This window comes from Paraburkholderia sp. BR10936 (assembly GCF_040965735.1).
Taxonomy (GTDB): Bacteria; Pseudomonadota; Gammaproteobacteria; order Burkholderiales; family Burkholderiaceae; genus Paraburkholderia; species Paraburkholderia nodosa_A.
Map to the genome: position 1 here is coordinate 1 of NZ_JBFRCM010000010.1, position 55969 is coordinate 55969.

49 protein-coding genes and 1 riboswitch (1 of these 50 cut by a window edge) are annotated in these 55969 nt (G+C 67.2%); of the genes, 34 read left to right on the plus strand and 15 right to left on the minus strand.

Annotated elements, in window-relative coordinates; translation table 11 throughout:
- Positions 1 to 118: 118 nt before the first annotated feature.
- The 4 genes from hpnK (at position 119) to AB4Y36_RS20895 (ending at position 3844) form a co-directional block, all read left to right on the plus strand.
- On the plus strand, positions 119 to 1018 hold the full coding sequence (hpnK, locus tag AB4Y36_RS20880; protein WP_368683985.1) for a hopanoid biosynthesis-associated protein HpnK: 900 nt from the start codon (positions 119 to 121) through the stop codon (positions 1016 to 1018).
- Positions 1015 to 2103, plus strand: a complete 1089-nt coding sequence (locus AB4Y36_RS20885; protein WP_342945570.1) for a lysylphosphatidylglycerol synthase domain-containing protein — start codon at positions 1015 to 1017, stop codon at positions 2101 to 2103. The genes hpnK and AB4Y36_RS20885 overlap by 4 nt, the downstream gene beginning before the upstream one ends.
- A gap of 78 nt (positions 2104 to 2181) precedes the next feature.
- Positions 2182 to 2763, plus strand: a complete 582-nt coding sequence (locus tag AB4Y36_RS20890) for a hypothetical protein (protein ID WP_028204757.1) — start codon at positions 2182 to 2184, stop codon at positions 2761 to 2763.
- 43 nt (positions 2764 to 2806) lie between these two features.
- The gene (locus AB4Y36_RS20895) at positions 2807 to 3844 is read left to right on the plus strand and encodes a patatin-like phospholipase family protein (protein ID WP_069267920.1); all 1038 of its coding nucleotides are present in this window, start codon (positions 2807 to 2809) and stop codon (positions 3842 to 3844) included.
- Positions 3845 to 3912: 68 nt separating this feature from the next.
- Here the strand turns inward: AB4Y36_RS20895 and AB4Y36_RS20900 are convergent, their stop codons facing one another.
- Complete coding sequence (locus AB4Y36_RS20900) at positions 3913 to 4542, minus strand: histidine phosphatase family protein (RefSeq protein ID WP_368683986.1); 630 nt, start codon at positions 4540 to 4542, stop codon at positions 3913 to 3915.
- 44 nt (positions 4543 to 4586) lie between these two features.
- Positions 4587 to 4732: riboswitch (cobalamin riboswitch) on the plus strand.
- Between the two features lie 39 nt (positions 4733 to 4771).
- Between AB4Y36_RS20900 and AB4Y36_RS20905 the strand changes: the two genes are divergently transcribed.
- The 14 genes from AB4Y36_RS20905 to AB4Y36_RS20970 all read left to right on the plus strand — a co-directional run bounded on the left by AB4Y36_RS20905 (position 4772) and on the right by AB4Y36_RS20970 (position 19724).
- Complete coding sequence (locus AB4Y36_RS20905) at positions 4772 to 4990, plus strand: CbtB domain-containing protein (RefSeq protein WP_069267918.1); 219 nt, start codon at positions 4772 to 4774, stop codon at positions 4988 to 4990.
- 13 nt (positions 4991 to 5003) lie between these two features.
- On the plus strand, positions 5004 to 5756 hold the full coding sequence (locus AB4Y36_RS20910; protein WP_069267917.1) for a CbtA family protein: 753 nt from the start codon (positions 5004 to 5006) through the stop codon (positions 5754 to 5756).
- 317 nt (positions 5757 to 6073) lie between these two features.
- Positions 6074 to 6763 carry an ABC transporter permease gene (locus AB4Y36_RS20915; protein ID WP_028204762.1) on the plus strand — a complete coding sequence of 230 codons (690 nt, stop codon included), beginning with the start codon at positions 6074 to 6076 and terminating at the stop codon, positions 6761 to 6763.
- A gap of 13 nt (positions 6764 to 6776) precedes the next feature.
- The gene (locus AB4Y36_RS20920) at positions 6777 to 7490 is read left to right on the plus strand and encodes an ABC transporter permease (RefSeq protein WP_368683987.1); all 714 of its coding nucleotides are present in this window, start codon (positions 6777 to 6779) and stop codon (positions 7488 to 7490) included.
- A gap of 23 nt (positions 7491 to 7513) precedes the next feature.
- Positions 7514 to 8302, plus strand: a complete 789-nt coding sequence (locus tag AB4Y36_RS20925) for an ABC transporter ATP-binding protein (protein ID WP_342945572.1) — start codon at positions 7514 to 7516, stop codon at positions 8300 to 8302.
- A 156-nt stretch (positions 8303 to 8458) separates the two neighbouring features.
- Complete coding sequence (locus AB4Y36_RS20930) at positions 8459 to 9430, plus strand: GlxA family transcriptional regulator (RefSeq protein ID WP_368606966.1); 972 nt, start codon at positions 8459 to 8461, stop codon at positions 9428 to 9430.
- Between the two features lie 229 nt (positions 9431 to 9659).
- Positions 9660 to 10877, plus strand: coding sequence for an aspartate aminotransferase family protein (locus AB4Y36_RS20935; RefSeq protein WP_342945573.1), 1218 nt, complete (start codon positions 9660 to 9662; stop codon positions 10875 to 10877).
- Between the two features lie 42 nt (positions 10878 to 10919).
- Positions 10920 to 11999: an arginine/ornithine succinyltransferase subunit alpha gene (aruF, locus tag AB4Y36_RS20940; RefSeq protein ID WP_368683988.1), complete on the plus strand. Its 1080-nt coding sequence runs from the start codon at positions 10920 to 10922 to the stop codon at positions 11997 to 11999.
- Positions 11996 to 13030, plus strand: coding sequence for an arginine N-succinyltransferase (gene astA, locus AB4Y36_RS20945; RefSeq protein ID WP_368606961.1), 1035 nt, complete (start codon positions 11996 to 11998; stop codon positions 13028 to 13030). The genes aruF and astA overlap by 4 nt, the downstream gene beginning before the upstream one ends.
- A gap of 2 nt (positions 13031 to 13032) precedes the next feature.
- On the plus strand, positions 13033 to 14496 hold the full coding sequence (astD, locus tag AB4Y36_RS20950; RefSeq protein WP_368683989.1) for a succinylglutamate-semialdehyde dehydrogenase: 1464 nt from the start codon (positions 13033 to 13035) through the stop codon (positions 14494 to 14496).
- Between the two features lie 9 nt (positions 14497 to 14505).
- On the plus strand, positions 14506 to 15846 hold the full coding sequence (astB, locus tag AB4Y36_RS20955) for an N-succinylarginine dihydrolase (RefSeq protein ID WP_368683990.1): 1341 nt from the start codon (positions 14506 to 14508) through the stop codon (positions 15844 to 15846).
- Positions 15830 to 16882 carry a succinylglutamate desuccinylase gene (astE, locus tag AB4Y36_RS20960; RefSeq protein ID WP_368683991.1) on the plus strand — a complete coding sequence of 351 codons (1053 nt, stop codon included), beginning with the start codon at positions 15830 to 15832 and terminating at the stop codon, positions 16880 to 16882. The genes astB and astE overlap by 17 nt, the downstream gene beginning before the upstream one ends.
- Positions 16883 to 17212: 330 nt before the next feature.
- Positions 17213 to 18013, plus strand: a complete 801-nt coding sequence (locus tag AB4Y36_RS20965; RefSeq protein ID WP_368683992.1) for an ABC transporter substrate-binding protein — start codon at positions 17213 to 17215, stop codon at positions 18011 to 18013.
- Positions 18014 to 18338: 325 nt separating this feature from the next.
- Positions 18339 to 19724: an EAL and HDOD domain-containing protein gene (locus tag AB4Y36_RS20970; RefSeq protein ID WP_368683993.1), complete on the plus strand. Its 1386-nt coding sequence runs from the start codon at positions 18339 to 18341 to the stop codon at positions 19722 to 19724.
- Positions 19725 to 19784: 60 nt separating this feature from the next.
- Here the strand turns inward: AB4Y36_RS20970 and AB4Y36_RS20975 are convergent, their stop codons facing one another.
- Positions 19785 to 21227 carry an HDOD domain-containing protein gene (locus AB4Y36_RS20975; protein WP_342945998.1) on the minus strand — a complete coding sequence of 481 codons (1443 nt, stop codon included), beginning with the start codon at positions 21225 to 21227 and terminating at the stop codon, positions 19785 to 19787.
- A gap of 48 nt (positions 21228 to 21275) precedes the next feature.
- Positions 21276 to 23255: a putative bifunctional diguanylate cyclase/phosphodiesterase gene (locus AB4Y36_RS20980; protein WP_368683994.1), complete on the minus strand. Its 1980-nt coding sequence runs from the start codon at positions 23253 to 23255 to the stop codon at positions 21276 to 21278.
- Between the two features lie 408 nt (positions 23256 to 23663).
- Here AB4Y36_RS20980 and AB4Y36_RS20985 point away from each other — a divergent pair, with 408 nt between their 5' ends.
- From AB4Y36_RS20985 to AB4Y36_RS21005, 5 genes are all read left to right on the plus strand, one after another.
- Positions 23664 to 24956: an EAL and HDOD domain-containing protein gene (locus AB4Y36_RS20985; protein ID WP_368610317.1), complete on the plus strand. Its 1293-nt coding sequence runs from the start codon at positions 23664 to 23666 to the stop codon at positions 24954 to 24956.
- 164 nt (positions 24957 to 25120) lie between these two features.
- On the plus strand, positions 25121 to 25684 hold the full coding sequence (locus AB4Y36_RS20990; RefSeq protein WP_342945580.1) for a peroxiredoxin: 564 nt from the start codon (positions 25121 to 25123) through the stop codon (positions 25682 to 25684).
- Between the two features lie 130 nt (positions 25685 to 25814).
- Positions 25815 to 26282, plus strand: coding sequence for a hypothetical protein (locus tag AB4Y36_RS20995; protein WP_342945581.1), 468 nt, complete (start codon positions 25815 to 25817; stop codon positions 26280 to 26282).
- 70 nt (positions 26283 to 26352) lie between these two features.
- Positions 26353 to 26895, plus strand: a complete 543-nt coding sequence (gene bamE / locus AB4Y36_RS21000) for an outer membrane protein assembly factor BamE (protein WP_342945582.1) — start codon at positions 26353 to 26355, stop codon at positions 26893 to 26895.
- A gap of 43 nt (positions 26896 to 26938) precedes the next feature.
- Positions 26939 to 27202, plus strand: a complete 264-nt coding sequence (locus AB4Y36_RS21005; RefSeq protein ID WP_368604084.1) for a hypothetical protein — start codon at positions 26939 to 26941, stop codon at positions 27200 to 27202.
- A gap of 51 nt (positions 27203 to 27253) precedes the next feature.
- Here AB4Y36_RS21005 and AB4Y36_RS21010 read toward each other — a convergent pair whose 3' ends face one another.
- From AB4Y36_RS21010 to AB4Y36_RS21030, 5 genes are all read right to left on the minus strand, one after another.
- Complete coding sequence (locus tag AB4Y36_RS21010; RefSeq protein ID WP_368683995.1) at positions 27254 to 30553, minus strand: efflux RND transporter permease subunit; 3300 nt, start codon at positions 30551 to 30553, stop codon at positions 27254 to 27256.
- Positions 30554 to 30557: 4 nt separating this feature from the next.
- Positions 30558 to 33680 carry an MdtB/MuxB family multidrug efflux RND transporter permease subunit gene (locus AB4Y36_RS21015; RefSeq protein WP_342945584.1) on the minus strand — a complete coding sequence of 1041 codons (3123 nt, stop codon included), beginning with the start codon at positions 33678 to 33680 and terminating at the stop codon, positions 30558 to 30560.
- A 6-nt stretch (positions 33681 to 33686) separates the two neighbouring features.
- Positions 33687 to 35060 (minus strand): MdtA/MuxA family multidrug efflux RND transporter periplasmic adaptor subunit, encoded by a 1374-nt coding sequence (locus tag AB4Y36_RS21020; protein WP_368683996.1) that lies wholly within the window; start codon positions 35058 to 35060, stop codon positions 33687 to 33689.
- A 397-nt stretch (positions 35061 to 35457) separates the two neighbouring features.
- Positions 35458 to 36294: an IclR family transcriptional regulator gene (locus tag AB4Y36_RS21025; RefSeq protein ID WP_342945586.1), complete on the minus strand. Its 837-nt coding sequence runs from the start codon at positions 36292 to 36294 to the stop codon at positions 35458 to 35460.
- Positions 36295 to 36758: 464 nt separating this feature from the next.
- Complete coding sequence (locus AB4Y36_RS21030; protein ID WP_368683997.1) at positions 36759 to 38300, minus strand: class I adenylate-forming enzyme family protein; 1542 nt, start codon at positions 38298 to 38300, stop codon at positions 36759 to 36761.
- 275 nt (positions 38301 to 38575) lie between these two features.
- Here AB4Y36_RS21030 and AB4Y36_RS21035 point away from each other — a divergent pair, with 275 nt between their 5' ends.
- Positions 38576 to 39493, plus strand: coding sequence for a LysR family transcriptional regulator (locus AB4Y36_RS21035; RefSeq protein WP_368683998.1), 918 nt, complete (start codon positions 38576 to 38578; stop codon positions 39491 to 39493).
- A gap of 133 nt (positions 39494 to 39626) precedes the next feature.
- Complete coding sequence (locus AB4Y36_RS21040) at positions 39627 to 40376, plus strand: SDR family oxidoreductase (RefSeq protein ID WP_368683999.1); 750 nt, start codon at positions 39627 to 39629, stop codon at positions 40374 to 40376.
- 69 nt (positions 40377 to 40445) lie between these two features.
- On the opposite strand, the gene AB4Y36_RS21045 is transcribed toward AB4Y36_RS21040, so the two are convergent.
- Complete coding sequence (locus AB4Y36_RS21045; RefSeq protein ID WP_368684000.1) at positions 40446 to 41648, minus strand: ammonium transporter; 1203 nt, start codon at positions 41646 to 41648, stop codon at positions 40446 to 40448.
- A gap of 405 nt (positions 41649 to 42053) precedes the next feature.
- Here AB4Y36_RS21045 and AB4Y36_RS21050 point away from each other — a divergent pair, with 405 nt between their 5' ends.
- Positions 42054 to 43733, plus strand: a complete 1680-nt coding sequence (locus AB4Y36_RS21050; RefSeq protein WP_368604089.1) for an ATP-binding protein — start codon at positions 42054 to 42056, stop codon at positions 43731 to 43733.
- A gap of 173 nt (positions 43734 to 43906) precedes the next feature.
- On the opposite strand, the gene AB4Y36_RS21055 is transcribed toward AB4Y36_RS21050, so the two are convergent.
- The gene (locus AB4Y36_RS21055) at positions 43907 to 44488 is read right to left on the minus strand and encodes a DJ-1/PfpI family protein (protein WP_069267890.1); all 582 of its coding nucleotides are present in this window, start codon (positions 44486 to 44488) and stop codon (positions 43907 to 43909) included.
- Between the two features lie 59 nt (positions 44489 to 44547).
- On the opposite strand from AB4Y36_RS21055, the gene AB4Y36_RS21060 reads away from it, so the two are divergent.
- The 5 genes from AB4Y36_RS21060 to AB4Y36_RS21080 all read left to right on the plus strand — a co-directional run bounded on the left by AB4Y36_RS21060 (position 44548) and on the right by AB4Y36_RS21080 (position 49493).
- On the plus strand, positions 44548 to 45084 hold the full coding sequence (locus tag AB4Y36_RS21060; RefSeq protein WP_083245542.1) for a GNAT family N-acetyltransferase: 537 nt from the start codon (positions 44548 to 44550) through the stop codon (positions 45082 to 45084).
- Positions 45085 to 45086: 2 nt separating this feature from the next.
- Entirely contained in the window at positions 45087 to 45542 is a 456-nt protein-coding gene (locus tag AB4Y36_RS21065; RefSeq protein ID WP_069267889.1) for a hypothetical protein, read from the plus strand.
- Between the two features lie 125 nt (positions 45543 to 45667).
- On the plus strand, positions 45668 to 46123 hold the full coding sequence (locus AB4Y36_RS21070) for an Rrf2 family transcriptional regulator (protein WP_069267928.1): 456 nt from the start codon (positions 45668 to 45670) through the stop codon (positions 46121 to 46123).
- Between the two features lie 105 nt (positions 46124 to 46228).
- The gene (locus AB4Y36_RS21075) at positions 46229 to 46873 is read left to right on the plus strand and encodes an NAD(P)-dependent oxidoreductase (RefSeq protein WP_368604090.1); all 645 of its coding nucleotides are present in this window, start codon (positions 46229 to 46231) and stop codon (positions 46871 to 46873) included.
- A gap of 238 nt (positions 46874 to 47111) precedes the next feature.
- Positions 47112 to 49493: a mechanosensitive ion channel domain-containing protein gene (locus AB4Y36_RS21080; RefSeq protein ID WP_342946000.1), complete on the plus strand. Its 2382-nt coding sequence runs from the start codon at positions 47112 to 47114 to the stop codon at positions 49491 to 49493.
- A 67-nt stretch (positions 49494 to 49560) separates the two neighbouring features.
- Here the strand turns inward: AB4Y36_RS21080 and AB4Y36_RS21085 are convergent, their stop codons facing one another.
- Positions 49561 to 50169 (minus strand): cysteine dioxygenase, encoded by a 609-nt coding sequence (locus tag AB4Y36_RS21085; protein WP_368684001.1) that lies wholly within the window; start codon positions 50167 to 50169, stop codon positions 49561 to 49563.
- 125 nt (positions 50170 to 50294) lie between these two features.
- On the opposite strand from AB4Y36_RS21085, the gene AB4Y36_RS21090 reads away from it, so the two are divergent.
- Together AB4Y36_RS21090 and AB4Y36_RS21095 are read left to right on the plus strand one after the other, a co-directional pair.
- Positions 50295 to 50756, plus strand: a complete 462-nt coding sequence (locus tag AB4Y36_RS21090; RefSeq protein WP_368604092.1) for an Lrp/AsnC family transcriptional regulator — start codon at positions 50295 to 50297, stop codon at positions 50754 to 50756.
- A gap of 103 nt (positions 50757 to 50859) precedes the next feature.
- Positions 50860 to 51054 (plus strand): hypothetical protein, encoded by a 195-nt coding sequence (locus tag AB4Y36_RS21095; protein ID WP_069267885.1) that lies wholly within the window; start codon positions 50860 to 50862, stop codon positions 51052 to 51054.
- 20 nt (positions 51055 to 51074) lie between these two features.
- Here the strand turns inward: AB4Y36_RS21095 and AB4Y36_RS21100 are convergent, their stop codons facing one another.
- Both AB4Y36_RS21100 and AB4Y36_RS21105 read right to left on the minus strand, forming a co-directional pair.
- Entirely contained in the window at positions 51075 to 53603 is a 2529-nt protein-coding gene (locus tag AB4Y36_RS21100; protein ID WP_368684002.1) for an FUSC family membrane protein, read from the minus strand.
- A gap of 123 nt (positions 53604 to 53726) precedes the next feature.
- A complete protein-coding gene (locus tag AB4Y36_RS21105; RefSeq protein ID WP_069267883.1) occupies positions 53727 to 54398 on the minus strand; it encodes a VC0807 family protein in 672 nt (223 codons plus the stop codon).
- A gap of 217 nt (positions 54399 to 54615) precedes the next feature.
- Between AB4Y36_RS21105 and arfB the strand changes: the two genes are divergently transcribed.
- Positions 54616 to 55020: an alternative ribosome rescue aminoacyl-tRNA hydrolase ArfB gene (gene arfB, locus AB4Y36_RS21110; RefSeq protein ID WP_069267882.1), complete on the plus strand. Its 405-nt coding sequence runs from the start codon at positions 54616 to 54618 to the stop codon at positions 55018 to 55020.
- A gap of 278 nt (positions 55021 to 55298) precedes the next feature.
- Here the strand turns inward: arfB and AB4Y36_RS21115 are convergent, their stop codons facing one another.
- Complete coding sequence (locus AB4Y36_RS21115) at positions 55299 to 55559, minus strand: DNA-binding protein (RefSeq protein ID WP_133184189.1); 261 nt, start codon at positions 55557 to 55559, stop codon at positions 55299 to 55301.
- A gap of 299 nt (positions 55560 to 55858) precedes the next feature.
- Positions 55859 to 55969, minus strand: partial view of a hypothetical protein gene (locus AB4Y36_RS21120; protein WP_368684003.1) — the final stretch only. The gene runs 117 nt beyond the window's last position; the window shows 111 of its 228 coding nt (coding positions 118-228); the start codon falls outside the window, past its right edge; its stop codon occupies positions 55859 to 55861.

Genomic DNA, 55969 nt, shown 5'->3' on the forward strand with positions numbered 1-55969 from the left:
TCCGGCCGTCGAAGATCTGGGAGATCGTGCGCGAGATGCTCACGAGCTGGGACATGATGAAGCGGCGTCTGCGCGAAGGCGTGGAGTTCTTCCGCTTCCTGCGCGCACACGAGGCATGATGGACCGCTCGTCTCACGATGCGCGCGCGCTCATCTTCACCGCCGACGACTTCGGCCTGCACGAGCGGGTCAATGCGGCGGTGGAGCGCGCGCATCGCGAGGGCGTGCTCGACTGCGCGAGCCTGATGGTCGCCGCGCCCGCCGCGGCGGACGCCGTGGCACGGGCGCGCCGCACGCCGGGTTTGCGCGTCGGGCTGCATCTGGTGCTGGCGGACGGTGCGGCCATGCTGCCGCGCGCGCAGATTCCCGCACTCGTCGACGCGCAAGGGCGTTTCGGCGACAACATGGTCCGCGACGGCGTGCGCTTCTTCTTCCTGCCGCACGTGCGCAGGCAGCTCGCGAAGGAGATCCGCGCGCAGTTCGAAGCGTTCGCGGCGACCGGGCTCGCGCTCGATCACGTGAACACGCACAAGCATTTTCATCTGCATCCCACGGTGCTCGCGTTGATTCTCGAGATCGGCCGCGACTATGGTTTGCGCGCGATGCGTTTGCCGCTCGAGGCGGGCGCGCCGTTCGCGCTCAAGCCCTGGCTCGCGCTCGTGCGCGCGCGGCTCGCGCGTGCGGGCGTCGCGCACAACGACTACGTGGTCGGCATCGCGAAGACGGGCGCAATGGACGAGGCCGCCGTGCTCGACGCGCTCGCGCATCTGCCGGCGCGGGGCGTGGGCGAGATCTACTGCCACCCGGCGCTCGCCGATGATGCGCACGAAGGGCCCATCACGCCGTCGATGCAGACGTATCGCCACGCCGACGAATTCGGCGCGCTCATTTCGCCTCGCGTGGCTGCAGCGCTCGCGCAAGCGGGCGTGCGCCGGGGCGGCTTCACCGACGTGTTTTTCGGCGCGGCTTCGGGCTCCGATCCCGCTGCGTCGCGCGGCCCCGAGGTGCAGGTGTCATGAAGTGGCTGCAATGGCTGGGCTTGCCCGCCGGGATCGCCATCCTGATCGGTCTCGTCGTCCATAACGGCGCGCACGATGTGCTGCGCGTGATCGGCACCGCAGGCCCCATGCTGCTCTGGCTCGTGCCGTTCCACGCGCTGCCGCTCCTGCTCGACGCGCATGCGTGGCGCCTCCTGCTCGACAAGCGCGCACCGCTGAGCTTCCTCTGGTGGACCGCGACCGTACGCGAGGCAGTGAACCGGCTGCTGCCCGTGGTCGGCGTGGGCGGCGAACTCGTCGGCATTCGTCTCGCGCGCTGGAAGGTGCGCAATGCGAGCGAGGTCACGGCTTCGGTGATCGTCGAGGTGTTCGTGACGATTGCCGTGCAATACGCGTTCTCGGCGCTCGGCGTCGTGCTGATCGTTGCGGCGACCGGCGCCGGCGGCTCGCTGCGCACCATCGCCACGATCGCACTGGCGCTCGTGCTCACGGCGCCGCTGCCCGTGCTCGCCGTGTTGCTGGTGCGTCGCGGCGGCGTTTTCCATGCGATCGAACGCTGGGCCGCGAAGCTGCTCGGCGCCGACAATCCGCTCATGCTCGGCATCGACGGCAAGCAGCTCGACGCCGATCTCGACGCGCTGATGTCGCGCACGGGCCTCATGTTTCGCGCTTTCTTCTGGCAGCTCGCCGGCTACATGCTCGGCGCGTTCGAGACGTGGTGGGCGCTCGCGCTGCTCGGCCATCCGGTGACGGTGGGCGATGCACTCGCCATCGAAGCCATCACCCAGGCCGTGCGTCATGCCGCCTTCATGGTGCCCGCCGGGCTCGGCGTGCAGGAAGTCGCCGTGGTGCTGCTCGCGCAGCTGTTTGGCGTGAGCCAGGACGTGGCGTTCTCGCTCGCGCTCGTCAAGCGCATGCGCGAAGTGGTGTTCGGCGTGCTCGCGCTGCTCTCGTGGCAGGCTGCGGAAATCGTTCGCACGCGTCGCACCATGCGCCACGGCGCGCAGGCCGCCGCGCAGACTGCTGACGCGCTGCCCGCCGCGGCGAGCGCGTCCGCACGCGCGCCGACCCCGAAGCGGGACTCGCAGCACGATCAGGTCCATTGACGGTACATTGTGGGCATGTCGATGCGCGCCGGATCGGCGCGCGTAGACGCAAGTCCATGTTGATGCGTTAGCAAGGACATGAAGCCCACGTTTTCACTCACGCGTTCGCTCGCGCTCGCGTGCGCCGCCACGGCGGCGTTCACGCTTTCCGGCTGCGACGATCGCCAGTTCGATGCCATGCTCGATACCATCCGGCAGGGATTCAAGGCGTTCTTCGATTCCGTGAAGCCCGACGCGCTGCTGCTCAAGGGCCTCACTCCCGGCGTTTCCACGCTCGAGCAGGTGCGCGAGCAAATGGGCAAGCCCGAGACCGAGCGCGTGTTCGACGACGGCTCGCGCCGCCTCGAATATCCGCGCGGCCCGCAGGGCCTCAAGACCTGGATGGTCGACATCGGTCCGAACGGGCGGCTCGTGGCCATTACTCAGGCGCTTACTGCGGAAAACTTCGCGAAGATCCGCGTCGGCATGAGTGAGGACGAGGTCCGGCGATTGCTCGGTAAACCCGGGCAAGTGGCCGGCTACCGCTTGAAGAAGGAGACGGTGTGGAGCTGGAAGTGGCTGGAAGGGGGCGTGACGCCCGAAGCGTATTTCAATGTGCATTTCGGACCGGACGGGCGGGTCACGACGACCTCGCGCTCGGACGTGATCCGCGGTCGCTGACTGCGTTGACTCAGTCGACCCAGGGCCACGCAAGGAGGCGCGCATGATGAACCGGCGACGGCCCAAGCGTGTCGGACTCGTGCTCGGCGGTGGCGCTGCGCGCGGCTGGGCGCATATCGGCGCGATTCGCGCGCTCGAGGAAGCGGGCATCAAGCCCGACGTGGTATGCGGTACGTCGATTGGCGCGCTCGTCGGCGCGGTGTATGCGAACGGCGATCTCGACTGGCTTGAAGACTGGGTAGGCAAGCTGACCTGGCAGACAGTGGTGCGCCTGCTCGACTTGCGTTTTTCGGGCGGGCTGCTCGGCGGGCGCAAAGTGATCGACCTGTTTGCGCACCAGTTCAACGGCCGCTCGATCGATGACCTGAGGCTGCCGTTCACGGCGGTTGCTACCGAACTCGACACGGGACGCGAAGTCTGGCTGCGCGAAGGCGGCGTGGTGGACGCCGTGCGCGCTTCGATCGCGATTCCCGGCATCTTCACGCCGATCTGGCATGACGGCGTGTGGCTCGTGGACGGCGGACTGAGCAACCCCGTGCCGGTATCCGCCGCGCGTGCGATGCGCGCCGACACCGTGATCGCGATCGACCTCAATCACGACATTCTCAACGGCCGCGACTTGGGCGGTGCGATCGACACGATGCCGCGCGAGCTGCCCGTGGAGGCGAGCGACGCGGCGACGGCGGCATCGGCCGCCGTGGCGGCCAGCGGCGGCGCCAATGGTGCCGAAAACAGCGAAGCGGGGCCCGAACCGCTCCTGCGCCGCAATGGCAAGCGCTTTCCGCGCTGGCTGCAGCCTGCAGGCCCCGGCGCGGCTGGCGGTCCGGACGTGCGCGTGGCGCCGCCGCCTAGCACGCGTGCGCCTTCCGTGTTGAGCTCGGTGGCCCAGAGCATCGACATCATGCAGGTGCGCATTACGCGCAGCCGCCTGGCAGGCGAGCCCGCCGACGTGCTGATCCAGCCGCGCCTGGGCGGCATGGGGATTTTCGACTTTCATCGCGCCGCGCCCGCCATCGAGGAAGGGCGCGCAGCCGTGCAGTACATGATGCCGGCCATCAAGGCACAGCTGGGGCTGGACTAGAGCGCTTCTGGCTACCGATCCAGAATGCCGGCGACGGCGAGGGCAGGGCGGTAGCGCCGTTCCGGTCCTCACTTCATCGCCGCGAGCCAAACCCAGCCGTGCTCTGTGCGGCGTAGGGCCGTCACGGAAAGCGGCGCGATTTCGATCGAGCGAAACCCCGCCGACGGCGCGCCCAGCGCGTGAAGAATCGCCGCCCGGATCACGCTCGCGTGCGTGAAGGCGACCACGTTGTGCCCCGAGTCGGGCACCGCATCGAGCCAGGCGCTGACGCGCGCGCGGACATCGTCGAACGATTCGCCGCCGCCTGGCGGCCGAAAGCCCGGATCGCGCGTCCAGGCCGCAAGGGCCTCGGGCGCTTCGCGCGCGAGATCCGTCAGGCGCTGGCCTTGCCATGCACCGAAGGCGGCTTCGGCGAGCGCTTCAGCTGGCGTTGCCCCGGCGAAGCCTGCCGCGCGTGCGCTCGCGCGGGCGATCGCGGCGGGACTCGTGAGCGCACGCGTCGCCTCGCCATTGCGATTACTACCGGCCAGCCCCGCGTGCCAGCGCTCGCGCCAGGCGGCAAGCGCCTCGAGTGCGCGCGCGTCGAGCGCTGCTTCGGCGTCTTCACCCGCAACAGGCACTTCAGGCACGTGCGGGAACGTGCCCGAGCGCAGCGCAGCGTTCGCCGCATGGCTCACCAGCCAGAGTGTCGTCGACATGCTTTTCCTTATGCTTCACTACTCTTTGGCTGACATCCGGGCCGCGGCCGGCCGCCGCAGCGCGTAGAATACGGGCTCCACGACACGCGGAAGCCGGTGCAAGTCCGGCGCGGTCGCGCCACTGTAACTGGTTGCCGTCGAAAACATCGAAGCAACGGAAGTCAGACCTGCGCGTCGTGAACCACTCTTTCAACGACTAGCGGGGCGCGTAACCCCAGGAGAAGTCAGCATGTCCGAAACCTCATTCCCCTTGCAGCACGCCCCGGCCGCGCCGGCGCCCATTGCGCTGCGAGACATCCTGCCCTGGGCGATCTTCGGCGGCCTGATGCTGCTGCTGGCCCTGTACTTCGTGGGCGCCGAGCAGGGCGCCACGTCGATCTTCCCGGGCATGTACGTCCACGAGTTCGTTCACGACGGCCGCCATCTGCTCGGCTTCCCCTGCCACTGACCGGGAGCTGACCATGGTTGGCAAGTTGCTGGTGCGCGGCATGCTCGCAGGCATCGCCGCGGGACTTCTCACGTTCGGCTTCGCGAAGATCGCAGGCGAGCCCCAGGTCGATCAGGCGATCTCCTTCGAGGAGAAAGCCGACGCCGCGAAGGGCGAAGCGCCTGAGCCCGAAATCGTCAGCCGCAAGACCCAGGCGAGCGTCGGTCTCTTCACTGGCGTGATGGTCTATGGCGCGTCGATCGGCGGACTCTTTGCGCTCGTCTTCGCGTATGCCAATGGCCGCGTGGGGCGTCTTTCGCCGCGCGCGCTCTCGGCCTGGCTCGCGCTCGCGGCGTTCGTCGCGATCTACCTGGTGCCGAACATCAAGTATCCGGCGAATCCGCCCTCGGTCGGCGACCCGGAGACGATCGGCTATCGCACCGGGCTCTTTTTCCTGATGATCGCGATCTCGATCGCCGTGTCGGTGTTCTCGCTCAAGGTGCGCGCCGCTTTCGTGCCGCGCCTTGGCCTCTGGAACGCTTCGATCGTGGCGCTCGTGCTGTTCGTCGTCGTGATCGGCGCGATCCAGCTCGCGTTGCCGACGATCAACGAGGTGCCCGCCGCGTTCCCGGCCGTGCTGCTGTGGAAGTTCCGCACGGTGTCGATCGGCATGCAGTTCATTCTCTGGACCACAATCGGCCTGCTGTTCGGCGCGCTCGCCGAAAAGCTGCTCGGCGCGAACGCCCGTACCGGCAGCGCACGCGGCACGCAAACGCGCGCCGCATAAGCTCCGCCGGGGCCGGCGCGCGCACATCGCGCGCCTATCGAAAAAGCGACCCCAAACTTGCGTAAATGCCCCGCGCGCCTCGCGTGCCGGGGCATTTTTTTTCGCCTTTCAAAAGCATCGCGCCCGCGGCTGTGCGGGCCTGATCCGCACGCGCCGACGCGTCGCGCGGCAATGCTGCACTGCAATATCCGCGCCGCACGAGTTTGAGCAATCCATTTTGCACTGAGACGATCCGCGCCAGTTATCGGTTTCAGCGGCGCCCACGTGCCGCGCGAGGCCGCCCGAAACGACAAAACAACTTTGTTCCGGAGACGCGCGTGATCCTTTACGGCTTTGGCCCGGTGCTGCTCGCCGGCACGATCCAGACCATCGAACTTTCGCTCCTCTCGCTCGGCGTGGCCGTGCTGCTCGGTCTGGCTGGCGCGGCGGCCAAGCTCTCGTTCAACCGGCCGCTCGCCGCCGTGGCGACCGCGTACACGACGCTGATCCGCTCGGTGCCCGACCTCGTGCTGATGCTGCTGCTCTTCTACAGCATCCAGATCGGCGTGAACGAGGCCACCGACGCGCTCGGCATGGCGCAGATCGATATCGATCCGTTCGTGGCCGGCGTCGTCACGCTCGGCTTCATTTACGGCGCGTACTTCACCGAAACGTTCCGCGGCGCGTTTCTCGCAGTGCCGCGCGGCCAGCTCGAAGCGGGGCACGCCTACGGCATGAGCGGCGCGCGCGTGTTCGCCCGCATCCTCTTCCCGCAGATGATGCGTTTCGCGCTGCCCGGCATCGGCAACAACTGGCAGGTGCTCGTGAAGGCAACGGCGCTCGTCTCGATCATCGGTCTCGCCGATGTCGTGAAGGCCGCCCAGGACGCGGGCCGCAGCACCTTCAACCTGTTCTTCTTCCTCGTGATCGCGGCGCTCATCTACCTTGCGATCACCACGCTCTCGAACTTCGCGCTCGTCTGGCTCGAACGCCGCTATTCGGTGGGCGTGCGTCACGCGCAACTCTGAGGACAAGGCCGTCATGAACGAAATCATCCAGCAATTCGGCCGCGCGTTCCTCTACTGGGACGGCGAGCATGTCTCGGGCCTCGCGATGACGCTGTGGCTGCTCGTGATCTCCGTCGCCTTCGGGTTCGTGTGCGCGGTGCCGCTCGCCGTGGCGCGCGTCTCGAGCCGCCGCTGGCTCTCGCTGCCGGTGCGCTTCTACACCTACGTGTTTCGCGGCACGCCGCTCTACGTGCAGTTGCTGCTCATCTACACGGGCGTGTACAGTCTCGCATTCATCCGTTCGGAGCCGCTGCTCGACGCGTTCTTTCGCAGCGGCTTGAACTGCGCCGTGCCCGCGTTCGCGCTCAACACCTGTGCGTACACGACGGAGATCTTCGCGGGTGCGATTCGCGCGACCACCCACGGCGAAGTGGAAGCGGCGCGCGCCTACGGCATGAGCCCGTTCACGATGTACTGGCGCGTGATCCTGCCTTCGGCGCTGCGCCGCGCACTGCCGCTGTACAGTAACGAAGTGATCCTGATGCTGCACGCGACCACGGTGGCCTTCACCGCGACGGTGCCCGACATCCTCAAGGTCGCGCGCGACGCCAACTCGGCCACCTACCGCTCGTTCGAGTCGTTCGGCCTCGCGGCGCTGATCTACTGTGCGGTATCGTTCGTGCTGGTGGCCGCGTTCCGCCGCGCCGAAAAACGCTGGCTCGGCCATCTCGCCGTGCGCACCCGCTGATTCACCGGAAACTGGAGACCATCTTGGCTCAGACGCAATCCTCAGATAGCAAGCTCGTCGCGCGCGACATCCACAAGCGCTACGGCGACAACGAGGTGCTCAAGGGCGTCTCGCTCGACGCGAAGAAGGGCGACGTGATCAGCATCATCGGCGCGAGCGGCTCGGGCAAGAGCACCTTCCTGCGCTGCATCAATTTCCTCGAGAAGCCGAACGCGGGCGAGATCGTCGTGGACGGCGAGGCCGTGCGCACGAAGGCGGGCCGCAACGGCGACCTCGACGTGGCCGATCACAAGCAGTTGCAGCGCATCCGCACCAAGCTCGCGATGGTGTTCCAGCACTTCAACCTCTGGTCGCACATGAACGTGCTCGAGAACGTGATGGAAGCGCCTATCCACGTGCTGGGCGTGCCGCGCAAGGAAGCCGAGGACCGCGCGCGGCAGTATCTGGAGAAAGTGGGCCTCGCGCCCCGCGTGGAGAAGCAATATCCGTCGCATCTTTCGGGCGGCCAGCAGCAGCGCGTGGCGATTGCGCGCGCGCTCGCGATGCATCCCGACGTGATGCTGTTCGACGAACCGACTTCGGCGCTCGACCCCGAACTCGTGGGCGAAGTGCTCAAGGTGATGCAAAAGCTCGCCGACGAGGGCCGCACGATGATCGTCGTCACCCACGAAATGGGCTTTGCGCGCAACGTCTCGAATCATGTGATGTTCCTGCACCAGGGGCGCACGGAGGAGGAGGGCGCGCCCGCCGATGTGCTCGGCGCGCCGAAGAGCGATCGTCTGCGCCAGTTCCTCTCCGGCAGTCTCAAGTAAGCGGCGCGTTCAGTCTCGCGCCGCGTCTTGCCGATGGTCCGTTCCGCCGCTCTTCCTCCCGCTTCAGTTCCGGCCGCCGCGCCCGGGGGCCAGGCGCCGCTCGCGCGCGCCGGCCGCACGACCCAGGTGGCGATCGTCGCGCTCCCGCCGGTTTCGATGTCGGGCGTGGGCCCGATCGTCGACGCGCTCAATCTCGCGAACGAGATCGACGGCCGCGCGCTGTACCGCTGGCAGATGTGCTCGTGGAACGGCCGCCCTGTGCCGCTCGCGGGCGGCGCGCAGTGGCCCGCCGACTGCGCGTTCGGCGACGCCGTTTCGGCCGACTGGCTCATCGTCGTGACCGAGCGCTACCAGCAGTTCGCCGACTACCGGCTCTTTCTCGCGAGTCTCGCGCGCGTGGGGCAGCGCACGCCGCTCGTCACGGGCATTCACCATGGCATCTGGTGGCTCGCGATGGCGGGGCAGTTGCAGGGCTACCGCGTGGCCGCGAACTGGGAGACCTTCCAGCAGTTCGCCGAGCAGTTCGAGCGCACCATCGTCACGCAGCACATCTACGAAATCGACCGCGACCGCGCGACCTGCTCGGGCGGCCAGGCCACGCTCGACTTCATGCTCGCGATGATCGGCCGCGACCACGGCCCGGAACTCGCCGAGCGCATCGCCGACGCGCTCGGCGCGAGCACGCTGCGCAGCGGCGACGAGCGCCAGCGCATTCCGTTCGTGACCGCGCCCGGCGAGCGGCACCCGCGCCTGAACGACGCGCTCAAGCTGATGGAGGCGAATATCGAGGACCCGCTCACGACCGACGAGATCGCGAATCTCGTGGGTGTGTCGCGTCGTCAGCTCGAACGGCTCTTTCGCCAGTACCTCGGCGCGATGCCGTCGAAGTACTACCTGGGCCTGCGTCTTGCCAAGGCGCGCTCGCAGTTGCAGCGCACCAGCAAGTCGGTGGTGCAGATCAGTCTCGCGTGCGGGTTTTCGTCGGCTGCGCATTTTTCGAATGCGTATCGCGAGCGTTTCGGCGTGACGCCGCGCGAGGATCGCCGCAACTGGATCGAGCGCCAGCACGGCGGAGCCGCCGCCGAGCCGCGCGCGGGCGCGCTCGTGGAGCCCCCGGAAGTCCAGTGAAACTGGCCGCGGCGCAGCAAACGCGCGGACTTGCAGGTTCCGTACGAAAAAACGCGTCGCGCCTGCGCAAGACGTTTGCCGCGAGCTTGCCTACACTGCACAGGTGTCGACGGGACCTGGCGCTTGAGCGCTTGGTCCCGTCTCATGCAAAGCCAACTAAGCGAAAGGGCGCGGCCCGAACGCACACCGACCCCGAATTCGACACGCACTGAGTAATAGAGGAATCGCCATGAACGACCAGACTGTGAGCCGCAAGACCTTCGACGAAGTGATGGTGCCGTGTTTCTCGCCCGCGCCGTTCGTGCCGGATCGCGGGGTCGGCTCGCGCGTGTGGGACACCGAGGGCCGCGATTACATCGACTTCGCCTGCGGCATCGCCGTGACCTCGCTCGGCCACGCGCATCCGGAGCTGCTGCGCGTGCTGCAGGAGCAGGGCAGCAAGCTCTGGCACATCGGCAACGGCTACACCAACGAGCCGGTGCTGCGTCTCGCGCGCCAGCTCGAAGCGCTCACGTTCGCCGACCGCGCGTTTTTCGCGAACTCGGGCGCGGAGGCCAATGAGGCGGCGCTCAAGCTCGCACGCCGCGTGGCCTTCGATCGGCACGGCGCCGACAAGTTCGAGATCGTCTCGTTCACGCAGTCGTTCCACGGCCGCACGTTCTTCACCGTGAGCGTGGGCGGCCAGCCCAAGTATTCGGAAGGCTTTGGCCCCGTGCCGGGCGGCATCACGCATCTGCCGTACAACGACATCGAAGCGGCCACGCGCGCCATCGGCGCGCAGACCTGCGCCGTGATCGTCGAGCCGGTGCAGGGCGAGGGCGGTGTGATTCCCGCCGATCCCGCGTTCCTGCGCGCGCTGCGCGAGGCGTGCGATGCGCACGGCGCGCTGTTGATTTTCGACGAAGTGCAAACGGGCGTGGGCCGCACGGGCCACTTCTATGCCTACGAAGAGACGGGCGTCACGCCCGACATCCTCACGACGGCCAAGGCGCTCGGCAACGGCTTCCCGATTGGCGCGATGCTCACGACCGAAGCGATTGCCGCCCACTTCAAGGTGGGGGTGCACGGCACGACCTATGGCGGCAATCCGCTGGGCGCCGCGCTCGCGGGCAAGGTGGTCGAGCTCGTGAGCGATCCGGCGCTGCTGGCGGGCGTGCGTGCACGCGGCGAAGCGATTCGCGGCAAGCTCGCGAAACTCAACGAGCGTTTCGACATGTTCAAGGAAGTGCGCGGCAAGGGGCTCTTGATCGGCGCCGAACTGAATGCGCGCTTTGCGGGCCGCGCCAAGGACTTCAACGGGGCGGCCGCGAATCGCGGCGTGATGATGCTGATTGCCGGGCCGGACGTGCTGCGCTTCGCGCCCTCGCTCATCATTCCCGAAGCGGACCTCGACGAAGGCTTTGCGCGCTTCGAGCAGGCCTGCGCAGATGTGATCGGCGCACGCTAAATCGCAACCCAGCCGCAACCCAGCGCACACACAGGACCGACGATGCTATTCGTTCGCCCCGCCAGGCTTTCCGATCTCGACGCGATCGCCCACATGGCGCGTACCGCGCAGCCGGTGCTGCATTCGCTGCCGCACGACCGCGCGGCGCTCGAAGCGCGCATCGCGCTTTCCGAGGATTCATTTCGCGCGGACGTGGACTTCCCCGGTGAGGAGTTCTATCTGTTCGTGCTCGAAGACACCGCCACCGGGCGGCTCGTCGGCACCTCGAGCATCGTGGCGGCGGCCGGCTACGCCGAGCCGTTCTACGCGTTTCGCAACGACGCGCTCATTCATGCGTCGCGCGAGCTGCACGTGAACCGCAAGATTCACGCGCTCACGATGTCGCACGAACTCACGGGCAAGAGCCGCCTCGCGGGCTTCTACATCGAGCCGACGCTGCGCGGCGACGCGGCCGCGCATCTCATGTCGCGCGGACGCATGATGTACGTCGCGATGAACCGCCGGCGCTTCACGCCCGAAGTGTTCTCGCTGCTGCTCGGCGTGACCGACGAGACGGGCGCCTCGCCCTTTTGGGAAGCCGTGGGGCGCAAGTTCTTCGGGCGCGACTTCAAGGACATCGAACTGGCCTCGGGCGGACGCAGCCGCACCTTCATCGCCGAGGTCATGCCGGCTTATCCGCTCTATGTGCCGCTGCTGCCAGAGCCGGCGCAGCGTGTGCTCGGCGAGCCCGATCCGAGCGCCTTGCTCGCTTACGAGATCCATCTGGAAGAGGGCTTCGAGCCGGATCGTTACGTCGATATTTTCGATGCGGGCCCGGTGCTGACCGCGCAGGTGGACCGCACGGCCTCGGTCGCCGGCAACGAGATGCGCACGGTGCGTGAAGCGGCGGGCGCTACGAACCTGGAAGGCGCGGCGTATCTGGTCGCGAGCCAGCGCGCGGGCGAGTTCCGCTGCGTGCTCGCGACGCTGCCCGAAAGCGAGAAGGGCGCGGGCATCATCGCGCCGCTCGACGCGAGCGCGCGCGCCGTGCTCGGCGTGCAGGACGGCGAGCCGGTGCGCTGCGCGCCGCTGTATCGCGCCACCCCGCAAACTGAGGACGCTTATATGGGAGATGCACAATGATCGTGGTACGCGTCGTGCAAACGGGCGACGTGGACGCGCTCGTCGCGCTCGCCCAGGAAACGGGGCCCGGCCTCACCACCTTCAAGCCCGACCGCGAGGCGCTCAAGGCGCGCATCGAGCGCGCGCGGCGCACGCTCGCAGGCGAAGCCGCGCCGCGCGAAGCCGGCTACTTCTTCGTGATGGAAGACACGGCCACGGGCGATGTGGCCGGCGTTTGCGGCATCGAAACGGCCGTGGGCCTGGAGCAGCCGTTCTACAACTACCGCGTGAGCACGGTGGTGCACGCAAGCCAGGAGCTCGGCATCTGGACGCGCATGCGCGCGCTCAATATCTCGCACGATCTCACGGGCTACGCCGAGGTGTGCTCGCTCTTTCTTTCGCCGCGCTATCGCACGGGCGGGGTGGGCAGCCTGCTGTCGCGTTCGCGCTTCATGTTCATCGCACAGTTTCGCGAGCGCTTTCCCGAGCGCCTGTGCGCGGAACTGCGCGGCCATTTCGACGCGCAAGGCACATCGCCGTTCTGGCGCGCGGTCGGTTCGCACTTCTATCAAATCGACTTCAACGCTGCCGATTACCTCAGCTCGCACGGGCGCAAGTCGTTCCTCGCGGAGCTGATGCCGCGTTACCCGGTGTACGTCGAGCTGCTGCCCGAGGAAGCACAGGCGTGCGTCGGCCTCACGCATGCCGACACGATTCCTGCGCGCCGCATGCTCGAAGCCGAGGGGCTGCGTTATGAAAACCACGTCGATATCTTCGACGCGGGCCCGGTGCTCGAATGCCATATCGTCGACTTGCGCACGGTGCGCGACAGCGTGGTCGTGCCGGTCGAGATCGGTGAGGCGCATGCCGAAGAGGGCGTGCGCTCACTGGTATCCAATACGTCGCTCGGCGATTTTCGCGTGGGTTTCGCGCCGGGAGTCGTGCACGACGGTGTGTTCACGCTGGGCGCCACGGAAGCGGCGGCGCTGAACGTCGCGGCGGGCGATCCGGTGCGCGTGCTCGGCCCCGCAACAAAGCAGAAACAGGGATGACCATGAACGAGCTTTACATCGATGGACAATGGTGCGCGGCCTCGGGCCCCGCGTTCGCTTCGCGCAACCCCGGCACGGGCGAGACCGTGTGGAGCGGCAATGCCGCGAGCGCCGACGACGTCGATCGCGCCGTGAACGCCGCGCGCCGCGCGTTCGCCGCGTGGGCGCAAACGCCGCTCGAAGCGCGCTGCGAGATCGTGCAGCGCTTCGCCGCGCTCGTCACCGAAAAGAAGGAATCGCTCGCGCAGGCGATTGGCTGCGAGACCGGCAAGCCGCTCTGGGAAGCGCGCACCGAAGCGGCGTCGATGGCCGCGAAGGTCGCGATTTCGATCACCGCTTACGGCGAGCGCACCGGCGAGAAACGCGCGCCGATGGCCGATGGCGTTGCGGTGCTGCGTCATCGCCCGCATGGCGTCGTCGCCGTGTTCGGGCCGTACAACTTCCCGGGCCATCTGCCTAACGGGCATATCGTGCCGGCGCTGATCGCGGGCAACGCGGTCGTGTTCAAGCCATCGGAACTCGCTCCGGAAGTAGCACGCGTGACGGTCGAACTCTGGCGCGAAGCCGGCTTGCCCGCAGGCGTGCTCAACCTCGTGCAGGGCGAGCGCGACACTGGCATCGCGCTTGCGAATCACAAACAGATCGACGGGCTCTTCTTCACGGGCAGCTCGGATACGGGCACGCTGCTGCATCGCCAGTTCGGCGGACGGCCCGAGATCGTGCTCGCGCTGGAGATGGGCGGCAACAATCCGCTCGTCGTCGCGCCGGTCGAGGATATCGACGCCGCCGTGCATCACACGATCCAGTCGGCTTTTCTTTCGGCGGGCCAGCGCTGCACGTGCGCGCGCCGCATTCTCGTACCCGCTGACGCATTCGGCGAGCGCTTCCTCGCGCGCTTCGTCGAAGTCAGTTCGCGCATCACGGTGGGTGAGTACGACGCCGAGCCGCAGCCCTTCATGGGCGCCGTGATTTCGGCGCGCGCGGCGGCCAGGCTGATGGGTGCACAGGCGCAACTGCTCGAGCGCGGCGCACGCGCCTTGCTGCCGATGACACAGCGCGACCCGGCGCTCGGCTTCGTGACGCCCGCGATTCTCGACGTGACAGGCGTGGCTGATCTGCCCGACGAGGAGCACTTCGGGCCGCTCGCGCAGGTGACCCGCTACGCGGGTTTCGACGACGCCATCGCGCAGGCCAACAATACGGCGTACGGCCTCTCGGCGGGTCTGCTCGCCGACGACGAAGCGCTGTGGCAGCGCTTCACGCGCGAGATCCGCGCGGGGGTGGTGAACTGGAACCGGCCGACCAACGGTGCGTCGAGCGGCGCGCCGTTCGGCGGCGCGGGCCGCTCGGGCAACCACCGCCCGAGCGCGTACTACGCCGCCGACTACTGCGCCTACCCGATGGCCTCGGTGGAAAGCGCGCAATTGCAGATGCCCGCGAGCGTTTCGCCGGGTCTTCACTTCTAAGGAACGACGATGCAAACCCTTGAAGCCAACTTCGACGGACTCGTCGGCCCCACGCACAACTACGCCGGGCTGTCGTTCGGCAACGTCGCCTCGCAGAGTAACGAGAAGTCCGTCGCGAACCCGCGCGCCGCGGCGCAGCAGGGCTTGCGCAAGATGAAGCGGCTCGCCGACCTCGGCTTCGCACAAGGCGTGCTGCCGCCGCAGGAGCGGCCGTCCATGCGGCTGCTGCGCGAGCTGGGCTTCGGCGGTAAGGATGCCGAAGCGATCGCGCGCGCCGCGAAAGAAGCGCCCGAACTGCTCGCGGCGGCAAGCTCCGCGTCGGCGATGTGGACCGCGAATGCGGCCACGGTGAGCCCTTCGGCGGATACGCCCAACCGGCGCGTGCACTTCACGCCCGCGAACCTGTGCAGCAAGCTGCATCGGGCGATCGAGCACGAGTCCACGCGCCGCACGCTTTCCACGGTGTTCGCGGACCCGTCGCACTTCGTCGTGCACGAGGCGCTGCCCGGCACGCCCGCGCTCGGCGACGAAGGCGCGGCCAACCATACGCGTTTTAGCGCACAGTACGGCGAGCGCGGCGTGGAGTTCTTCGTGTACGGGCGCAGCGAATACCGCCGCGGACCGGAGCCCAAGCGCTTCCCGGCGCGGCAGACGTTCGAGGCGAGCCGCGCCATCGCGCAGCGCCACGGCCTGACCGATGCCGGCACGGTGTTCGCGCAGCAGAATCCGGACGTGATCGACGCAGGCGTGTTCCATAACGACGTGATCGCTGTGGGCAACCGCAGCACGCTGTTTTGCCATGAGCGCGCGTTCGTCGACCAGCAGGCGGTCTACGACGAACTGCGCACGAAGCTCGCGGCGCACGACGCACCGTTCCACGTGATCGAAGTGCCCGAGGCGCGCGTGAGTGTAGGCGACGCCGTGTCGTCCTATCTCTTCAACAGCCAGTTGCTGAGCCGCGCGGATGGCACGCAGATTCTCGTCGTGCCGCAGGAATGCCGCGAGAATCCGCACGTGGCGATCTATCTCGACGAACTGGTCGCGAGCAGCGGACCGGTGGATGAAGTGCTCGTGTTCGACCTGCGCGAGAGCATGAAGAACGGCGGCGGCCCGGCGTGCCTGCGTCTGCGCGTGGTGCTCAGCGCGCAAGAGCGCGCGGCGACGGCGCCTGGCGTGTGGATGAACGACGCGCTCTTCACGCGCCTCGACGGCTGGATCGAGCGGCACTATCGCGACCGGCTCGCACCGCAGGATCTGACCGATCCGGCGCTGCTCGTCGAGTCGCGCACGGCGCTCGACGAACTCACGCAGATTCTCGGCCTCGGATCGCTCTATGACTTCCAGCGCTGATAGCCCGCTTGCGGATTTTCTCGCGTACACGCTTGCGGGCTCGCGCCCGGCCACGCCGCAAGCCGCGCGCGGCGAATGCGCGGGCGGCGTGCGCTGGCAATGGCTCGACGAGGGCGTGGTGGAGCTGGAGCCGGCACACATCGACGAGACGACGCGCAGCGTGCTGCTTTCGGCAGGCGTACACGGCGACGAGACTGCGCCGATCGAATTGCTCTCGCAACTCGTGGCCGACATCGCGGCGGGCCGCTCGCCGCTCGCCTGCCGCGTGCTCACGGTGCTCGGCAATGCCGGCGCGATGCGTGCCGGCGAGCGTTATCTCGACGACGATCTCAACCGCCTGTTCGGCGGGCGCCATGCGCGTGTGCCGGCGAGCCGCGAGGCACCGCGCGCCGCGGCGCTCGAAGCGGCGGCGCAGCGTTTCTTCGCGAAGGCCGCGAGTTCTGCGGCTGCGCCCTTCGCGCGCTGGCACCTCGACATGCATACGGCGATCCGCGCTTCGGCGTTCGAGCAGTTCGCGCTGCTGCCGCACACGGGCGAGCCGCCCGCGCGCGCGATGCTCGAATGGCTCGCCGACGCGCGCATCGCGGCCGTGCTGATCCACACCGAGAAGGGCGCGACCTTGTCGTCGTTTACGGCCGAGACGTGTGGCGCGCTCGCCTGCACGCTCGAACTGGGCAAGGTGCGTCCGTTCGGCCAGAACGATCTGGCTCGCTTCGCCGGCGCCGATGCCGCCGTGCGCCGTCTCGTGGCGGGAGAATTGTCGTTGCCGAAGGGCGCGCAGATGCCGCGCATCTTCACGGTGATCGGCCAGATCACGAAGCAGAGCGCGGCCCTCAAGCTCAACGTGGCCGCCGACGTGCCGAACTTCACGCCGTTCGCGCGCGGCGAGGTGCTGGCGGAAGACGGTGCCTACCGCTACGTGGTGCAGCACGACGAGGAGCGCATCGTGTTTCCGAATCCGGGCGTGAAGCCGGGCTTGCGCGCGGGCCTGCTCGTCGTCGATACGACCCGCGAAACGCTCGCCGCGCTCGCCTGAGCGCTAGCCGCGAGCGCACGCGCTGTCACGCGCTTGCGCATCCACGACACCCACTTGCATGTTCGAACGCACTGCGTGGTCGCTCAGCCGCGCGCGGGCGCGCCTTGCGCCGCTTGCCGCCCGCGCGGCGGGGCGCCGGCGCCGTCGCGGTACAATCGCGCCCTCGCGGTTGTTGCGGTGCACCACACACGGTGCGCGCGATTGAGCCGTGTTTTTGGTGCAGCGATCCTGTGCCGGCGCCGGCAAGCCGTTTTCTAGCCGCGAATCCAACCATGAAGCTGCAAGAACGGGTTTCGCCGACGCACCCAATCTGACTGGAAAGAGACACTGATGAAGACGAACTGGAACAAGCTGGCAACGCTCGCATTCTGCGCGGCCGCCATGACGGCAGGCGCGGCAGGGGCCGCACACGCCGCCGATATCAAGGAAGTCCGCTTTGGCGTGGAGGCGTCGTACGCGCCGTTCGAATCGAAGTCGCCCGCGGGCGAACTGCAGGGCTTCGATATCGACGTGGGCAATGCCGTCTGCGCGAAGCTCAAGGCAAAGTGCGTGTGGGTGGAAAACTCGTTCGACGGCCTGATTCCGGCGCTGCAGGCGCGCAAGTTCGCCGCGATCAATTCCGACATGTCGATCACGGACCAGCGCCGCCAGGCCATCGACTTCACCGACCCGATCTACGCAATCCCGAACCAGATGATCGCGAAGAAGGGCAGCACGCTGCAGCCCACGCCCGAGTCGCTCAAGGGCAAGCACGTGGGCGTGCTCCAGGGCACGATCCAGGAGACCTACGCGAAAGCGAAGTGGGCGCCCGCGGGCGTCGACGTCGTGCCGTACCCGACGCAGGACCAGATCTACGCGGATCTCGTTTCGGGCCGCCTCGACGCCTCGTTTCTGGACGCCGAAGCCGCTTCCAAGGGCTTCCTGAACAAGCCGCAGGGCGCGGCTTTCGCGTTCGCGGGCCCGCAGGTCGTTGATGCGAAGCTGCTCGGCGAGGGCGTGGGCTACGGTGTGCGCAAGAACGACGCGGCGCTCAAGGCAGCGCTGAACGGTGCGCTCAAGGACCTGAAAGCGGACGGCACGATCGACCGCATCGCGGCGAAGTATTTCGACGTGAAGGTCGTGCTCAAGTAATCGACCAGTACCGCCGATAGACCGACCGGCTGGGCGAAATCCAGCCGGTCGGGTTTTTTTCGCGTCTTTGCTTCGGATTGCGTATCAAATCGTTCGTGCGTCGAGCGGCAACGCGGTGCAAGCGACGCGTGTGGCACTGCAAAAACTGCAAAAAAATCCCGCGGATTGCGCAGAACTTCATTTCCGCGCCTTACTTGCCAGGATAAAATCGAGCCAAGAAAGTGCCGCGTCGGGTGCGCGATCTGTGCCAAGCGCAAACGGTTGCGGCATGCCAAGAAACAAGACCAGGGCGCCGCCATGCGCGCGGCGCCGCGCGGGGGACCCCATGAGCTTGAACGCCGCAGACCGGCCGCAGATGTCGGGAGTCGCGGGCAGCACGCAGTCGCCGGAACAAGCCGGCCCGCCCATCGACGTGTATTTCGCGCGCCAGCCGATGCTCGACCGGGAGGGGCTCCTCTGTGCGTTCGAGACGTCGCCGCGCCTCGTGGACCGGCGCGAAAGCGCCGAAATCGCACAAGAGGCCGAAGCGGCCGCCAAAGACCAGGCCTCGGGCCTGCCGCCCAAGCCTTCCGCCACTAGCACCGCGCTCCTCAAAAGCTTCGCCGCACCCGCCTTGCGCGCCTCGCTCGCGGGCCATCCCGCGTGGCTCGACATGACTCGCGACGCGCTTTTTCACGACAGTCTGCAGCGCGTGAGCCCCGAGCGCGTCATGCTCGAGTTGCCCGTGGACATCGGCGCGGATGCGGATCTGATCGCGCGGCTCGTCGAACTGCACCGCCGTCGTTATCGCTTCGCGCTCGACCACGTGTCGAAGGCGGACGAGTCGCTCGCGAAACTGCTGCCGTATGTGGACGCCATCAAGATCGATATCCGCGAGATCGCGCCCGCGGTGCTGCCGAAGTTCGCGAGCGTGATGAAGGCGGCGGGCAAGCTTCTCGTGGCCATGGGCGTCGAGACCCAGGCCGACTATCAGCGCGCGCACGAGCTCGGTTTCGACCGCTTCCAGGGCTACTTCTTCGCGAAACCGCACGGCGGCGCGCGCCGCTCGAGCGCGCCGCGCCAGGCGTTGCTGAACCTGCTGCATCTGCTCGCGGCCGAGCCCACGGTCGCGCAGCTCGAAGCGGAGCTGAAGCTCAACCCCGTGCTCGTGATGCATCTGATGCGGCTTGCCAACTCGGGCAGCATGAACATCGGCCGCAAGGTGACGACGCTGCGCGAGGCGATCAATGCGACCGGCACCAACGCGATCGCGCGCTGGACGCAGTTGCTGCTCTACGCGGACGGCCGCAAGATCGCCGCCGAAGACGACCCGCTGCTGCAACTCGTGGCCACGCGCGCGCGCTTCATGGAGATCGCGGTGACGCAACTTGCCAAGGCACATCTCGAAGAGGAAGACGCGGCGTTCCTCGTGGGGGTGTTCTCGTTCGTCGAGGCGGTGTTCGGCGGTCCGCTCGAAAGCACGCTCGAAGTGCTCACGCTGGCCAAGCCGATCCGCACGGCGATCGTGAAGCGTGAAGGCGCGCTCGGGCGGCTGCTCGAACTTTCCGAGGCGCTGGAGCGTGCGGACTGGGCCCGTGTGGACGCGCTGTGCGCGGAACTCGAGCCGCTCGACGCCGCAACGGTCGCGGCGATCTCGCTCACGGCCGCGGAATGGGCAGGCACGTCCGGCCGCGATGCGGAAGACGAGGGGCTGGAGCGGATCGAGGATTGAGCGGGCGGGGCGGTGCCGCAAAGCGATGCGGCGCCGCGCGCAGTCGTGACTCAGTCGGAGTCAGGCGGTTAGCGGTACGTGGGTGAAGAAGCGCGCGAGCTGCTGCGCGAGATCGTTCAGCGCGCTCATCTCTTTCTGTGAAATGCGGCGTGGCTCCTGGGTCACGAGCCAGTCGCCGTACATCAGCGCCACGGGCTCGACGCCAGGCGCGCCCACGGGCAGCAGGACGAACGCGCGCGCGTCGTCGAAGCTCGAGCGATACCACCCGGGCAGGCGCGCGAGTATCTTCGCATCGCGCGCATTCTCGATGAAAATGCCGACCTTGTTCGCGATGGCGAGGTGAAACACGTCGGGCTGGAACGCGGCGGAAAACGCGAGCTTGGGCAGCACGTCGCCCATGTGCGGGCCGAAGCCGTGCTGCGCCTCGAACATGTTCGCCCCGCGTCGCACGAATACCACGCTGCGGGCGAAACCCAGGCCCGCGAGCACGGTTTCGGTCGCGAGCGTGAGGGCGGTGCTCAGCGCGCTGTCCGCCGGCAATGCGCGCAGGTCCTCGACGCCGGCCGCAATGCGCGCCTCGGGATCGAGCGCTTCGCGAGCGATGGCGTCGGCATTGGCGCGCAATTCGACGATCTCGCGCATGACGCCGTCTTCGGCTTCTTCGCGCGCAAGCGCGAGGCTCATCTGCACGAGCACGTCGGCATCGGTCGAGAGCGCGCGGCCGTAGTGCTGCGCCAGCTCGGCGATATGCGTCTCGCGCATCTCTTCGGAGAGGCCCTGCGTGGTCAGCACGCGCGCGACTTCCGTCGAATAGTTGGTGATGGCGCGCAGCCACTGCACGTCGCGCGGTTCCTTGTCGGCCGGGTCGTACTGGCGCATGCCCGCACGGATCGTGTCGGGCAGGCGCCAGCGCGTGGCGGCTTCGAGGCCGAGCTCTTCGAAGGTCACGCCGAGCACTTCGAGGCAGGCCTCGTCGTCGCTCGCGCCTTCGTCGATCTCGCGGCGGATCTGGTCCCACTCGGGCTCGAGATAGAACACCACGAGCAGCTTGCCCACCTGGCGCATGAGCGTGCAGACCACGGCCTCTTCGCCCGCGCGCAGGTCGCCGTGCTCGGTGAGCTTGCGCGCGACGCAGCCCGAGAGCATGGTGCGGTTCAGTTCGAGCTTGGCGTCGATGCGGCGCGGCGCGCTGTGGTGAAAGTGATCGACGATCTTCAGGCCGACGACGAGATGGCCGACCGCGTCCATGCCGAGGACCATCAGCGCGCGCGTGACGGTCGTGATGTTGCCGCCGAACGCCATGTACATGGCCGAATTCGCGAGACGCAGCACCTTCTGCGTGAGCGCGAAATCCGAGAGCACGACCTTCACGAGCGCGCTGAAATCGTAATCGTCGTTGGTCATCGCCGCGACTGTGGTACGCAGCGATTGCGACAGCAAGGGGAAGTCCCCGCGTTCATTCATGCGGGCCCACAAGCGGTCTAGCAGGACGGCCTTTACCATCTGAACCATGTCAATTTCGCGAAAGCCCTGCTGTTTGCGATGCCCGCATCATTGCACCTCGTGCACGTGCAACGCACCCGAAACGAAGCGCTGCTGCAATTCTTCTGAAGGCAGCGCCTTGCAGACGAGCCATCCCTGGATATGCTCGCAACCCATGTTCGTCAGCAGCTCGCGCTGCGCCTCCGTCTCCACGCCCTCTGCCACGAGCTCGAGATCGAGCGTACGCGCGAGCCCCACCACCGCGTTCACGATCGCCTGATCGTTGCGCGAAGTGATGAGGTTCTCGACGAAGCTTCGATCGATCTTCAGCTTCGAGAGCGGGAAGCGCTGCAGATACGCCAGACTCGAATACCCGGTGCCGAAGTCGTCCACCGCGAAGCGAATGCCAAGCGAGGTGAGCTCTTCGAGCAGCGTTTTCGCATGCTGCGGATCGTGCATGAGCAGGCTTTCGGTGATCTCGAACACCAGCCGGCCCGGGTCGACCCCGGTGAGCTCGATCGCCTCCTCGACACTTTCCCTGAACCGCGGATTGCGGAACTGCTGGGGCGAGACATTGACCGCCACGTACTGCAGCTCGATGCCTTGCTCGTCCCATTGGGTCAGTTGCATACAGGCAGCCTTCAAAACCCAGTTGCCGAGATAATTAATCAGGCCGACGGATTCCGCAAGCGGAATAAACGTTGATGGCGGCACGAGACCGTGCAATGGATGTTGCCAGCGGATCAATGCCTCCACGCCGACCACGCCGCGCGAAGCGCTGCTCGTGATGGGCTGGAAGTGTAGCGAGAATTCGCCGTTGCGCACACCGTCGTAGAGGTCCGACTCCAGCTTCAGGCGTATGGCGTCGGTGGGATCGTCGACGGGCACGTGCAACGTCAGCGTGTTGCCGCCGATCGCCTTGGCCTGCTGCAGCGCCTGGTCCGCGCGGCGGATGAGCGGCGTGGTGTCGGCGCTGGCATCGGCCTCGCCCTCGCCCGCCCCGGAGGCGTCCGTGCGCTGGTCGGGATGGAAGGCAATGCCGATGCTCGCCGAAAGGTGCACGGGCTGGTTGCGAAACGAGTACGGCTGCAGGATGGAGGTGAGCAGGCGGCGGCCGAGCGCTTCGGCGGCGGCGCGCACTTCGTCGGGCGCGGCGTGGCGTTGCGGCGTGATCAGGATGGCGAACTCGTCGCTGCCGATGCGCGCGATCATCTCGCCCTGCAGCGCGAGGTGGGTGAGGCGCCGCGCGGTCTCGCGCAGCAGCTCGTCGCCGGCGTCGTAGCCGAGCGCGCGGTTCACACGCTGATAGTCGTCGAGGTCGAGCAGCAGCAGCGCCACCGGCACGCCGAAATGGTCCGCGTCGGCCTGGGCGCGCTGCAGCTCGGGCGCGAGCGCGGTCTGGTTGGGCAGACCGGTGAGCGGATCGTGATGGAGCGCGTGCGTGAGCGCGGCCTCGGTGCCCTGCCAGCCGGAGACGTCGAAGCCCGCCACGGCGAAGCCGGTCGTCTCGCCATACTGGGCGCGCTGCACGCGCAGCTCCACGGGAAGCGGGTAGGTGAGCGCCTTGACGAGGTCGATGGTGTCCTTTTCCACGGCGCCGCTGTGCGCGGCGCGCGCGATCAGCGCCTCGAGGCGCTCGTGATGCTCGGGGGTGACGATGTCGGCGAGCGTCGCGCCGAGCAGGAACTCGCGGTGATATCCCGCGAAGCGCAGGCTCGCGTCGGAGACGTAGAGAAAGTGCAGCCTCGCGTCCACGTGCACGAGGAAGTCCACCGCGGCGGCCGTGTTCTCGAACGAGAGCGAAACGGCGTCGGCGTAGTCGGGTTCGGCGGCGGGAGGCGAGGGGGGCACGAGCGGCGCGGCGGCTTTGTCGTCGGCTGTTTCGGCTGCGCGCGCCGCGCTCTGCGCCTGCGCGGCATGTGAGGCGTTCGCGTCGCCAGGCATGGGCGGGTCGCCGGCAACGCCCTTGAGGCCGGCAAGCGCGTAAAACCGGTCGACGACCGTGCGCAACCAGCCCTCGCGGGGCGCGGAGATCCTGTTCGCTTCCATGTCTGTCGCTGGCAACCCTTTGTTTGTCTGTGGCATCCCGGCCGGTTTCCACGTCCGGCTGAAGCCGCCCATCAGAGCAAGTTATCGACCCGGGACGGGAAATCTTTAGCCGCGGCGACCGAAAAAACACCTAACGCATAAACGTGACGGGAGATCGGTGCGGTGGCGTCCAGATTCGGTTAAAGTGGCGCCGGTCGAGACGCCGTTCGCCATGCGCGATGGGTCGGCGCGCGTGAAGCGCCCGTCTTGCGGGCCGCAGGGGCGGCCCGGCGCGTCGGCGGCCATTACCGGCCATTCCATCCGTACGAGTCATCCGCCATGTCCGATTCATCGTCAGCGTTTGCCGCGCCGGCAAGCGAGGCTGCGCGAGACGATGCGGGCAGGGGCACCCCTGGTTCCGCGCCTTCTATGCCGTCAGCTTCACAACCGGACCTTGCTACCGGGTCATCAACGGGTCCGCAGCCGTTCGTCTATCTCGGGCGGCAGCCTATTCTCGATCGCAATGGCGCGCTCAACGCCTATGAGCTGCTGTTCCGCGGCGGCGCGCAGAACCGCGCGGACGTCGACGACGACGCGCTCGCCACGGCCCAGGTGATGACCCGCACGATCGGCCAGCTCGGCGTGCCCGCGGTGCTTGGCCGTCACTACGGCTATGTCAATATCAGCCGCGAGTTGCTGTTCGACGACATCGTGCATCTGCTGCCGCCGGGCCGCTTCGTGCTGGAGGTGCTCGAACACGTGCGCTTCGACGCCGCGGTGCTGGAGCGTCTCGCGCAACTGCGCCGCGCCGGCTACCGCATTGCCTTCGACGACGTGTGCGAGATCACGGAGAACCTGCTGCGCGCGTTGCCCTACGCGGACATCATCAAGGTCGACCTGCTGCAGACCGAGCGCGCGGCATTGCCTGGGCTCGTCGCGAGCCTCGCCGCGCACGGCAAGACGCTGATCGCCGAGAAGGTCGAGACGGGCGAGGATTTCGAGCTGGCCTCGTCGCTCGGCTTCGAGCTGTTTCAGGGCTACTTCTTCGCCCGCCCGCAGGTGCTGCGCGCGCCGCGCGTGCGCGCGTCGCGCCTCGCGCTCGTGCGCCTGCTCGCGCTGGTCGCCAACGACGTCGGCACGGCTGAACTCGAGCGCGAACTGCGCAGCCACCCCGGCGTAGTGGTGCAACTGTTGCGTCTCGTCAATTCGAGCGCGTACTCGCCGGGGCGGCCGATTTCGTCGCTGCGCGAAGCGGTGCTCGCGGCGGGCACGCGCCAGATCGCGCGCTGGGCGCAACTGCTGCTCTACGCGAGCGGACGCGACCTGCCGTGGGGCTCGGACCCGCTCGTGCAGCTCGCGGGCACGCGCTCGCATTTCATGGAACTTGCCGCGCGCAGCCTGAGCCCGCAGGACCCCGATTTTGCCGATGCCGCCTTCATGACCGGCATCTTCTCGCTCGTGCACGTGCTGGTCGGCTCGACGCCCGAGCACACGCTCGATCGTCTCGGCCTTGCACGCGAGATCGTCGAGGCCGTCGACGGTCATCGCGGCGAGCTCGGTACGCTGCTGCGCATCGCGACCGCGGCCGAGCGCGGCGATCACGACGGCGCGCAGCGCCTCGCGCGCGAGGCGGGGGGCATGTTCAATGCGCTCACGCCGCCGCTGCTCGGCGAGTTGAACCTGTGGGCCGGCGCGTGGTTCACGGCTTATGCCGAGGGTTGAATACAGCTTGTCAGGTTTGCGCCCGCGGGGACGCGCTGCGAGTGCCGCAATTGTGTGATCCAATATCGGTATCGTCGCGGCGTCATGCGTCTCATTTGCATGATGGGCAAGACCCGCGGGCAAAACGCGCGCCGGCGTGGCGATTCAACTCGAGGGCATTTGACATGAAACCGAGGTTCTTTGCGGCGGGAGCCGCGGCGCTCGTCTGCGCCGGGCTTGCGCTCTTTACGCTGTCTGCGCAGGCAACGCTCAAGCCAGGCGATTCCGCCCCCGACTTCACGACCCAGGCATCGCTGGGCGGCAAGACCTACACCTATTCGCTCGCTTCGGAGCTCAAGAAGGGGCCAGTGGTGGTGTACTTCTATCCGGCTGCGTTCACGAAGGGCTGCACGATCGAGGCGCACGAATTCGCTGAAGCGGTCGATCAGTACAAGCAGTACGGTGCGACCGTGATCGGCGTTTCGCACGACAACATCGACACGCTCACGAAGTTTTCGGTGAGCGAGTGCCGCAGCAAGTTCCCGGTTGCCGCCGACGAAGACTCGAAGATCATCAAGTCGTACGACGCGTCGATGCCGCTGCACGAGTCGATGGCCAATCGCGTGTCGTATGTGATCGCGCCGGACGGCAAGATCATCTACGAATACACGAGCCTGTCGCCGGACCAGCACGTGAGTAACACGTTGCGCGCCTTGAAGGAGTGGGCCGCGCAGCATCCGCAGCAGTAGGGATCGCGAGTCATCGCAAACCGTAGTAAGCCATGAGGCCCACCACGCGCGCGGGCCGCATCGCGATCTGTCCCAGTCGTCCCTCCGCGTTTCGCCCTGGTTTTTCTCTCCCGCCGCACGGATTCCTCGCATGCCGATCGTCGTCGTTCTACTTGCCTTTGCCGCGCTCGTCTACGGCGCGTACTGGTCCTTCAACGCCATCGCGGCGCACTTCGGCACGGGCGTTGCCGTGGGCGCAGCGGTGGTTGCCGCAGCGTTGTTCGTCGCGCTCATCGCCTGGGTGTGGCGCCGGATGCGCGACGTGGCGCCCAATGTGCGCGGCGAAGGCGACTGGACACACCGCGTGGCCGGCGCCTGGGGCGAGGCCCGTCTCGCGGCGGGCAAGCGCTTCTGCGAGCTGACGCAGGGCGGCGCGCATGGCGCGTATATCTTCGCCGACCTGCAAGGCGCCCAGGCGGCGCGCGATGCCAACGGCTGGCACGTGGCGCTGCGAGTGGCCGACCCGAAGCGCCCGCTCTGGCAATTGCCGATGCCAAGCGAGCGCGAAGCGAAGCGCTGGGCGCGTATTTTCACGCTGGCGATTGCGCAAAAACTCTGAGCGCGGCGGCGGCGCTGAACGATCCGGGCGCAGCGCTGTCCCAACTACTTCCCGGCAACGCAGACTGGATATGTCACGAAAACCCTGGATCGCGGCGGCGTTGATCGCCGTCTGCGCCACGCTGCTCGCGGCGTGCGACCAGCAAAAGGTCGCCGACGCCGTCAACGCGATCAAGCCCGATTCGATGGCGTTCGGCGGCCTGCGCATTGGCGTGTCGACGGTCGAGGACGTGCGCCGGCAGGCGGGCAAGCCCGAAATGGTGTGGGAGGACGACGACGGCGCGCAGCGCCTCGAATACCCGCGCGGGCCCAACGGCCTCACCACGTGGATGCTCGACTTCGACGCGAACGGCAAGCTCGTGGCGATGACCCAGGCGCTCACGGCGCAGAATATCGCTCAGGTCGTGCCTGGCATGACGCAGGACGAAGTGCGGCGCCTGCTCGGCAAGCCGGCCACGGTAGCAAAATATGCGCTGAGCCACGAGGAAGTATGGAGCTGGCACTGGGCCGAAGGCGGTGTGGCGGGGGACGGCATGTTCAACGCCCATTTCGCGCCGGATGGGCTCGTGATCAGGACCTCGCGCTCGGACGCACCGGGTCACGAGCAGCATTGAGTCGGCGAGCGCATCGATCGCGCCAGCCGCAAGGAGAAAGCAGATGAAACGTATCGCGTTGCTATGGCATGTGGTGAAGGGCGATGCGCGCGTGCTGTGGCACGCGCTGCGCCAGCCGGGGCGTCCCGTGTGGCTCGTGCCCGCCACGGCGCTGCTCGCGCTCTATGCGCTCGACCCGTTCAACATCGCGATGCCGGTCGCCGGTGTCGTGGACGACGGCATCATCGTGCCGCTCGTGCTGCACCTGATCGTGCGTTGCCTGCCTGCGCATTTGCGCCACCCGCGCCCTCGCCAGGCACGCGCATAAAAAAACGGCTGAAGCCACGCTTCAGCCGTCTTCTACTGAGGGAGCGCTCGCTCACTCCGCTTGCGCCGCGGGCGCCGCGCGCCCGCGCTTCGCATCCCACCACACGCGCAGCCGGTCCATGTACAGGTACACCACCGGCGTCGTATAGAGCGTGAGCATCTGGCTCACGATCAGCCCGCCCACGATCGAGATACCGAGCGGCGCGCGCAACTCCGCACCTTCGCCGCGCCCGAACGCGAGCGGCAGCGCGCCGAGCAGCGCCGCACAGGTCGTCATCATGATCGGCCGGAAGCGCAGCAGGCAGGCCTGGTGAATCGCGTCGCGCGAGCTCAGCCCCTCACGCGACGCCTGGATCGCGAAGTCCACCATCATGATCGCGTTCTTCTTCACAATGCCGATCAGCAGAATCACGCCGATCAGCGCGATGATGCTGAACTCCGTCTTGAAGAGCAGCAGCGCGAGCAGCGCGCCCACGCCCGCCGAGGGCAGGGTGGAGAGAATCGTGAGCGGGTGGATATAGCTCTCGTACAGAATGCCCAACACGATATACACGGCCGCGAGCGCCGCGAGAATCAGCAGCGGCTGGTTGTCGAGCGACTGCTGGAACGCCTGCGCCGTGCCCTGGAAGCTGCCGTGGATCGTCGCGGGCATGCCGATCTCGCCCATCGTGTCGTAGATCGCCTGGGTGGCGTCGGAGAGCGATTTGCCGGGCGGCAGGTTGAACGAGATCGTCGAGGCCACGAACTGGCTCTGGTGATTCACCGAAAGCGGCGTCGTGCCAGGGCCGAACGAGGCGATCGACGAGAGCGGCACCATATTCTCCTTCGACGTGGACACAGCCGCGCCCGACGACGCGCTCGACTTGCCGCTCGCGGCGAGCGAGTTGGTCGCGAGGTTGCGCGCGGAGTCGGCTGCGATGGCCGCGGCGCTCGTCGCCGTGGTGGCGGCCGTGCCGCCCGTCTTGGCGGTGGTGGGGCCCGTCACCGTGCCCGCCGTCGCGTTGGTGCTCTGCGCGCCGCTGGCCGTGCCGCCCGAGGTGCTGACCCAGATCTCGTTGAGCATGGTCGGGCTCTGCCAGTATTTCGGCGCGACTTCCATCACCACGTGGTACTGGTTGAGCGGGTTGTAGATCGTCGAGACCTGGCGCTGGCCGAACGCGTCGTAAAGCGTGTTGTCGATCTGCGAGGGCGTGATGTTCAGCCGCGCGGCGCTCTGCCGGTCGATGTTGATCATCGATTCGAGGCCGCCTTGCTGCTGGTCCGAATTCACGTCGGCGAGTTCGGGGCGCGCCTGCAGCGCCTCGGTGAGCTTCGGCCCCCACTTGTAGAGGTCGGCGGTGTTGTCCGCGAGCAGCGTGAACTGGTACTGCGCGTTCGACTGCCGGCCGCCCACGCGAATATCCTGCACCGCTTGCAGGAAGGTGCGCGCGCCCGCCACGTTCGAGAGCGGCCCGCGCAGTTGCGCGATCACTTCGTCGGCGGAAATCTTGCGCTCGCTCTTGGGCTTGAGCGAGACGAACATGAAGCCCGAGTTGGTCGCGCGCCCGCCCGAGAATCCCGCGACCGATTCCACCGCCGGGTTCGCCTGCACGATGCGCATCATCTCGGCGAACTTCACCTTCATCGCCTGGAACGAGGTGGCCTGGTCGGCCTGGATGCCGCCGACGAGGCGCCCCGTGTCCTGCTGCGGGAAGAAGCCCTTGGGCACGATCACGTAGAGCGCGACGTTCAGCGCGATGGTCGCGACGAGCGTGAGCAGGATGACGAACGGATGCGCCAGCGCCCAGCCGAGCGTGCGCTCGTAGCCGCCCTGCATGCGCTGGAAGCCGCGCTCGAGCCACTGCGCGAAGCGGCCTTCTTCCTTCTTCTCGTGCGCTTCTTCGAGCAGGCGCGAGCACATCATCGGCGTGAGCGTGAGCGAGACGGCGAGCGACACCGCAATGGCGAGCGAGAGCGTGAGCGCGAACTCGCGGAACAGGCGCCCGACAATGCCGCCCATCAGCAAAATAGGCAGGAACACGGCGACGAGCGACACGCTGATCGAGAGCACCGTGAAGCCCACTTCGCGCGCGCCGAGCAGCGCCGCCTTCATGCGCGGCACGCCGTTTTCGATATGTCGCGAGATGTTCTCGAGCACGACGATGGCATCGTCGACGACGAAGCCGGTCGCGATGGTGAGCGCCATCAGCGAGAGGTTGTCGAGCGAAAAGCCCATCAGGTACATCGCCGCGAAGGTGCCGATGATCGAGATGGGCACGGCCACGCTCGGAATGAGCGTCGCGCGCCAGTTGCGCAGGAACAGGAACACCACCATCACGACGAGCGCCACGGCGATGATGAGCGTGCGCTCGGTGTCCTTGAGCGAGGAGCGGATCGTGACCGAGCGGTCGGACGTCGGGATCACCTCGACGTCGGCGGGCAGCGACGCCTTGAGCTGCGGCAGCATGGCGACCACGCGGTCCACGGTCTCGATGATGTTCGCGCCCGGCTGGCGGTAGAGGATCACGAGCACGGAACGCTTGCCGTTGGCGAGTCCGATGTTGCGCAGGTCTTCCACCGAATCGACCACTTCGCCCACGTCGGAGAGCTTCACGCCCGCGCCGTTGCGGTAGGCGATCACGAGGTCCTTGTACTGGCTCGCCTTGCTCGCCTGGTCATTGGTGTAGAGCTGAAAGCGCTGCGGACCGAATTCGATATCGCCCTTGGGGCTGTTCGCGTTGGCCGAGGCGAGCGCGGCGCGCACGTCCTCGAGGCCGATGCCGTAGTGAAAGAGCGCATGCGGCTCCAGCTCCACGCGCACGGCCGGATTGGCCGAGCCGCTCACGTCGACTTCGCCCACGCCGTCCACCTGCGAGAGCGACTGCTGCAGCACCGTCGCCGCCGAGTCGTAGAGCTGGCCCGCGCTCAACGTGGGCGAGGTGAGCGCGAGAATCAGAATCGGCGCGTCGGCGGGGTTGACCTTGTGGTAGGTCGGGTTCTGCCGCAGGCTCGTGGGCAGGTCCGCGCGCGCGGCGTTGATCGCCGCCTGCACGTCGCGCGCCGCACCGTCGATGTCGCGGTTCAGGCCGAATTGCAGCGTGATGCGCGTGCTGCCCACCGAGCTTTGCGAGGTCATCTCCGAGACGTCGGCAATCGAGCCCAGATGCCGCTCCAGCGGGCTCGCCACGCTGGTTGCCACCGTTTCGGGGCTTGCGCCCGGCAAGGTGGCCTGCACGGAGATGGTCGGAAAGTCCACCTGCGGCAAGGGTGCGACCGGCAGCTTCGTGAACGCGAAGAGGCCGGCCAGTGCGATGCCGACGGCGAGCAGCGTGGTCGCGACGGGGCGCGAGATGAACGGGCGCGAGAGATTCATCGCGTCAGCTCTCCGACGAAGACGACGCCGCGCCGCGCGAACCGCCGCCAAAGCGCTGGCGCAGACGCTGTGCGATCCGGTCGAACGCGAGGTAGATCACCGGCGTCGTGAAGAGCGTGAGCGCCTGGCTCACGATCAGGCCGCCCGCAATCGCGATGCCGAGCGGCCGGCGCAGCTCGCTGCCCGCGCCGTAGCCGAGGATCAGCGGCACGGCGCCGAGCAGCGCCGCCATCGTCGTCATCATGATCGGCCGGAAGCGCAGCAGACACGCCTGGTAGATCGCCTCGCGCGGCGGCTTGCCTTCGTGGCGCTCGGCCTCGAGCGCGAAGTCGATCATCATGATGGCGTTCTTCTTCACGATGCCGATCAAGAGCACGATGCCGATGATGCCGATGATGTCGAGGTCGTGCCCGGTCAGGATCAGCGCGAGCAAAGCGCCGATCCCGGCCGACGGCAGCGTCGAGAGAATCGTGATGGGATGCACGAAGCTCTCGTACAACACGCCGAGTACGATATACATCGTGACGATGGCCGCGAGGATCAGGAACAGCTCGTTGGACAGCGACGCCTGGAACGCGAGCGCGGCGCCCTGGAAGCGGGTCTGGAACGAGCCCGGCAGGCCGATGTCTTTTTCCGCCTGCTGGATCGCCTTCACCGCCGCGCCGAGCGAAGAGCCCTGAGCCAGGTTGAACGAGATCGTCGTGGCCGGGAACTGCGAGAGATGCGTGACGAGCAGCGGCGCGGGCCGCTCGTGGAACTTCGCGATGGCCGAGAGCGGCACCTGGCCCGTGCTCGAGGTCGAGGAGGGCAGGTAGATGGAATTCAGCGCGTCGGTGTAGTGCTGCAGAACCGGATCGGCTTCCAGAATCACGCGGTACTGGTTCGACTGCGTGAAGATCGTCGAGATGATGCGCTGGCCGTAGGCGTCGTAGAGCGCGTTGTCCACCGTCGCGGGCGTGATGCCGTAGCGCGCGGCGCTCGCGCGGTCGATCTCGATGAACACCGAGCTGCCCTGGTCCTGCAGGTCGGTCGCCACATCCGCGAGTTCGGGCAGTTGCTTCAGGCGCTGCACGAGCTTCGGCACCCAGGTCGTGAAGTCCTGGATGTTCGGCGTGGTGAGCATGAACTGATACTGCGTGGGGCTCACCGTCGAGTCGATCGTGAGGTCCTGCACCGGCTGCATGTAGAGCGTCGCGCCCGGCACGTGGGCCACACTCGTTTGCAGGTCGCGGATAATCTCGCTCGCCGTTTCGCTGCGGTCGTCGCGCGGCTTCAGGTTGATGAGCATCCGGCCGCTGTTGAGCGTGATATTGGTGCCGTCCACGCCGATGAACGAGGTGAGGCTCTCGACGTTCTCGTTCTTGAGAATTTCCGCGGCGAGCGCCTGCTGGCGCTCGGCCATCGACGCATACGACACCGATTGCGGCATCTGGGTGATGGCCTGGATCACGCCCGTGTCCTGCACGGGGAAGAAACCCTTGGGCACGATCACGTAGAGAATGCCGGTGAGCACGAGTGTGATGAGGAACACGATCATTGTGAGGCGCTGGCGTGCGAGCACCCATTCGAGCGCCACGCCGTAGCGGCCGATCACATAGTCGAAGAACGCATGCACGCGCGCCTCGAAGCGGTGGCTTTCGGGCGGCGGCGTGTGGCGCAGCATTTTCGCGCACATCATCGGCACGAGCGTGAGCGAGACCACGGCCGAGATCACGATCGTCACCGCGAGCGTGATGGCGAATTCGTGGAACAGGCGGCCCACCACGTCGCCCATGAAGAGCAGCGGAATCAGCACGGCGATCAGCGACACCGTCAGCGAGATGATGGTGAAGCCGATCTGCTTCGAACCCTTTAGCGCCGCTTCGAGCGGCGTGTCGCCCGCCTCCACGTAGCGCGCGATGTTCTCGATCATGACGATGGCGTCGTCCACCACGAAACCGGTCGCGATGGTGAGCGCCATCAACGACAGGTTGTCGAGCGAGAAGCCGCACAGGTACATGACCGCGAGCGTGCCGATCAGCGATAGCGGCACCGAAAGGCTCGGAATGATCGTGGCGTAGATGTTCGCGAGGAACAGGTACATCACGAGCACCACGAGCACCACCGACATCAGCAGCTCGAACTGCACGTCGCGCACCGAGGCGCGGATCGTGGTGGTGCGGTCGGTGACGATCTGCACGTCGAGCGAAGAGGGCAGCGATTCCTGCAGTTGCGGCAGGAGCGCCTTGATGCTGTCCACCACCTGGATCACGTTCGCGCCCGGCTGGCGCTGCACGTTCAGGATGATGGCGGGGGTGCCGTCGGCCCACGCGCCGAGCTTGGTGTTCTCCGCGCCCTGCACGATGTTCGCGACATCGGTGAGCATGACGGGGCGGCCGTTGCGGTAGGCGATTACCGCGTCCTTGTAGGCGTCGGCGTCGGTCAGCTGGTCGTTCGCGTTGATCGTGTAGGCGCGCGTGGGGCCGTCGAAGTTGCCCTTGGGCGTGTTGACGTTCAGGTTCGAAATGCTCGTGCGCAGGTCGTCGAGGTTCAGGCCGTAGGCCGCGAGCGCGCGCGGATTCGCCTGGATGCGCACGGCTGGGCGCTGGCCGCCCGAGAGGCTCACGAGGCCCACGCCCGCCACCTGCGAAATCTTCTGCGCGAGGCGGGTGTCGGCGAGATCCTGGATCTGCGTGAGCGGCAGCGTCTTCGAGGTGATCGCGAGCGTGAGGATCGGCGCGTCGGCGGGGTTGACCTTGGCGTAGATCGGCGGTGCGGGCAGATCCGAGGGCAGCAGGTTGCCGGCCGCGTTGATGGCGGCCTGCACTTCCTGTTCGGCCACGTCGAGCGGCAGGTCGAGGCTGAACTGGAGCGTGATGACCGAGGAGCCCGCCGAACTCTGCGACGACATCTGGTTGAGCGACGGCATCTGCCCGAACTGACGTTCGAGCGGCGCCGTGACCGAGGACGTCATCACGTCCGGACTCGCCCCCGGGTAGAAGGTCTGCACCTGGATGGTCGGGTAATCGACTTCAGGCAGCGCGGAAAGCGGCAGAAAGCGCAGCGCGACGAGACCGACCAGCATGATCGCCGCCATGAGCAGCGCCGTGCCGACCGGGCGCAGGATAAAGGCGCGGGATGGATTCATGCTGGCTTACTGGGCTTGCGTCTGCGAGGCGTGGCGATGGCCATGACGCGCGCCGGAGGCCGCGCCGGCCCCTGATGCGCCTTGCGCGCCCGCGGCTCCCGACGCTCCCGACGCTCCCTTAGCGTGTTGCGGATGCTCGGCGGGAATCGTGATCTTCGCGCCTTCGCGCAGACGGTCGGAGCCGTCGGTCACGACGCGCTCGCCCACGGTGAGGCCCGAGGCGATGCTGGTGCGTTCGGCATCGACGGGGCCGACCTTCACGAGCCGCACCGTCACCGTGTTATCGGGCTTCGCGACATAGACGTACTGCCCCTGTGAGCCGTTGAGCACGGCCGAAGTGGGCACGATCACGGCGTCGTGGATCGTATCGACGAGCAGGCGCGCGTTCACGAACTGGTTCGGAAAGAGCCCCTGCTCATGGTTCGTGAAGCTCGCGCGCAGCTTGACGGTGCCCGTGGTGGTGTCGATCTGGTTGTCGATGGTCTGGAGCGAGCCGGCTTCGAGCAGCGTCGTGTTGCTGCGGTCGTAGGCCGTGACCGACATTTTCGTGCCCGCGCGCAGCTGCTTCATGATGGGGGGCAGGTTGTCCTCCGAAGTCGTGAAGATCACGCTGATCGGCTCGAGCTGCGTGAGCACGACGATGCCGTTGGTGTCGCTGGGCGTCACGTAGTTGCCCGGATCGACCTGGCGCAGGCCCACGCGGCCCGAGACGGGCGCCGTGATGCGCGCATAGGTCAGGTCGAGCTTGTAGGTATCGACGCTGGCCTGATCGGACTTGACGGTGCCCTCATATTGCTTGACGAGCGAGGCCTGGGTGTCGACCTGCTGGCTCGCGATCGAGTCTTGCGAGAGCAGTGTCTGGTAGCGCTTGAGGTCGAGGCGCGCCGTGGCGAGCAGCGCTTGGTCGCGCGCGAGCTGGCCTTCGGCGTTGGCGAGCGAGATCTGGTAGGGGCGCGGGTCGATCTGGGCGAGCACGTCGCCCTTTTTCACCATCTGGCCTTCCTGGAAGTACACGTCCTGAAGCGTGCCGGATAGTTGTGTGCGCACCGTGATGTCGGCAAGCGGCGTGACCGTGCCGAGCGCGGTGATGACGATGGGCATGTCGCCGGCCTTCGCCGTCGCCACGCTCACGGGCTGCGGCATGTTGGCCATGGCGCCCGGACCGCCGCGCCGCGCGTGAGCGCCGGCCGCCGGTGCGGCGTTGCCGCCCGAGAGCGCCTTGTTCCACGGCTGCCAGCGCGCGAGCACGATGCCGGCGATCACGATGACCACACCCAGTGCGATGAACTTGCCCTTGCCGCGCCTCGCGGCGACTTGAGCGGGGGACTGCGGCGTCGTGTCTTTACGGGGGGAATCCGGGCGCTTTTCTTGTTGATCCATCGGTCAGGTCGGTAACAGGTTCTCGAAGCGGGGTTCTCGAAGGCTCTTGGCGGAGCGCACTACAGGGGGCCGGCCGCGAAGCGCTTGCACAAGCGCGCCGCAGCGCATGGTGCCGGCGCAGCGGCGCGCGCCGATGCCACCCAGGCCGTGCGCTAGCAAGATGTCAGGACGCGCCGCGCTGCGGCCCGGGTGCCGCGCCATGCGCTCACGGGCATGGACGGCGTCGCTGGCGGCTGGCTGGCGTGACGGGCGAAGGGCGGCGGCGCGGCTGGCCCTTGCCGCCAAAAAGCATGATGCTACGTTGCCCCCTTCGTTACAGTCCAGTGCCGTTTCTTTCGAGACGTTACGAGCGTTACACCCTTCGAGTGCTTTTTGTAAGGCGCAGCCGCTCGTGTTGTCAGGTCGCGTGGGGCAGGCGCAGGGCGCCGCCGATTTCGTCGACGACGTGCGCAACGCATTCGCGCATCAGCGGCACGACGTGGCTGACGAGCCACTCGCGCGGGCACTGCTGCGCGGCGCCGCCGCAGTTGATGGCGTAGATCTCGCCGTTGGGACCCGCGAACGCCGTGGCGATGGCGTTGAGCCCTTCGTACCATTCGCCGATCGCGAGCCCGTAGCCGTGGGCGGCGGTCTCGGCGAGCGCGGCGTCGAGACGGCTGCCGAAGACGCCCCAGTCGTTGCCGGTCGAAGTCTGCAACGCGGCGGTGAGTTCCGCGCGCGCGTGCGGGTCGAGCGCGGCGAGGTAGGCGCGTCCGACGGCGGTGCGGCCCATGTCGATGCGCGAGCCGACCTCGAGGCGCGTGACGAGCACGGCGGTGCGCGGGCGGATCGCGTCGATCACGACCATGTCCAGACGGTCGCGCACGGTCAGGTGCACCGAGAGCGCGGTGCGCTCGGCCAGCCGCGTGAGAAACGGCCGCGCCCGGCTGCGGATGTCGGCGTTGCGCAGGAAGCCGTTGGACAGCTCGAGCACCGACGAAGTGAGCACGAAGCGTTCGCTGTCGGGCAGCCGGGCGAGAAAGCCCGTGCTCACGAGCGTGCCCGTGAGGCGCGAAAGCGTGGGCTTGGGAATGCCCGTCAGTTCGGTCAGTTCGCGGTTGCTGAGCGGCGCGTCGGCGGCCGCGACGCAGCGCAGGACGGCAAGGCCGCGCGCGAGCGCCGTCACTTCGTCGGCGCCGCCGTCTTTATCTCGCGGAGCGTCTTCAGGAAGGCGCGAATCGGGTGCGGAAGTCATTGGCGGGACAATTTTCCGAAACAGGATTTCAGTTTTGAGATTTCGCGCGAGGCGTTACAAAGTCAGCGCGGGCGTGCCGCGCGATACAGCCGTTTGCGTTCGATCAATGCGGCGCTCCCTAAATTAGGGCGCTAATTCTCAGACGATTGTAATGGATGCCAGAAGCTCGACGATTGGCGCATTTTGGCGAGATTTTGCTTGACTTAGTCAGCATGTAGGTAAAAAATGGAATGCGATTTCGGCAATCCGCCTCGACCCGCAAAATTGCGGGGTTTTAATGTGCCATGCGGTATGCAATTCGCATAATTGCGCATCTTTTTCCGACGGCACGGCGCATCCGAATACCGGCTCTCAGGTTCTAGCACGGCCCTCGGAATGGCTAGAACTTTTCAAGGCGCCACGTGCAAACGTGGCGCTTTTTTTTCCGCCGGCTCCAAATCCACGAACGTGCGCCAGGCGGCCGGTCAGGCGACCTCGCCGCTATAGCGCTCCCGCAACTCACGCTTGAGCACCTTGCCGATCGGGCTGCGCGGTAGGGCGTCGACGATCACCACGTCGGCAAGCCGCTGCATCTTCGCCAATTGCCCGTTGGCCCAAGCGGCGAGCGTGACGGCGGTCAATGCCGAACCGCGCCGGAGCGTGACGAACGCCACCGGCGTTTCGCCCCAGCGCGCCGATGGAACGCCAACCACCGCGGATTCGGCGACTTCGGGGTGTCGGGCGAGCACCTGTTCCAGATCACTTGGATAGATGTTGAAGCCGCCCGAGATGATCATGTCCTTCTTGCGGTCCATCAGCACGAGGAAGCCGTCTTCGTCGAAGCGGCCGACATCCCCGGTTCGAATGAAGCGCCGCCCATCGCCGTCGTACCACTCGGCTTGCGCCGTCTTGTCCGGTTGCCGGTAGTAGCCGGTCATCATGGCAGGCGAGCGCCCGACGATTTCACCGGCTTCCCCGGCGGCGACCTCGCGTCCGTCGGCATCGATCAGGCGCATTTCATGGCCGTTCAGCGGGCGGCCAACGGTGTGCAGCTTGTCGGGAAACTCGTCCGCGCAAAGCTCGCATGACGCGCCGCCTTCGGTCATGCCATAGAACTCGGTGAGTTTGCCCGGCCACCTGCGCAGGGCGTCCGCCTTGAGGGCCGCCGCGAACGGCGCGCTCGTGCAGAACTTCGAATGGAAGCTGGACAGGTCGTAGTGATCGAAGTCCGGATGGCCGAGGATGCGTTGGTATTGCACCGGAACCAGCATGGTGTGCGTGACGTGCTTGCGCTCGGCAAGCTCGAGATATTGCTTCGCATCGAACTTCGGCATGAGGACGACCGTTCCGCCGAGCGCGAGCGTCGGGAAGAAGCTCACCAGCGTGGTGTTCGAATAGAGGGGCGTCGCAATCAAGGTGATGGCGTGCGGCCCGTATCCGCGCTCGAGGCTTCGCAGCGTATAGGCGTAACGCATCGCGTGCGACTGGACGATCCCTTTGGGCGCGCCCGTCGTGCCGGACGAGTAAATGATGTTGAACGCCCACTCCGGCCGAATTTCCACGTGCGAGGGCGCGGCGCCCACGGGCGCGAGCCACGCATCGAATTGCCCGGCTGCACCGATGTCGACGACGCGCAGCGCAGGCGGCAGCGTGACGCCCGCAAGCAACTGGCAAACCGCCGCATCGGCGAAGAGGATTTGCGCCCGCGAGTTCTCCAGCATGGCGACGAGGCTGTCCGCATGCGTGGAGGGCGACAGCGGGGCGACCGCGAGTCCTGCCCGGAGCGCGCCGAAGAAAACGGCGGCATAGGGGATGGAACTCGACGCACAAATGGCCACGACGTCTTCGGGTGCCAGCCCGTCACGCTGCAGCGCGGCCGCACAGCGGTCGATCAGCGCATCGAGCGCGGCGAACGTGACGGTCTCGCCTTCGCAGACAATGGCCGCGCGCGCGCCGTGTTCCGCCGTGCGTTGGCGAATCATGGCGGTCAAGTCGACGAACGGGGAGTCGGGGGACTGCACGGACATGGCCTCATACCTCACTGGAAAGATGTCTTCGCGGGCGTGATGCAGTTCTCTTGCGCAATGGTCTCCCTTTTGATGGGCGCGCGGGCACGCTTCACGGTTTGTGAACGTGCGTTCGATTCTCGGGCTGGTCATTGCGCCAGGCAACGACAATTTTGTTGGACAGACCGTCAAGGCGACTTTGACAGTTCGCCCCCAAGGACCGCAGCGTCATGTAAACCGACCTACGTCCCCTTTCTGCCATACCATCGCTCATCACCCGTTCGATGGAGTCGCACATGCTCTCCGAAGAGGAACTGGCGTTGCTCGACGCCATCCGCGAAACCGGCAGCCTGTCGCGCGCGGCGGCACGGCTGAACAAGGCGCCTTCCACGATCTCCCATGCGGCGCGCCAACTCGAGGCGCGCTTCGACGCGCTGCTCTTCGACCGCCGGCGCTACCGGCTGCAGCTCACTCCAGCCGGGCATCTGCTCGCCGAGGAGGCGAGCCGCCTGATGCAGGACGTCGCGCGCATGACGCAGCGCGTGCGCCAGGTCGCGAACGGCTGGGAAGACCGCTTGTGGATCGTCACCGACGAGATTCTCGAATTCGAACTGCTCATGCCGGTGATCCGCGACTTCGACGCGCTGCAGTCGGGCGTCAAGCTGCGTTTCACGCACGAGGTGCTTTCCGGCACCTGGGAGGCGCTGCGCGACGGCCGCGCCGATCTCATCGTCGGTGCGACCAACGAACCGCCCGCCATCGACGGCCTGCACTGGTTCGAACTCGGCGTGATGGAGTGGGTGTTCGCGGTGGCGCCGCGCCATCGGCTCGCGCGCGAGAAGGCGCCGCTCACGCGCGAGCGCATGCTGGCCGAGCGCGGCGTGGCGGTCGGCGATTCGGCACGGCTCACGCCGGGCCGCGGCTACGGGCTGCTCGGGGGGCAGGAGGTGCTGGCGGTGCCGTCGATGCGCGCGAAGATCCTCGCGCAGCGCGAGGGCCTGGGTGTCGGCTGGGTGCCGCGGCGGCGCGCGGCGAAGCTCATCGAGCGCGGCGAACTGGTCGAGAAGGTCACGGCGAACCCGCGCGAGCCGAACATGCTTTACGTGGCGTGGCGCGGTGAACACGTGGGACGCGCACTGCAATGGTGGATCGACCGGCTGGGCGAGCCGCGTCTTGCCGGGCGCCTCGTGGACGGAATCGAGGTCACGGGCTGAAGCCGGCTGCCCGTGCAAAACGTTCGACAGCTTCGAACGTTTGCGCCAAAACCGTCGTACGGCAGAAAGCGCGCCGCCCGGCAATATGGCATCACAGTCTCAGATCGAGACTATCCCCTTCAAGGAGAACGTCATGAACCGCTTTGCAAACAAAACTGTCCTCGTCACCGGCGGAACCAGCGGTATCGGCCTCGCTGCCGCACAGGCCTATGCCGCCGACGGCGCGCACGTCATCGTCACGGGCCGCGACGAAGCCGGCCTCGAAGCCGCGCGGCGCGCGCTCGGCCCGAACGCGCACGCGTGGCGCAACGACGCGGCCTCGATCACCGGCGCGCGCGAGCTGGCCGCCGCCGTGCGCGACGCCGGCCTGCGCCTCGACGCGGTGTTCATCAATGCGGGTGTGGCGAAGCTCGCGCCGTTCGAGCAAGTGGACGAAGCGCTCTGGGACGTCACCTTCGACACCAACGTGAAGGGCGCGTACTTCCAGATTCAGTCGCTCCTGCCGGTGCTGAACGACGGTGCGGCCATCGTGCTCAACGGCTCGATCAACGCGCATATCGGCATGCCCACGTCGTCGGTGTATGCGGCGAGCAAGGCCGCGCTGATCTCGTTCGCGAAGACACTTTCGGCCGAACTGCTGCCGCGCGGCATTCGCGTGAACGTGGTGAGCCCCGGGCCCGTGAAGACGCCGCTCTACAACAAGTTCGGCATGGATGCCGCCGCGCTCGCGGCGGCCGAGGAATCGATTCGTGGGCTGGTGCCGCTCAAGCGCTTTGCGACGGCGGAAGAGATCGCGTCGACCGTGCTGCATCTGAGCGCGGCGGAGTCGGCCTTCATGATCGGCACCGAAGTGATCGTCGCCGGCGGCATGGGCCAGCTTTGATGATCCGTTAGTGATGCGTACGGAATGCGGGCGGCAGGGCGCCGCCCGCGTGAGCGTACTGCGCGTCGGTCAGGAAACCGTTTCGCGTTCCGGCGTGGCCGTGATCTTGTGGATCGACAGGTCGGTGCCGTTGAATTCCTGTTCGCGATCGATGCGCAGCCCAACGAATTTGCGCAGCAGGCCGTACACCACGAGCCCGCCAAGGAAGGCGATCGCGATGCCCGCAATCGTGCCGACGATCTGCGCGCCGAGCGAGACGCCGCCCAGGCCGCCGAGCCAGCGCTGGCCGAAAACGCCCGCGGCGATGCCGCCCCATGCGCCGCACAGGCCGTGCAGCGGCCACACGCCGAGCACGTCGTCGATGCGCCAGCGGTTCTGCACGCAGGTGAACATATAGACGAACAGCGCGCCGGCAACCGCCCCCGTCACGAGCGCGCCGAGCGGATGCATGATGTCCGAGCCCGCGCACACGGCCACGAGCCCCGCGAGCGGCCCGTTGTACGTGAAGCCCGGATCGTTGCGGCCCGCGAACCACGCGGCGAGGGTGCCGCCCACCATCGCCATGAGCGAGTTGACGGCAACAAGACCGCTGATCTTGTCGATGGTCTGCGCGCTCATGACGTTGAAGCCGAACCAGCCCACCGCGAGCACCCATGCGCCCAGCGCGAGGAACGGGATGTTCGAAGGCGGGTGCGCGGCGATGCGGCCGTCGCGCGTATAGCGGCCGTGGCGCGGCCCGAGCAGCAACACGGCCGGCAGCGCGATCCAGCCGCCGAACGCGTGGACGACTACCGAGCCCGCGAAGTCATGGAACGGCACGCCGAACACGTGCGTCATCGCATCCTCGAAACCGAGGCGGTTGTTCCACACCATCCCCTCGAAGAACGGGTAGATGAAGCCGACGATCACGAAGGTCGCGAACAGCTGCGGATTGAACTTCGAGCGCTCGGCGATGCCGCCCGACACGATGGCCGGAATGGCCGCCGCGAAGGTGAGCAGGAAGAAGAAGCGCACGAGCGCGTAGCCGTTGTGCTCGGCGAGCACGTCCGCGTGCGAGAAGAACTGCACGCCGTAGGCGAGCGTATAGCCGATGAAGAAGTAGGCGATCGTCGAAATCGAAAAATCGACGAGGATCTTCACGAGCGCATTGACCTGGTTCTTCTTGCGCACGGTGCCGAGTTCGAGAAACGCGAACCCCGCGTGCATGGCGAGCACCATGGCGGCGCCCAGCAGCAGGAATAGCGTGTCGGTGCCGGTTTTTAGATTGTCCATCTGGCGTACCCAGTTTGCCCAAAATGGCGCATAGTGAGCAAGATATGGGCCAGCTTCAGCGCCAAACTGGTGAATTCGCAGCCAAAGCAGGCGTCAAGCCGGTGCGGCCGTGCACCGATGCGGAAAAATGGCAGGCGCCGTATCGCCGGTGCCGGTGCTGATTTCCGGGGCGTATGCACCATGTTCCGGCACAATCCCGGGGCTTCCGCGCAAAGGTGGGGAACTCGCGCGCCAAGTTAGGGCGCTTAATTCGATTTTCCTTTCCGCATCAATGGATTGTCGGCGAATCGAAATCCTCTCGCGTTTTCGCGAGGATAAATTTCGGGCGCACATAGGGCGCAAACGCCGACATAATGGCCGGATTGCCACTTCACGCACGTCCGGTCGCCCGGTACCCGCCACGCAATGCGCCTCACGACCAAAGGGCTTCTGCTGATCGCGATTCCCGCCGTGTTCGAACTGAGCTTGCTGTCGGCCATCGTGAAGGCCGAGACCGACGCCGCCGCCGCGGAGCGCTGGGGCCAGCACAGCCAGGCGGTGCTGGCGCAGGCTTCGCGCGTGCTCGAACCGGTGCTGGTCGAGTCGGTCAAGCTGCGCGGTGCGGTGGCGGCCAACGACACGAGCTATGCCACGCCGGTCTCGATGTGGATGGACGTGGACCGCCGCATCGACCGGCTCGTCGATCTCGTGGCCGATAATCCCACACAGGTCGAGCGCGCCGTGCAGATTCGCCACGCCGTGCAGAACTATCGCCAATGGTCGGACCGCGTGCAGGACCTCTTGCGTTCTGGCCGCCGCGCCGACCTGGCCGAGCGCTTTCGCGCGCTCATGGCCGCCGACGTGCTCGACCGCGTGCGCACGCAGATCGTCTCGTTCCAGACCGAGGAGCGCCGCCTCGACGTATTACGGGTGTCCGCCGCCGAAGCGGCGCGCGCCCAGCAGCAGACGCTCGTGATGACGGCCGTGCTTGGTTCGATCGTGCTGGTTGCGCTTGCCGTCTGGGTCTTTACGCGCGGGGTGCGCGGGCGGCTCGATGCGCTTTCCGACAACGCGAACCGGCTGGCCGCGAACGAACCGCTTGCGCCGCTCACGGCGGGCAACGACGAAATCGCCGAACTCGATCTCACGCTGCACCAGATCAGCCAGCGGCTGATCGAAGCCGAGCGGCTGCGGCTCGGTTTTCAGGCCGACCTTGCACGGCGCGCAGACCAGCTCGCGCGCATCAACGAAAACCTTCGCCAGCAGACTCAGGAAAACGAGATGTTCATCCACGGCGTGTCGCACGATCTGCGCGCGCCGCTCGTGAACCTGCAGGGCTTTTCGCGCGAGCTCAATCACGCGTGCAACGACCTGCGCGAGCGTATCGCGCATTCTTCGCTCTCGCCGCAGGTGCGCGCGCGCATCGAGCGCACCATCAACGAGGATATCGGCGAGGCGCTGCGCTATCTGCAAACGGCGGTGCTGCGCGCATCGCACATCATTGACGCGCTGCTGCGGCTCGCGCGCGCGGGGCGCGTGGAGTACCGGCGACAGCGTATCAGTGTGCAGGAACTGGTGCAGCGCGTGGTCGACGCGATGCACGCGTCGATCCGCGCACGCGGCGCGCAGGTGAGCGTGCAAACGCTGCCCGACGTATGGGGCGACCCTACCGCGCTCGAACAGGTGTTTGCAAACCTGATCGGCAACGCGCTCAGCTATCTCGATCCGGCGCGCGACGGGCGCGTCGAGATCGGCACGGCTCATGCACCGCCGGGCGTGGAGTCGCTGCAGATTTTCTATGTGCGCGACAACGGGCTCGGTATTCCCGAGGTCGGCCTGCCGCGGCTCTTTCAGGCGTTTCAGCGCATGCACGGCAACGTGGCGCCAGGCGAGGGCATCGGGCTCGCGCTCGTGCGCCGCGTGGTCGAGCGGCACGGCGGGCGCGTGTGGGTGGAGTCGACGGAAGGCGAGGGGACGACGTTCTATCTGTCGCTGCCCGATGCGCTTGCGGTCGCGCCGCCGTTGCCCGGCGACGCGGAGCAGATCATCAGCGCGCTCGAACGCGCGGAGCGCTCGGAGGCTTCGCCCAGTAGCCTTGCGGAATAAGGTGCGGGCGATGGCGCGGGTGGCGCGAATGCGAAGGCAAGCGAGCGAAGCGAATCGCAGGCGGCACCTGCAACGGCGTTGCGACCACCGGCAGGCGCTTAGACGTCCAGACAAGCGCGCTCTATCGGAGCTGCCCGAATTGGCGGCTGGCGCGCGCGTGGATCAGCGCTCGCTCACGGCTCGATGCGCGTGCCGAGGAGCACGAGGAACTGGCGCAGCCATTCGGGATGGGCGGGCCACGCCGGCGCGGTGACGAAGGGCGCGTCGGTCACGGCGCTGTCGATGGCGATGTCGGCATATTCGCCGCCCGCGAGCCGCACCTCGGGCGCGCAGGCCGGATAGGCCGAAATGCGCTTGCCGCGGATCACCTCGGCCGCGGCGAGCAGCTGGGCCGCATGGCAGATCGCCGCGATGGGCTTGTTCGCCTGGGCGAAGTGACGCACCATCTCGATGACCTTCGGGTCGAGGCGCAGATATTCGGGCGCGCGTCCCCCTGCGATGGCAAGCGCATCGTAGCTGGCGGCGTCGATTTCGTCGAAAGTCGCGTTGAGCGCGAACTGGTGCCCCGGCTTTTCGGTGTAGGTCTGGTCGCCCTCGAAATCGTGAATGGCGGTCTTCACGCGCTCGCCCGCCTTCTTGCCGGGGCATACCGCATCGACGCGGTGGCCGACTGCCTGCAGCGCCTGGAACGGCACCATCGTTTCATAGTCTTCGGCAAAATCGCCGGTGAGGAACAGGATCTTCTTGACGGCCATCGTTTGTCTCCGGAGGTGGACGGTGGAACAGATCGTGCGCGTGGGCAGTCTACTCCATCATGTTTGACGATTTCGCAAAGCACGGCGTCGCGGGCGCCGCACTGCACACCATCGACTGGCGGCGCTACGTGCCGGGCCGCGATGCGAGCGCGCTGGCCGCGTTGTTCCGCGCGTCCGTGACCACGCTCGCTGCCTCGTTCTACGACGCGGCGCAGCGCAGCGCGTGGGCTGCGGCCGCCGACGATCTCGCGGACTTCGACGCGCGTCTTTCTCGCGGGGTCACGCTCGTGGCGTACTGTGACGGCGCGGCAGCGGCGTTCGGGCAGCTCTTTCCGCTCGATCACGTCGAGATGCTTTACGTCGCGCCGGTGTGGTCGCGCCGCGGCCTCGCGACGCTGTCGCTGGCGCGGCTCGAAGCGCTCGCGCGCGAGGCCCGCTCAACGGTATTGAGTGCCGACGCGAGCGCGGTGTCGCGGCCGATTTTCGAGCGCGCGGGCTTTTCGCTCATTTCGTCGGAGTCGGTGTTGCGCGACGGCGTATCATTGCCGCGTTTTCATCTATGCAAGCCGCTTCATGCGGCGAATTTTTCAGGATGACCATGTATTCGAAGGTTTCGACGCAAAGGCTGACGCTGGTCTCCCTGCTTGTGTGTGCGGCGCTCGCCGGCTGTAACAAGCACGATGCTTCCGCACCCGATCTGAGCAAGCAGTCCGCCGACGCCGTGAAGCAGGCCACGCAGGACGCCGCCAACCAGGCCGCGCAGCAGGCTGCGCAAACGCTCGACAAGGCCGCGAGCTTCGTGAACCAGCAACTCGGTGCAGCGCAGCAGAAGCTCGATTCGGCGGCCTCGCAAGGTCAACAGGCGAGCGCGTCCACGGCCGAGCTGGCTTCGGCGGCGCAGGGCCAGTTGCGCGGCGCGGCAAGCACGGCGCAGGCCTTGCTCGGGCAGGCCGCCGCGGCCACCGGGACCGGCTTGACGAGTGCGGGGCATTCGTTGCAGCGCTGGGCGAGCAACGCGGCCGCGTCGGCGCCGGCATCGGATGCCTCGAAGTAAGGCCGCAGCCGTGCGGGCCGCGGCTGACCGGTTGACGCTACGAATTAATGTAATTATGATGGTTACACTTTTTGACGCGCGTGGTTCGAACCATTCGTGCGCCGCACAGCAGTGGCAGGTTTGCCGTGAATACGAGTAGCCGTTTCGCTTTTGCCGTTCACGTGCTCGCGCTGCTGGCGCAGCAGGAGGGCGTGCCGCTGTCGTCGGAGATCATCGCGGGCAGCGTGAACACCAATCCCGCGCTGATCCGCCGGCTCCTGTCGATGCTTGCCAGCGCGGGCCTCACGTCGTCGCAACTGGGCGCGGGCGGTGGCGCGCTGCTCGCACGCGAGCCGCAGGCGATCACGCTGCTCGACGTCTACCATGCAGTCGACGACGCGCAGTTGTTCGCCATGCACCGCGAGGAGCCGAATCCGGCCTGCCTCGTCGGGCGTCACATCCAGCAGACGCTGCGCGGCGTGATCGACGACGCACAGCGCGCCATGGAGGCGTCGCTCGCCACGCGCACGCTCGCGGACGTCGTCGACGACATGACGCGCAGCGAGCGCAAGCTCGAACGCGCGCGGGCGCGGCGGGCCTGAGCGGGCTGCGCGCAAGCAGAATCATCAGCGGGGCATTGCCCCGTTTTTTCACCCCCGAAATGTAACTTCGTTAGTTACATAATTACGGAAAACAGGAGTCAGTTCATGAGCAAGACGCTGAAAATCGCCCTCTTTGGCGCAACCGGCATGGTCGGTTCTCGCATCGCCGCCGAAGCGGCGCGCCGCGGCCACCAGGTGAGCGCGCTGGTGCGCCAGCCCGAGCGCGTGGCGGCCGCACCGAACGTCCACGCGGCGAAGGCCGATCTGCTCGACGCGGCGAGCGTCGCAGCCGCGGTGCGCGGTCACGATGTGGTGGCGAGCGCCTATGCGCCGCCCAAGGATCAGCTTGGCGACCTGCTGGTCGCGAGCCGCGCGCTCGTGGAAGGCGTGCGCGCCGCGGGGCTCGAGCGTCTCGTGGTGGTGGGCGGCGCCGGCTCGCTGGAAGTGGCGCCCGGCAAGCAGCTCGTCGATACCGAAGGCTTCCCCGACGCCTACAGGGCGATCGCGCTCGCCCATCGCGAGGCGTTCGACTACTACCGTACCGTCACCGACATCGACTGGACCTTCTTCGCGCCGGCCGCGATCATCGCGCCCGGCGAGCGCACGGGCACATTCCGCACGGGCGCCAATACGCTGATCGCCGATGCGAAGGGCGAGAGCCGCATTTCTGCCGAGGACTACGCAATCGCCTTCGTCGACGAACTCGAGCAGGGCCGCTTCATTCGTCAGATCACAACGGTGGCCTACTGAGGCGCGACGCGGCGCGTCCTGCGCGCTGACAAACTGTTACGCACGCGCGCGGCGCGGCGAGGTGGAGTGCGGCTAAACTGGAACGTCCTGTTTTTGCCCCTCCGCCATGAATACCAGCATCGGACGCGATGGCGCGGGCGCCGGGCCGTCGCGCGTGCGCATCGACCCGGCGGATCGTGCACTTCTTTCACGCGCCGCGTCGGCGCGCCCGGGTCTACGCCCGTTCCTGCGCGCACTCATGCTCCTCGCATGCCTCGCGGCGTGCCTTGCCGCGCCGCTGCGGGCCGCCGCCCAAGCCGCGCCGGCGCCCGTGCTGCCGGTGCTCAAGAGCATCATCACCGGGGCGCCGGCGGCTGCCTCGGGGGCTTCGGCGGCCGAGGCGGCCTCTGCGCCGTCACCGGCGAGCCAGGCCGAGTTCACGCGCTCGCTCGACAGCGTCATCAATACGCTCGACAACGAGCGCCAGCGCACCGCGCTCCTGAATCAGCTCAAGAAGCTGCGCAGCGCGTCGCAAAACGTGGCGCCCGCGCCCGCTTCGGGCGCGGCGGCGAACTCGGCGGGGCTGCTGGGCGCAATCGCATCCGGGCTCGCCTCGGTCGAGGCGGACGCCCGCCGCGGCCGCAGTCCGTTTCACTACTGGGCGGGGCGCTTCAGGGCAGCCGGCGTCGAGCTTTACGACATCGCCTCGGGCGGAGAAGGCGAAAGCCTCGGCCGCATCGTGTTCGATCTGTTCGCCATGCTGGCCGGCTGGGGCGCATGCGCCGCGGTGCTGCGCTGGATCGAGCGGCGGCTGCTCAGGCGTTTCGATGTCGAGACCGGCCTGCGGCCCGATCCCCGCACCATCGATCTGCTGATTTTCGTCGTGCATCGCGCGGCGCCGTGGATCGTGGCGTTCCTCGGCGCGCTCGTGGTCGAGCGTTCGCTGCCCGACGCGCTCGGGCGCACGCTCGCCCTCGTGATCGCCTACGCGATCGTCGCGGGCGCGGTGTTCTCGTCCATCTGCCTGATCATGTTTTCGCTGTTCGGTTCGGGGCACCGGCGCGCGGCCGTGCGCCTGCTGATCGCGCGCTCGCGCCGGCTGCTCTTTGCGATCGGCGTGCTGGCCGCGCTCGGCGACGCCGCGACCAATTTCGAAGTCGCGCGCCAGCTGGGCGCGAACACGGCGGCACTGGTGAGCACCGCCGCGAACATGGCGGCCGCAGTGCTGACTGTGGTATTCGCCTTTGGTTTCCGGCGCCCGGTCGCGCATCTCATCCGCAACCGCAGCTATTCGCTGCGCCACGGCCACAAGGCGCTCACCGAAGTCCTCGACGTGCTCGCCTCGCTCTGGCAACTGCCGATGCTGCTGCTCGCCGGCGCTTCGATCGTCGCCACGTTCGGCGGGATCGGCAGCCGCGACGACGTGCTGCAGATTTCCGTGGTCTCCGCGCTCCTGCTCGTGCTCGCGTTCTTCCTCTCGGCGGTCGTGCTGCGCATCACGCGCCCGAACCCCGCGCGCGTGCGGCGGCGCTCGCCGTATCTGCGGCGCCTGCTGCGCTTTGCCGGCACGCTGCTCGTGGTGTTCATCTGGTTCGCGTACTTCGAATCGTGCGCACGCCTGTGGGACATTTCGCTCGCCGCGATCATCGAGGCGAGCGTGGCCGCGCGCGGCATCGCGCACGCCATTTTCGCGATCGTGTCGACGGTGTTCCTCGCGTGGCTCGTGTGGATCACGGTCGATACTGCGATTCTCGAAGCGCTCAATCCGAGCGGTCCGCGCACCAAGGGCCGCGCGCCCAGCACGCGCGCGCGCACCATGCTGCCGCTCGTGCGCAACGCGGTGCTCGTGACGATCCTCACCATCACCGGCATCGCCACCGCGGCGAATCTCGGCATCAACGTCACGCCGCTGCTCGCCGGCGCGGGCGTGATCGGTCTCGCCATCGGCTTTGGCGCGCAGTCGCTCGTGGCCGATCTCATCACCGGTCTGTTCATCATCATCGAAGAGACGATTTCGGTGGGCGACTGGATCGACATCGACAACGGGCATGCGGGCACGGTCGAGCATCTGTCGATCCGCACCGTGCGGCTGCGCGACGGGCAGGGCGCGATCCACGCGATTCCGTTCTCGCAGATCAAGATCGTGAAGAACCTTTCGCGCGATTTCGCGTTCGCCGTGTTCGAAGTGCGCGTGCCGTTCTCGGTCGATCTCGATACGGTCACGCGCATGATTCGCGAGACCGGCGCGGAACTCGTGGCCGACTTCCGCTATCGCCGCGAGATACTCGGGCCCGTGGAAGTGTGGGGGCTCGACCGGTTCGACCCGAACTGGATGGTCGTGAAAGGGCAGATCAAGACGCGGCCGCTGCAGCAGTGGAGTGTGGCGCGCGCGTTCAATGCGCGCCTGAAGCGCCACATGGACGAAGCCGGCATCGAGATGCCGGTGCCGCAGATGCAGGTGCACATGTCCTCGCGCGGCGGCGATGTCGAGGAGCCGCATGGTCATCCGCATCCGCATGGCGTGCACGTGGGCGGCGGCGTGGCACGCGATGCCTCGCACGAGCCGCGGCCCGCGCCGCCGCCGACGGCGGGCCCCGAGGGCGCACCGCCCCAGATTCCCACGGCGGGCAGCCGCGGCTGAAGGTCTGCGCCGCTCAGTTCAAACTCAAATCACCTGTGACGCCTTCGATGGATAGGGGCCAGTCGCGTTAAGACACGAGCGCCGTCTTGCGCACGAGCGGCAGCACGTCGTTGACCTGCGTTGAGATGTGCTCGGCGGCGACGCCGTAGACATGCAGCGAGACGGCCTGCGCGTCGCTGCCGTTCGACAGCCGGTGAATGCTGGTGCGCCCGCGTCCGCCGAACGACACCGCGCCGCTCGCGCGCGGATGCGAGCGCATCACGTCGGCGCCCTGGCGTGCGTCGTCCCACGCGTAGAGCGTTTCGGTCAGCGTGCCGTCGAGCACGGCGTAACCGCACCAGGTGTGATGCGCATGGATCGGGCTCGCGTGGCCCGGCTGCCAGACGAGCGCCGCGACCGTGTAGCGGCCGCGGCTGTCGGCCGCGATGACATGACGCCGATACGTCTGCGCGCTGCCTTCGCGCTGCGCGGGAGTGACGAGCGCCGGATCGGCGAGCGCGCGCGTGAGCGCCGCGCGCAGGCCGCGCGCGAAGCGGGCGCAGCGCGACGGGTCGCCGGGCGTCGCGCAGGCATCGAAAGCGGCGTCGAGCGCGGCGGTGAAGCCGGCGAAGGCGGCAACGTGCTGCTCCGCGGTGTGGAAGGCGCTCAGCAGGGCGAGTTCGGCAGGGGCGTTCATGGCGTGTTCTTCTTCCGGTTTCTACAAGAAGATTTATAGCCGTTCGCGCCTGGAAAGCGTTTTCCTATTCTTTTCCCGTTTGCCCATCGTGTAGAATAAATTTCTACGCCTCGGGGAGTGCGGAAATGGATCTCATCGACAGAAAGCTGGTTGAGTTGCTGCAGCAGGACGCGACCATGCCGGTCGCGGAGTTGGCGCAGCGCGTCAATCTTTCGCAAACGCCGTGCTGGAAGCGCGTGCAGCGCCTGAAGGAAACGGGCGTGATCCGCGCGCAGGTCGCGCTGTGCGACCCGCGCAAGCTCGGCGTGGGGACGACGGTGTTCGTCGCCGTGCGCACGAACCAGCACACCGAGGCATGGGCGCAGACCTTCACGCGCGCCGTGCAGGAGATTCCCGAAATCGTCGAGGCGTATCGCATGAGCGGCGAGACCGACTATCTGCTGCGTATCGTGGTCTCCGATATCGACGACTTCGACCGCGTCTACAAGCAGCTCATCCGCGCCGTGCCGCTGTTCGACGTCAGTTCGAGCTTCGCGATGGAGCAGCTCAAATATTCGACGGCGCTGCCGGTGCGCAGCGGCATCTAGCGGCATCTGGCGGGACCCCGCGGCTCGCGCCGCAAGCCGTCTGCAAGGCATGGCGGCGTAGAATGCCCGTTCCTGTCATCCAACTCGAGGCTGGGCACGACCGATGAACGAACCGCGCAGGAAGAACCCCACTGTCGGCGTTGCCGTGCTCATCGTCGTGGTGGTGCTGTTCGTGATCGGCACCGTGCTGTTCAACGCACTGAAAAGCAAGCGCGAGTACGACGAGACCGTGGGCGCCGGCGCGGCGCACGCATCCGCGAGCACGGCCGCGTCGCAAGCCGGCGGCTCGACGCAGTGACGCGCCGGGCCGTTTTCTTCTTATTCCTCCGGTAGCCGGATGATGCTCGCGTCCCGGCGAATCAACCAGGACGCCGTGATCATCTGCTTGCACTGGTGGGCGAGCAGCTTGAGTTCCTGCGGCAGTTCCGCCGAGGCGCCGAGCGCGCGCTCGGCTTCCACCACCATCGCATCGAGTTCGCGCGTGAGCTGCTTCGTGATGTCGGCCTGATCGGCGGGCGCAGGCGTGCCCGCTTCGGCGGCGACGAGGTTCTCGCGCACGCACGACAGCGCGCGCTCGAGTGCGTCGAGCTTGACCTCCGGCTGGTCGGGCCGCGCCGTGCTGCGCAGGAGCGGGGCGGTGGCGGTGATCTGCGAGGCGAGCACGTGGCTGCGCACGAGCAGGTCGTTGAGCTCGGGCACGAACTTCTGCGCGGCCTTCGGTTCGAGCATCATGCGCTGGAACGCCTGGCCGAGATTCGCGAATGCCACGTGCACGTTCTTGCGCGCGAGCCGGTAGCGGAAGTCGCGCGCGAGCGACGGTGCCGCTGCGGCTACGCTCGCCGTGGCTTGCGCGGTCTGTGCAGCGGTTTTCGCGCCCACGGCCGACACGGGCGAGCCGGGAGCGCCGGCGGTGGGCGAGTCGTCGAGGGTCGCGGCGGCGGCTGCGGGTTCGTCGATGACGCTCGCCGCGTTCGCCGAAGCGCTCGCCATGGCGCTCACGCTGCTCGTCACCGGATTCGCCACGCCACCCGCATCGCCTGCGCGCGTCGCCGCCGGCGCTGCATGGGCGGCCACGCGCGCGCCGGCCTCGCTCACCCCGGCCCCCGCGAACGCCGGCTGCGGCGCGCTCGTGCGCCCGCTCCACCACCAGCTCGCTTCGAGATAGCTGCGCGTCGCGGCGATCATGTCGTGCACGAGCTTGCCCATCAGGCGGTATTCCCAGTACGGAAACAGATGGCTCGCGGCGATGGCGATCATGCAGCCCACTACCGTATCGATCGCGCGCTCGCCGATGATGCGCATGCTGCCCGGCGCGAGCAGATGGAACATCAGGAGCACATAGGCCGACGTGAACACCACGCTCGCCGTGTAGTTGAAGAGCAGGAGGCTGTAGCTCATCACCATCGCCGCGAACATCGAGACGAGCAGCACGAGCGGCTGCTTCACGAGCAGGATCAGCGCGATGCTTGCGATACAGCCGATCAGCGTGCCGACGATACGCTGCGCGTTGCGCTGGCGCGTGAGCGAGTAGCCGGGCTTCAGGATGATGATGCTCGTCATCACGATCCAGTAGGCGTTGGTGAGTGGCAGAAGCCGCCCGAGCCAGAAGCCGACCGCCACGGCGATCGTCACGCGCAGCGCGTGGCGAAAGCTAGGCGAGGCCATCGTGAGATTCGAGAAGATCTGCAGCCAGGACACGCGGCGGTTCGTCACGAAACGTGTGAGCGCTTCGTCGATGCGCAGTTCGGTTTCGGTCGTCGGCACTTCGCTCGCGAGGCTGCGGCGCATGCGGTCGATCAGGCGTGTCGCGCTCCAGATACGCCGGAACGACGCCGAGATCGCCGCATAGGCCTCCGGGTCGGTCGCGGCCAGGTCGCGCTTTTTCAGCAGCTCGAGTTCGTATTCGATGGCGCGCAACTCGGCTTTGACATTCACGCTCGCGCGCGGCGCCTCGTTCTGCAGCACTGCAAGGCCGATGTCTTCGAGATCGGCGGCGGCCTTGCGGATCAGGTCGCGGTAGAACACGAGCAGGTCTGAGCCGCCGAAGGTGTTGCGCACGAGCGGGTAGTCGGTGTGTGCGCCCACGAACAGCTCGTGCAGATCGACCGTGTTGATGAACAGGTTGAAGTGCATCGCGCGCCGCGCATCGACCTTGCCGGCCCTGAGCTTGGGCAGGTTGCGCAGCACGATGTCGCGCGCCGCGTCCTGACGCTCGACGGCGGCGATCTGCTTCGCGACGAGGTTGCGATAGCACTCGTCGAGATCGTTGTCGAGGTCGAAGAACTGGGCGCGCGCGCGCAGATAGTCGGCGCAGGCGAACACGCTTTCGGCGAGCGCCTGCTGCTCGATGCGATCGAGCATGAGCTGGCTGATCATGGTCGACCACGCCGTGTACCAGAGGCCGCCCAGCAGGATCCACAGCGCATTGACGAGCGCGAGGTGCGGCGTGAAATGCTCCTCGAGCGTCATCACCATCATGAAGAGGGTGGCGAAGCTGATCTGCGGCCACCGGTTGCCGTAGACCACGATCAGCGAGAGCACGAAGGTGAGCGGCACCACGGTGGCCCAGAGCGCGACGGGGCTGAAGGTGGCGAGGCCGGTCGCGTAAGCGGAGAGAAACCCGATTACGCTGCACGCGAGCATTTCGTTGCGCTTGTACTTGAGTGGCCCCGGCATGTCGACCACGCAGGCGCCGAGCGCGCCGGTCGAGATGGTGAAACCCAGCTCGCTCTTGTGAAGGACGAACAGGCACAGGACGGCCGGAAGCGAGATGCCGATCGCGATGCGCAGGCCGCCGTAAAAATACTGGCTATAGAGGAACTTCCTGATTTCTACGGAGTAGCGCATCGACTGCCGGGGGAGTTCGAGAGCGGACGGTGCGCCGCGGACTGTGGCGCTGAGTCTAACGTATTTCGGGCGCGATCTGACCGTCGATGCATGCCGGACCGGGCCGAACCTGGCGCCGGCGTCTCAGTCCACGCTGAGCGTGCTCGCGTTCGTTGCGGCGGCCGCGTCGCCGAGCAGGCCGTGCGTGCCGTTGATGCGCCGCATGCGCGTGCGATACCAGAAGGTCCAGGCCATCAGGCCGCCGAACACGCCATAGCCGATGATCGGCGAGACGACGAGAAAGCGCTCGATCGGCCAGGTGGCGGCCAGGTACGTGCGGAGCGCGGAATCGAGACAAAGCCCGAAGCCCCAGATGAACGTGAGCAGCCGCATGGCCGCCGCGAAGCTCGTGTTTTCCTTCCAGAGCTGTTCGAGCCGCGCGACGCCCTCGCGCGTCTCACGCGCGACCGTCGCTCGCGTGAGATAGAACACGAGCGGGCGCCTGGCGAGAAGCGAGATCAGAAACGCGGCGCCGATCGCGCCCGAGGCGAGGCTTTCGCGCATCAACAGCACGCGCGGGCTGCCGCCGAATGCCACGGCGAGCACAGAGAGTACGATGCCGAGCAGAATGACGGCGGAGAGCGCATCCACCCGCCGAAAGCGCACCAGTTCGACGATGCTCCAGGCAAGCGGCGGCGCGGCCGAGGCAATGAGGCCGCCGACTTCGCCCCAGTGCGGCTCGGCGAGACGGTAGGCGACCCAGGGAAGCAGGAGATTGACCGCCAGTTCGGCAACGAATGCGGGACGCAGCTTCATGGGGTGCGTGCTCCTGTGGGTTCGCCCAAGGGAATGTCGCAAGTATGGTTCATGCGCCGCGCGGCGGCAAACTGGCTGCACAGCGGCCGACGGCGGATCGGCTTGCCCCTTGCGCGAGGAGGTGTCACGCCTGTGTCATGCCTGTGCCGATTCAGCCGCGCTGTGCGACACTGCCGCGTGTCCGGCCCGATGCGGCCTGCTTTCTTTCTCGTTGCCCATGACCGCACGCGCGCCCATCCCGTTGCAGGAAATCGAACTCGTCGCCGTTCGCGCGCAGGGCGCGGGCGGCCAGAACGTGAACAAGGTGTCGAGCGCGATTCATCTGCGCTTCGACATTCGCGCCTCGTCGTTGCCCGAGGTGCTCAAGATGCGCCTGCTCGCGCTCGCCGACCGCCGGATTACGAGCGAGGGCGTCGTCGTGATCAAGTCGCAGGAATACCGCACCCAGGAACAGAACCGCGTGGCCGCGCTTGCGCGCCTGGAGGAACTGGTCGACAGCGTGAGCGTGACGCGCAAGGCGCGCGTGGCGACGCGTCCCACGCGCGCCTCGAAGCTGCGCCGGCTCGACAGCAAGGCGCGCACCGGTGAGCTGAAGGCGGGGCGTCGGCGCGTCACCGACTAGCGACCCGGATCACGCGGCGGCTTGACCCGGCTCGCGCCACGGGCGCTCGCGCGGCCCGTGCTCGGGCGGAAAGTCCGCGCACAACATGTGCGCCAGACGCGGTCGAAATTGGAGAAGCCCGCACCGAAGTCGGGTTCGGCATGGCTTGGGACGGACGGCGGCGCGGGCGGTTCGCGGGCGCCTCTACCACCAGGGCCGCGCAACTGCCTTCCAAAGCGGGCGCTCGCCTTCGGTGCGAGCGCCTCGTATGCCGACTGCCGGCGGCTTGGGTTTGCCGCTCAGTGCGCCGTGTCGGGCACGTCGAGAATCAGGATGATGGTCCAGTCCGCGTCGCCTTCGTGGTGGTATTGGCGCTCCGCCACGATGAACGGCTGCTGCTTGCCGGCCGGGCCGAGAAACAGCACGTCGCCTTCCATCGGCAGGCATTCGATGGGGGGCAGCGCGAGATACGCATCCTGGTTGCCGCCGCGCGGCATCAGTTTTTCGATCTTGCGTGAGGCCGCTTCGGTCCATTCGATGTCGAGCTGGATGTTGCTCATTGCGTTTCTCCGCGCGTGGCGCGCACAAAAGGTTGGGTCTGCCGACCGCGTCTAGCCGACCGCGTCTGGCCGACCGCGTCTAGCCGACCGCAACTGGCCAACCGCGGCGTTTTCGAGGTGCGCGACTTTAGCATACCGCGCGGGCGCGTCGGCGCGGGGCCGCTGCGCGCGAGGCCACAAACGCAGCGAAGTGGCGCGGCGAAGAAAAAAGCCGATGGCGGCTAAACCGGCATCGGCTTCATTCCCGGGAAGGCGTCGCCCGCGTGCGCTGGGCTGCGCGCGGCCAGCCTCGTCCGTTCTTACTGGGCAGGGGCCTTCTTGTGATGCGGATGCCCCGACTTGTGATGCATCATGGGCGCCGGCGCAGGCGCGGCTTCCTGTTGCTGCTGCAGCGCCTGCGCGCGTTGCAG

Excerpts from the sequence above, each read along its gene's own strand:
- hpnK (WP_368683985.1), top strand. The coding sequence starts at position 119 with ATGGACCGCTCGTCTCACGATGCGCGCGCGCTCATCTTCACCGCCGAC.
- AB4Y36_RS20885 (WP_342945570.1), top strand. The coding sequence starts at position 1,015 with ATGAAGTGGCTGCAATGGCTGGGCTTGCCCGCCGGGATCGCCATCCTG.
- AB4Y36_RS20890 (WP_028204757.1), top strand. The coding sequence starts at position 2,182 with ATGAAGCCCACGTTTTCACTCACGCGTTCGCTCGCGCTCGCGTGCGCC.
- AB4Y36_RS20895 (WP_069267920.1), top strand. The coding sequence starts at position 2,807 with ATGATGAACCGGCGACGGCCCAAGCGTGTCGGACTCGTGCTCGGCGGT.
- AB4Y36_RS20900 (WP_368683986.1), bottom strand. The coding sequence starts at position 4,542 with ATGTCGACGACACTCTGGCTGGTGAGCCATGCGGCGAACGCTGCGCTG.
- AB4Y36_RS20905 (WP_069267918.1), top strand. The coding sequence starts at position 4,772 with ATGTCCGAAACCTCATTCCCCTTGCAGCACGCCCCGGCCGCGCCGGCG.
- AB4Y36_RS20910 (WP_069267917.1), top strand. The coding sequence starts at position 5,004 with ATGGTTGGCAAGTTGCTGGTGCGCGGCATGCTCGCAGGCATCGCCGCG.
- AB4Y36_RS20920 (WP_368683987.1), top strand. The coding sequence starts at position 6,777 with ATGAACGAAATCATCCAGCAATTCGGCCGCGCGTTCCTCTACTGGGAC.
- AB4Y36_RS20930 (WP_368606966.1), top strand. The coding sequence starts at position 8,459 with ATGTCGGGCGTGGGCCCGATCGTCGACGCGCTCAATCTCGCGAACGAG.
- AB4Y36_RS20935 (WP_342945573.1), top strand. The coding sequence starts at position 9,660 with ATGAACGACCAGACTGTGAGCCGCAAGACCTTCGACGAAGTGATGGTG.
- aruF (WP_368683988.1), top strand. The coding sequence starts at position 10,920 with ATGCTATTCGTTCGCCCCGCCAGGCTTTCCGATCTCGACGCGATCGCC.
- astA (WP_368606961.1), top strand. The coding sequence starts at position 11,996 with ATGATCGTGGTACGCGTCGTGCAAACGGGCGACGTGGACGCGCTCGTC.
- astD (WP_368683989.1), top strand. The coding sequence starts at position 13,033 with ATGAACGAGCTTTACATCGATGGACAATGGTGCGCGGCCTCGGGCCCC.
- astB (WP_368683990.1), top strand. The coding sequence starts at position 14,506 with ATGCAAACCCTTGAAGCCAACTTCGACGGACTCGTCGGCCCCACGCAC.
- astE (WP_368683991.1), top strand. The coding sequence starts at position 15,830 with ATGACTTCCAGCGCTGATAGCCCGCTTGCGGATTTTCTCGCGTACACG.
- AB4Y36_RS20965 (WP_368683992.1), top strand. The coding sequence starts at position 17,213 with ATGAAGACGAACTGGAACAAGCTGGCAACGCTCGCATTCTGCGCGGCC.
- AB4Y36_RS20970 (WP_368683993.1), top strand. The coding sequence starts at position 18,339 with ATGAGCTTGAACGCCGCAGACCGGCCGCAGATGTCGGGAGTCGCGGGC.
- AB4Y36_RS20975 (WP_342945998.1), bottom strand. The coding sequence starts at position 21,227 with ATGGTAAAGGCCGTCCTGCTAGACCGCTTGTGGGCCCGCATGAATGAA.
- AB4Y36_RS20980 (WP_368683994.1), bottom strand. The coding sequence starts at position 23,255 with ATGGAAGCGAACAGGATCTCCGCGCCCCGCGAGGGCTGGTTGCGCACG.
- AB4Y36_RS20985 (WP_368610317.1), top strand. The coding sequence starts at position 23,664 with ATGCCGTCAGCTTCACAACCGGACCTTGCTACCGGGTCATCAACGGGT.
- AB4Y36_RS20990 (WP_342945580.1), top strand. The coding sequence starts at position 25,121 with ATGAAACCGAGGTTCTTTGCGGCGGGAGCCGCGGCGCTCGTCTGCGCC.
- AB4Y36_RS20995 (WP_342945581.1), top strand. The coding sequence starts at position 25,815 with ATGCCGATCGTCGTCGTTCTACTTGCCTTTGCCGCGCTCGTCTACGGC.
- bamE (WP_342945582.1), top strand. The coding sequence starts at position 26,353 with ATGTCACGAAAACCCTGGATCGCGGCGGCGTTGATCGCCGTCTGCGCC.
- AB4Y36_RS21005 (WP_368604084.1), top strand. The coding sequence starts at position 26,939 with ATGAAACGTATCGCGTTGCTATGGCATGTGGTGAAGGGCGATGCGCGC.
- AB4Y36_RS21010 (WP_368683995.1), bottom strand. The coding sequence starts at position 30,553 with ATGAATCTCTCGCGCCCGTTCATCTCGCGCCCCGTCGCGACCACGCTG.
- AB4Y36_RS21015 (WP_342945584.1), bottom strand. The coding sequence starts at position 33,680 with ATGAATCCATCCCGCGCCTTTATCCTGCGCCCGGTCGGCACGGCGCTG.
- AB4Y36_RS21020 (WP_368683996.1), bottom strand. The coding sequence starts at position 35,060 with ATGGATCAACAAGAAAAGCGCCCGGATTCCCCCCGTAAAGACACGACG.
- AB4Y36_RS21025 (WP_342945586.1), bottom strand. The coding sequence starts at position 36,294 with ATGACTTCCGCACCCGATTCGCGCCTTCCTGAAGACGCTCCGCGAGAT.
- AB4Y36_RS21030 (WP_368683997.1), bottom strand. The coding sequence starts at position 38,300 with ATGTCCGTGCAGTCCCCCGACTCCCCGTTCGTCGACTTGACCGCCATG.
- AB4Y36_RS21035 (WP_368683998.1), top strand. The coding sequence starts at position 38,576 with ATGCTCTCCGAAGAGGAACTGGCGTTGCTCGACGCCATCCGCGAAACC.
- AB4Y36_RS21040 (WP_368683999.1), top strand. The coding sequence starts at position 39,627 with ATGAACCGCTTTGCAAACAAAACTGTCCTCGTCACCGGCGGAACCAGC.
- AB4Y36_RS21045 (WP_368684000.1), bottom strand. The coding sequence starts at position 41,648 with ATGGACAATCTAAAAACCGGCACCGACACGCTATTCCTGCTGCTGGGC.
- AB4Y36_RS21050 (WP_368604089.1), top strand. The coding sequence starts at position 42,054 with ATGCGCCTCACGACCAAAGGGCTTCTGCTGATCGCGATTCCCGCCGTG.
- AB4Y36_RS21055 (WP_069267890.1), bottom strand. The coding sequence starts at position 44,488 with ATGGCCGTCAAGAAGATCCTGTTCCTCACCGGCGATTTTGCCGAAGAC.
- AB4Y36_RS21060 (WP_083245542.1), top strand. The coding sequence starts at position 44,548 with ATGTTTGACGATTTCGCAAAGCACGGCGTCGCGGGCGCCGCACTGCAC.
- AB4Y36_RS21065 (WP_069267889.1), top strand. The coding sequence starts at position 45,087 with ATGTATTCGAAGGTTTCGACGCAAAGGCTGACGCTGGTCTCCCTGCTT.
- AB4Y36_RS21075 (WP_368604090.1), top strand. The coding sequence starts at position 46,229 with ATGAGCAAGACGCTGAAAATCGCCCTCTTTGGCGCAACCGGCATGGTC.
- AB4Y36_RS21080 (WP_342946000.1), top strand. The coding sequence starts at position 47,112 with ATGCTCCTCGCATGCCTCGCGGCGTGCCTTGCCGCGCCGCTGCGGGCC.
- AB4Y36_RS21085 (WP_368684001.1), bottom strand. The coding sequence starts at position 50,169 with ATGAACGCCCCTGCCGAACTCGCCCTGCTGAGCGCCTTCCACACCGCG.
- AB4Y36_RS21090 (WP_368604092.1), top strand. The coding sequence starts at position 50,295 with ATGGATCTCATCGACAGAAAGCTGGTTGAGTTGCTGCAGCAGGACGCG.
- AB4Y36_RS21095 (WP_069267885.1), top strand. The coding sequence starts at position 50,860 with ATGAACGAACCGCGCAGGAAGAACCCCACTGTCGGCGTTGCCGTGCTC.
- AB4Y36_RS21100 (WP_368684002.1), bottom strand. The coding sequence starts at position 53,603 with ATGCGCTACTCCGTAGAAATCAGGAAGTTCCTCTATAGCCAGTATTTT.
- AB4Y36_RS21105 (WP_069267883.1), bottom strand. The coding sequence starts at position 54,398 with ATGAAGCTGCGTCCCGCATTCGTTGCCGAACTGGCGGTCAATCTCCTG.
- arfB (WP_069267882.1), top strand. The coding sequence starts at position 54,616 with ATGACCGCACGCGCGCCCATCCCGTTGCAGGAAATCGAACTCGTCGCC.
- AB4Y36_RS21115 (WP_133184189.1), bottom strand. The coding sequence starts at position 55,559 with ATGAGCAACATCCAGCTCGACATCGAATGGACCGAAGCGGCCTCACGC.